The following is a 57402-nucleotide window of genomic DNA, read 5'->3' on the forward strand; positions in this document are numbered from 1 at the left end:
TGCGCCAGACGTGATAGGGCAGGGTGCGCGGTGAATCCTCCACGTGTGCGCTAAGGAACACCGCGGCGCCAGGCACACGTGCGATGTCTTCCTTGTCCACCTGCTGGATCAGTTCCTCCAGGGGCTGCGTGCTGTGCGGGCGTTCCTCGGTCAGGCATTGGCCACCGCGACGCCAGGTGGACATCATCAGGAAGAACACCAAGCCGATGACAATGGGGAACCAGCCGCCGTCAGGGATTTTCATCGCATTGGTGGCGAAGAACAGCAGGTCCACGCTCAGGAAGAAGACCAGGAACAGCAGGGCCGTCGGGCGCTTCCAGCGACCAATCTCGCGCGCCACCACGAAGGCCAGCACCGTCGTCACGATCATGGTGCCGTTGACCGCGGCACCATAGGCGGCCGCCAGCGCACTGGAGCTCTGAAACATCAGCACCACGGCGATGGTGGCGGCCATCAATGCCCAGTTGACCGCCGCGATGTAGATCTGTCCACGCACCTCGTGCGAGGTTTGAGTGACGCGAAGGCGCGGCATCATGCCCAGCTGGATGGCCTGACGGGTCAGCGAAAACGCGCCGGTGATGGCCGCCTGCGAGGCAATGATGGTGGCAAGGGTGGCCAGCCCGACCAGCGGGTAAAGCAGCCACTGCGGCGCCAGATGATAGAACGGTTGCTTGATGCCCGGCTCACGCAGCAACAGCGCGCCCTGGCCGAAGTAGTTGAGTAGCAGCGCCGGCAGCACGAAGCCGAACCAGACCCATCGAATCGGCTTGCGCCCAAAGTGTCCAAGGTCGGCGTACAGTGCTTCGCCGCCGGTGCTGACAAGAAACACCGCATACATCACAAGAAACGCGATCCAGGCGTTCCACTGGAAGAAATGGAACGCCCAGTACGGGTTCAGCGCGGCCAGCACGCGAGGGGTATCAACGATCGATTCGGCACCCAGCACCGCCATGGCCAGGAACCACAGCAGCATCACCGGGCCGAACACGATGCCGACACGGGCAGTGCCGCGCGACTGGAACGCGAACAACGCCACCAGGATGGCGATGGTGGTGGGCACCACATAGCGTTCCAGGCCCGGTGTGGCCACCTGCAAACCTTCCACCGCGCTCAGGATGGAGATGGCCGGGGTGATGATGACGCCGCCATACAGCAACGAGGCACCCAGCAACCCAAACAGGATCAACAGCAGGCGTCGGCGCCGCTCGAGATGTCGCCAGGGACGCAGCAGCGCAATCAGGGCAAATATGCCGCCTTCGCCCTGGTTGTCGGCCTGCAGCACAAAGGTCATGTACTTGAGCGAAATGATGATCACCAGCGTCCAGAACACCAGTGACAGCACGCCCAGCACCGTGCCGGCGGTCACCGCCACGCCAGTCGTGCCGATGAAGGCCTGGCGCAGCGCATAGATCGGGCTGGTACCAATATCACCGTAGACGATGCCCAGTACGGCGAGCCCCAGCGCGGCGCGTGCGCCCAGTCCTCTCGGTGACTCCTGTTCCGGCGGGCCGCCCTTGAACAACAGGTGTCGGCGCTTCTGGGCTTCTTCGCGGGGTCCGGCCACGGAAATATCCTTGCGGTTGCGGTCGGCAGCGGCGAGGCCACCTACAAGTGAATACTTCACCACGCTCTCATATCGCGGGTCGTCGCCTGGTGAACGCCCTGCTGACTGTTCAGGTTGGTGACCCCGGTGGCGATCCCCGATATACCGCTTGTCGGACCATCCGCGCCCTTCGTCGGAAAAACGTGGTACCTGCGCGTCGGACCGCTATGCTTGTACTGCACAGTAATATTCAGGGGATCATGGGGATATGAGCCGCGTTGCCTTGCCGCACGCCATGCGTGGCGTGTCGCTGATCGAGGTGCTGGTGGCCATCGTCGTATTCAGCGTCGGTATCATGGGGTTGGCGCTGATGCAGGCCAAGGGGTTGCAGTTCACCAAGGATGCCGGCTCGCGCACGCAGGCCATCGTGCAGGTGCGCAGCCTGGCCGATGCCATGCGCGCCAATCCGGCGGCCGCGCGCGAACCCATTTCCAACTCCGGTGCCAGTACCGGTGTGTGTGTCTACTGCACCGACAACTACACCCTGGCGGACCTCAACACGGCCAATGCCTGCGATGTGGCGTTGAACAATGCCGACGACGTGGCCAAGTGTGACCTGGCGCGCTGGCTTGATCGCCTGCGCGCAGCCACGCCAGGTCCCACCCAGGGCGCCGTGGGCGCGGTGACCTGGGATGCCTCTCTGGGGGCCTACCGCATCACCGCCAGCTGGTCGGGCAGCAAGCTCAAGACGTCCGATACGGGTGACGTCAGCTACGGCTTCATCTACTTGCCATGACCATGGGACGTCGCATGACAAAGCAACGCCAGCGCGGCTTTTCCATCATCGAGCTGATGATCGCCATGATTCTGGGGCTGATCGTGGTGGCCGGTCTGATCCAGGTGATGATTTCCAATCGCAAGGCCTACCACCTGCAGGAAGACACCAATTTCGTACAGCAGAACCTTCGCTTTGCCAGTGATCGCCTGGGCTGGTCCATCCGTATGGCCGGTTTCTGGGGCAGTGCCAAGGGTGTGAGCATTGCCAACACGTCGGCGGCGGCCTCGGCGGTGACCTCCAAGGGCGGCGACTGCTCGGCCGCCTGGTCGGTAGCGGTCAATCCGGGCACTAGCGGTGGTGGGGCTGTGTATGGATACGACGGTGGCAGCGAGTTCCCGCTGGGATCGGGTTGTGTCGACGATACCGATTATGTGAAAGGTTCCGACGTGATCGTGGTGCGCTATGCCGGCACTCAGGAGATGGCCCCAACAGCCGCGGCCAGCATTGCCGCCGATGGCAGTCCGGTATCGCTGATTGCTTCCTCCAACGGTGTAGGCGCGCTGTTCGCCAGCGCCAGTAGCGTGCCCGATCTGTCCGTGCTCAGCAGCAACGCGCTGGCTTCCTCGGCTTCGGTAGCGGCGCGTCCCATCCAGTTCGTGTATCCGTATCACGTCGAGGTGTATTACCTCTCTCCCTGTGACGATCCCGGCGCAACGGCGCACTGCACCGCCAGTTCCGACGACGGTGACCCGCAGCCCACCCTCAAGCGCATCCGCTTCAAGTCCGATGGCTCGCTGGTAACCGATCCCGTGGTGGAAGGCATCGAACAACTGCAGTTCAGTTACGGACTGGAGCAGCAAAGCGCGGACGGCTCCATCTACGCGGCCAAATATGTCAGTGCCACCAGTGTGGGCGACTGGAGCAAGGTGATTTCGGTGCGCCTTGCCATGGTCGCGCGCGGTGCGCAGCGCGATATTTCCGTACCCCACAGCGGCACCTTTGACCTTAGCCCCGGCTGCAGCTATGCGGTCGCCGCCGACGGTTCGGTCACCCTGTCCAATACCACCGATTGCACCGGCTTCAGCCTGAGTGCTCTGGCTCGCCCGCAGCAATACGCGCGCAACCAGCTTAGCCAGGTGGTCCAGGTGCGTAATCGTACGCGAGGGTGATATCCATGAAACGCATCCTGTCATCCCCCATGAACGCATCCATTCGCGCCTCCGAGCGTGGCATTGCGCTGTTTGTCGGTCTCATCTTCCTGGTGGTGCTGTCGCTGGTGGCCATCATTGCCATGCGAGGCACCTTGATGGAGATGAACATGGTCAACAATGTCGCCTCACATGAGCGCGCCTTCGAAGTGTCGGAAACCCTGCGCAGCGTGCCGGTGGCGTTATTCAACGAGAATGTGTTCAACCGTGGCTGGCCTGCCGATTCGGACTTCAATGGTTCCGAGCCGTCCAGTGACTTCTCGTTCCCGGTGGGCAGCTCGATGTTGGCGCAGGCCGGCGGTGGCTTGCGCAAGGTGGGAGGGGCGCCGGTCAATCTGTACGAGATTGTCTTTCAGACGGGGGAGGATCCCTACCATCCCGAGACCTGGATGAAGAGCGCTCCGGACATGACGCTGTCGTTGTGCAGTTCGGGCGATACCAGCTGCAGCAGCGGCGGATCTGCCGATATATGGATTCGCCCTGATGGGGCCGTGTTGGCCGAAGGCGCGGGGGGCGCGCAGTCCACCGGCTATCGGGGTGGCGGTGTGGGCGCGGCATCCAGCGGTGGCTCCATGTATTTCGAAATTCTGAGTGTGGGTCACGCTGGCAATGGTCGCGCTGTAACCATGGCGCAGTATCGCCAGGTGATCCACAACTGATTCATACGCAAGACGACCCGTTGGCGATGGTTGCGTCAATGGGATACGCCGCGAGCGGCGAGGACTATGACCATGCGCATTGCAGGATTTTCCCTGAAGATGGCCGGCCTGTGGCTATTGGCCACCACCGTCGCCGGCATGCCGGCGATGGCCCGGGCCGCCACCGAGGCCGCTCCGGCGGGTAACACCATCGCACTTAACAGTCAGGGGAAAATTGCCCAGGCATCCGATTACACGGCATTTCCTGTGCTCAACGTCGGTGCCGTGCCGCCGCTGGTGATGCTGGTGATGTCGCGTGACGAACAGCTTTTCATCAAGGCCTACAGCGACTTCACCGATCTGGACGGCGACGGCAAGATCGATACCACTTACAACGACAGCTTCAGCTACTCCGGATATTTCGACCCGCATCTTTGCTACAGCTACGCCGGCGGCCAGTTCAAGGCCGACAACAATGCGGGAGGCACCAACCAGCATGCGTGCAGCAATGAGTGGAGCGGAAACTTCCTGAACTGGGTAGCGATGAGTCGCATGGACATGGTGCGTTATGTCCTGTATGGCGGTTATCGTCATGATGCTGATGGTACGGGTGATACACCGAACAAAACGGTACTTGAGCGCGCCAATATCCCCAGTGATCTGCACGCCTGGGCCAAAGTCTACAGTGGCAGCGACGTAGCCGATTACACCCCGTTTTCCTACGACAAGGACAATCCGGTCTCATTCTGCAACGTGTCTGAAGGATCGGACCGAACCAACGATCCCCCCGAACTTCGCGTCGCTCGGGGCAACTGGTCGGAATGGGCATCGACGGCCGTTCGCCAATGCGACTGGAAGTCGGCAGCCAGCGGCGGCAATGATGGCAGCTACAACGATGTCCCGAGCGAGACCGATAATGGGCTGGGATCGAAGGAATACACCGTCCGTGTCCAGGTCTGCGATGCCAAGAGCGACTACCGCGAGAGCTTTTGCCAAAAGTATGGTAACGGCGACCATGTCGACTACAAGCCGGTGGGTCTGCTGCAGCGTTATGGCGAAAGTGGCCAGATGCGCTTCGGGTTGTTGACGGGCAGCTTCTCAGAACCGCGAAGCGGTGGTGTGCTGCGCCGTAATATCGGCAAGATCGCTGGTAATGGGCCGCCTGAGGATGGCTGCACCACCGGCGACGAGATCGACCTGACTGATGGTACGTTCTGCAACGAAGGCGCGGGCGATGAAGGCATCATCAATACGCTCAACCGTATCCAGCTGACGCAATGGGATTTCGTCAGTCGTTGGAAAGATTGCAATACCTACGGCATCCTCAATCGCCGCACCAGCAACAACTCCAGCAACAAGCATCTGGATGATCCGGGCAAGCAAGGGGCCAATTCCTACCAGTGCCGGGCCTGGGGCAATCCGCTGACGGAGATGTATGCCGAGGCGCTGCGTTACATCGCCAATGACCAGACCGGTCCTGACCCTGCGTTCAACCATTCCAATAATGGCAATAATGGCAATAATGGTGATGCGGAATTGGGTTTATCTACGCCGGCCTGGAAGGATCCGTATCGCAGCCCCGATAAGGGCGGCAATCCGTATTGCGCGGCATGCAGCATCATTGTGTTGTCGACGGGGCTCAATTCCTTCGACAGTGACGAAATTCCTTCATTTCACAACGACCTGAGCAGCATCGACGCTGCCGCCGCCACCAAGACCGTGGGGCAGGACGAAGGCATCAGCGGTAATTACCTTGTTGGCCGCGTGGTGTCTTCCCAGAGTGAGCTGGACGTCGGCAATCCGGTCAATACCTACGAAGATCTGTGTACCTCCAAGGAGGTGACGGACCTGAGTCTGGTCCGTGGCATCTGCCCGGATATTCCCTCCATGGAAGGCAGCTACCTGATGGCGGGGCTCGCCTATGACGCGCACACCATGGATATGCGTCCAGGCTTGCTGACCCAGGGAGGCAAGAACCGTCCCAAGGCATGCGACCAGAACGGCCAGAATTGTGAGACGTACAAGAACACGGTGACCACCTATACCGTGGCGCTGGCGGAAAACCTGCCCAAATTCCAGATTCCGGTAAGCGGCGGTGATGTGACCCTGGCGCCGCTGTGCCAGTCCAATAATGATGGCTCAGCCACCGCCGACAGTGGCGGCTGGCGCAGCTGCTATCTGGGCGCGGTCGGGGTGGGACCCAAGACGTCGCGACTGGACTCCAATTACGTGTACGGGCGAAATCTGCAGACCGATGCGTCCGGTAACTATGTAGCGGGCAGTTTCTCGCTGGTCTGGGAAGACTCGCTATGGGGCAACGATCATGACCAGGACGTGGTCAACATGATCACCTACTGCGTCGGCGACACCTGCAAGCGTTCGACCGCGCTGCCCATGCCTGTTTCGAGCGGCAACGTCTGTTTCTACTATGACAGCAATTATGGCGGTAGAAACTGGTGCCCAAGCACCGGTACGACACCGCACAACTTCCCCTCCAATGATGCTTTCCGTGACCAGATCTCGTCGCTGAAAATACCCTCGGGATACTCGGTGACCCTTTACAAGGGGGAGAACCAGACGGGTGAGAGCAAGACATTTACCGGCAATACTCCCTATGTAGGTAACGATTTCAACGATCAGGCACGCTCCTACACGATCACGCCCAACAACACGTATTCCGGCTATGACATCTGCTGGCGCTCCGACTCCAGTGTCTGCGGCAGTGATGGCAAGCCCGATGTGGGCAGTGACACCGTATTGATACGAATCGAGACGCTGTCGGCTTATGCCGGCAACGCCATGCTCACCGGTTACGCGGTCAGCGGTTCGGACAACGATGGCGTCAAGCGCATCGCGTTGCGTCCCGGCAACCAGAATGGCAGCGTGCTGAGCAGTTCCAACGAACCGCCCAGCAGCTGGGAGAAGCCGCAGGTGCTGGAGTTCCATCTGAATACCGGTACCCCGGCCGCGAAGCAGCTACAGAACCCACTGTATTACGCGGCCAAGTATGGTGGCTTCGATCATGAGCGCGATACGAGCGGTCAGCCGATCGATCAGCCGTGTGATTCAACCACCACGCCCAGCTGTACGACTTCCAACTGGGATTCGGTCAACAACAATACCGGTGCCGCCGGCAGCGATGGCGTCCCCGACAATTTCTTCCCGGTACGCAATCCGGCGCAGCTGGGTCAGCGGTTGTCGGCGGTGTTCAACGACATTCTCTCGCGTTCGGGCTCGGGTACATCGGCGGCGGTGGTGGCCAACAGTGCCGATGGCGCTGGCTTGACTTATCAGGCGCTGTACCAGTCCGAGCAGCAAAGCACCGATGGTGGCCAGACGGTGAAGTGGACGGGCGATCTCAACGCGCTGTGGACCGACTCGTACGGTTACCTGCGTGAGGATGCCAACCACAACAATCAGCTCGACGACTATCACACCGATCCGGTCATCGAGTTCTTCCATGACGACACCTCCGGCCGCACCAAGGTCAATGTGTACACCATGCCGGCCAACTCCGACGGCACACCGGTCAGGCTTTTCGACAAGACTCAGGCGACCAAGACCGAAATCGCGTTGAGCCAGCTACAACCGGTGTGGTCGGCTGCGTCCGGTCTGGATGAGAAGGGCATGGACACCACTGACCAGCGTAGCTACACCACAGGCTATGCCACGCTGGATGACGCCTCGCGCAAGCGTTACATCTTTACCTGGCTGGACAAGAACCTTGACGGCAAGGTGGACCCCGGCGAACAGGTGCCATTCACCTGGAACAGCTTCAACACCACGCTTAGCGTAAATGGCGCCGCTGATGCCTATGCCTACCATCTGCTCAATACCGACAGCACCGCGGGTGCCCAGAATCTGATCAACTGGGTGCGTGGTACGCAGATCACGCAGTCCGATGGCACGCCCTCGGCGCTCTGGCGTTCGCGCGCGCTGGACGGCAAGGTGATGCGCTTGGGAGATATCGTCGATTCCACACCGGTGGTGGTGGGAACCCCGGCCGAGGCTTATGACCTGCTTTACAACGACGCCAGCTACGGCGTGTTTCGCAAGCAGTATCGCAGCCGGCGCCAAGTAATCTACGTCGGCGCCAACGACGGCATGCTGCATGCGTTCAATGGCGGTTTCTACAATGCCAGCCTGAGCAAGCTGCAATTGCAGCCCAACAAGGTGGACGGCAGCATCGACACCAGCTATACCAAGCGTGCGCTGGGGGCAGAACTCTGGGCCTATGTACCGGGCAACCTGTTGGCGCATCTGCGCTGGATGGCCAATCCAGATTACGAACACAACTTCTACGTCGATGGTTCGCCGATCGCACAGGACGTGAAGGTGTTCCAGGGTGACGCCGATCACCCCGGTGGCTGGGGCACGATACTGATCGCGCCGTTCCGTTTTGGCGGCGGCCCGATTGCCACGCCACTGCTCCCCAACAGCGAGTACGAGAAGTACAGCTTCTACAACACCTTCTCGGCCTATGCGGTGCTGGACATCACCAATCCCGAGAAGGCGCCGACACTCCTGGCGGAGCTGACCAATACCAAGCTGACCACTGACAGCGACGACCAATGCATCAGCAGCTCGACGGTAACCCGAACGTTGAGTGTGACCTGTGCGCAGTTGAAGAACGTGGTGGCCACCTATACCAGCTCCGTGCCGGCGCAGGCCACGTTCCTGGATACGCATGATGGCGATCCGACGGACTTCTACCTGTTCACAGGTTCTGGAACCACCGACAATGGCGGAACCGGCACCGAAGGTGGCCGCGCGGTATCCAGTCAGGATATGACGATCCGTGCCTACGACATCGCGGAGCTGGCCGACAACAAGACCGATCCCGTGCGGACCTTCAATTTTGCCGATGTCGGCTCCAACCACGCAGGCAGCGACAGCTTCGCCGGTGACCTGCTGGCGGTGGACTTCGACCTGGATGGACTGTCGGAGGGGGTGTATTTCGGCTCGGTGAAGGACAACGGGTCAGCCAACGCTTTCGGTGGCAACCTGTTCAAGGTCAGTTTCATCGGTGACAAGGTGCCCGTGGACGATCCCAGTCAGTGGACGGCGCAGGAAGTTACCAGTGACCTTGATCGCCCGGTGGTGGCGCATGTCACGGTGGGTCTCAACGATCGGGGCAAGCCGATGATTTTCGATGGCACGGGGCGCGCCTTTACCAAGGCGGATTTGTCCGACACCCACGACCAGTTCATCTTCGGCGTGATGGATACCTCGCTGTTGAAGAACACCGATGCCCAGTACGCCGCGCTGCCACTGTCGATGAGCGACCTTGCCGATGTCACCGACGTCAGCGTCTACGACGATGGCTCGGTATCCGGAGCCGGCAGTGACAACACCTACCAGGCCCTGACAGACAGTTACAACACGGCGGACAAGCTGGGCTGGTATCTTGACTTGCAGAACTATCCCCTGAAGGCGGATGGCAGCGAGGATACATCGCAGGGCAAAATTCCCTCCGAGCGTGTGGTATCCAGCCAGACCCTGCTGGGTGGCATTCTCTTGACCACCACGTTCATGCCCGGTACCGATGCATGCACCGATGTGGGCAGCGCCCGCTTGTATGGTCAGAACTACAAGACCGGTACCGCCGATCCATCGCTGGCCTATTTCGGCACCACCAGCAAAAACGGCAAGAACGAGGTTAATCGTTCCACCAGCCTGGGCGCGGGCTTGCCTTCGTCTCCCAGCCTGGTGGTGACATCGGGAGCAGGCAAGGACAAGTCGTTGCGTGCCTGCGTGCAGACTTCGACCGGTGCCATCATCTGCAAGGACATCACCACACTCAAGAGCGTGACCAGTGGTGAGGTGTCATGGCGTCAGCCTCTGGATCAGTGACATGAGGAACGTTGCGAACATGCGAAAACAGGCCGGTTTTTCCCTGATCGAATTGATGATCGTGGTGGCTATCGTGGCTATCCTGGCGTCGATTGCCTGGCCCTCCTACCGGCGTTACGTCGTGCGTTCGCATCGCACCGACGCCAAGAAGGCCCTGTTGGAAGTGGCCGGGCGCGAGGAGCGCTACTTCTACTCCAACAACGACTATACCGACCAGTTGAGTGAGCTGGGGTCGTCCTCGTCGGCCGCTGGCCAGTACTACAGCCTGTCAATCCCGGTCGCCAATGCCACGACCTACACGGTGAAGGCGACGGCCGTTGGCAGTCAGCAGCGCGATGATGAGCTTTGCCAGAGTATCAGCCTGGACAAGACCGGCAAGTTCACATCGGAAGGCTCAACCACGGATGCACCCAACTGCTGGGGAGGCGGATGAGCATGCGCGGACCCAGACAGTGGCGAGCGTCGGCCATGGTGGCGCTGGTGCTGGCCGCGGTATGCGGTTCGGCGTCAGGGCAGCAGACTGTCTATCAGTGGAAGGATGCAGCGGGCACCACGCATTTCAGCGCGGCGCCTCCCCCGCATGGCTCGTCACGCAAAATCACCCTGCAGGACGGGCAGGTCGAGCACGAGAACGCCGCCAAACCAATGCCTGCAACCAAGCCCCCGCCCAGGCCGACCTCGGAACTGTACAAGGTGGAAGCCGAGTATCGGCAGCAGTCATGCAAGGCCGCGCGTGACAACCTGGCACTGTTGGAAAGTGGCAATACCGTGTTGCAGCGAGCCCCTGGTAATCGCCAGCGCCGCCTGGATGCGGCGTCGCGCGAGCAGGCCAAGGCGCAGGCCAAGGCTAATATCGACAAATTCTGCCTTGATGCACGTCCCGGCAAATGAGCATGAGCATGCGTAACGAGCAGCGTGGCTTTACCCTGATCGAACTGATGGTCACCGTGGTGGTGGTCGCCATTCTTGCCAGTATCGCGTTACCGAATTTCCGCAGCTTCATGCGCCGCAACGCGGTCAGCGGAACCGCGAACAGCGTGATGGCGGACCTGCAGTACGCGCGAAGCCAGGCCATTGCCCAGGGTGGCAATCAGCTCACCTATGTGTCGATCTGCCCGAGCACCGATGGCAGTACCTGCGTGGCCGGGGCGGTGTCTTACGACGCCGGTTGGTTGGTGTATACCGATCCCAAGCCCAAGGACGGCTATGCCGCTGACGCTCAGCATCAGTTGTTGCGGGTGGCCCAACCCGATAGCGGCGTATCCATCCGCGCCATCAATGGCCCGGGCGGCGTCCTGACCTTCAATCCACGTGGGGAGTTGCTGATTACCAGTAACGATTTTTACCTTGCCGTGTGTTCTCGCGAAGGTTCGGGTAGTGGTGTCGGAGCCAGTACCAGCCAGGTGCCGGGATTGAAGGTGGAGGTTTCCATGTCCGGTCGCATCGTGGTGCGCAAGTTGCAGTCTGACGACAGTTGCGGCAGCTGAGCCCAGGCGGTCCCGAACATTTACCCCGCGGCCGTTTGGCCTTTGGCCTGATTCGCTCAGCAGGGTGGGTGGCGATGACGGCGTGACGTGTCGCAAGACGTTGTCAGCGCGTGTGCATGCGCAGAATCAGTTCGGCTTCGGTCATGCCGATACCGCAGGCATCCACAATCTGTGCTGCCGTAGCGCCTTGTCGTGCCAGCCGCTGTGCCAGTTCATAGGATTTGTCCTGGCTGCTGACGCTGCCTTGCACGGGTGCTTGCTGTTGCGACTCTTCGATACGCGCCAGACGCTGCTCCACGCGCGATAGCGTGGTCACCAGCATCGCGGTGGGAATATCTCCGGTAGATTCAGGCGGCCGATTTCGCAGTTCGCGCACCTGGCGAGAAACACGTGCGATACGCCACCACAGCCCAATCGTCATGACCAGCTGCATCAGCACGACGATAGCCAGCAAGAGGCCTTGCGTCGGGGTGACGGCGATGACGCCCTGGTTCACGCCGAGCCCTTCATGCGGCACAGATTGGTCACGTCGAGCAAGGCGATGAAACCGCCATGCAATGGCACCACACCATCGACCGGGTCATCGCCACGGCTGGCGCGTCCGGGCGGTGGCGGCGCCACCTCGGCATCGCGCAGGTCGATCACGTCGCCCATGGCGTCGATATGCACGCCCACGGCCTCTTCGCCGAAGTCGAAGATGATGCAGCGCTCGCCTTCCGTGCTGCCCGGCGGTTGCTTGCGGCTCAGTCCGAGGCGTCGGGCGCCATCGAGAATGGTGGTGATGCTGCCGCGCAAATTGACGATGCCCAACACGTCACCCGGCGCGCCGGGCACCGGTGTGGGAGGTTCGTAACGAATGACTTCGCGCACGCGTGCCAGCGGAATGGCGTACACCTGGCCTGATAGCGTGAAGCTCAGCCAGGCGCCCGGGGTATCGGTGGTTGGCGAAGCGACGGCGATGGGGGAGGGCGCACTCATATGGGTGACTCGCAGATGCGCCGGCTCAGGCCAGGCGCGGATCGGTGGTGAGCTGTTCGATCAACTTGTCCAGATCGATGATGGCGCATTTGTGCTCATAGGTCATGCCGACCAGCCAGGGGCGCAGTCCGGTTCCATCGCGCCAGCGGATCTGATCGTCACGCAGCCGCATGGGGGTGTCTTCCAGCGTGCAGGCCAGTGCCCACTTGGTGCCGGCGATGGTGAGAAGGTGTTCGGGGCCTGCACGCGGCACACCCGGAGCCACCACGCGCGCCAGATCAATGACCGTCCATTCGTGATCGCCTTCGCGATGGCGGCCCAGTTCCCAGGCGATACCGGAAAAATGCACAGCCGGGGACGTCTGTTCGATGCTGTGCAGACGATCCAGTGGAATGGCCACACGCACCGTGGATATACGGCAGATGCGGTACTCGGTTACGCCGTCGGGCAGCGGCACGGCCGATTCCATGATGCGATTGATGTCGACCGAATCTGCCCGGGACGAGTCAGGCTCGATACGCTCACGCATTACCGGCGCGAAATCTTCGGCGGTCCAGGCCTCGGGGGGCGCCGGTTCATCCTCTGACAGGCTATCGGTTCCAGCCGCGTGACTGCCGGTGCCGGCAATGCCATCGATCTGGGTAATGTCCATGTCCGCGCTTTCGTACTCCATGCCTACGCGCGCACTCTCAGGTGGCGGCGCTTGGGAGTGCGATTCGACAAGCTCGGGACTGGGACCGAAGGTGCCCAATACCGGCTCGCCGGGTTCGGGCATCTGTTCGGGCATCTGCCAGGCAGGGATAAGATTCAGCGGCTGGGTCTGCGCCGGGTCGAAGGCCGTCAGCGCCGATGCGTCGCCGGACACGCTGCAAGCGCTTTCTCCTTCAGGTGCCTGCAGCAGCGAGCTTTGTGATTCGGGGCAGTCGAGTACCGGCGATGCCGCGGGTTGCGGCTCTTCCCACAGCAGTGCATCGACATAGGCTTTCACGGCCGCTTCCACGGAAGGCGGTGGTGTGTCGTCGTAAGGGTGCATCATGCAGTCTCCTCCGTCGGCTCGGTCGCGAGGATTTCGTCCAGCAGCAGGTGATAGGCCGGGCAAGCACGGCGCGCGGCCGACCAAAGGCTGGCCGGAACGCCGTTGACACTGGCCTCGCGAACCTGGGTGTCGGTGGGAACGAAATTGTCCGCCACATCCTCGCCATAACGCTCGCGCAAAGTCTGCAGCGACTCGCGCGAGGCATGTGTGCGCATGTCGTACAGCGTGGGTATGATCAGGCGGGGCAGGCGCGAGCGACGGGACTGCTCGATCATGGCCAGACTCTGCAGCATGCGCTCCAGGCCTCGCAGGGCCAGAAATTCGGTCTGGGTGGGAATCAGCAGACGATCGCAGGCGGCCAGTGCGTTGATCATCAGCACGCCAAGCATGGGCGGGCAGTCGATCAGCACGTGATCGAAATCCAGGTTCGTCAGTGCGCGGCGAAGCACCAGGCCCATGCCGCTGCGCGAACTCATCTGTCGATCCAGCGTGGCCAGCGCCGGGGCGGCCGGCAATACCCACAGGCGCGGGTAGGGCGTCGCGCGCAGCATGCTCTTGATCGATTCGGGATGACGCGGGTCGCCGGTGAACAGCTCATAGACGCTGCCCAGACCATCCTCGCCACTGACACTGAAATAGCCGGACAGCGAGGCATGCGGGTCGGTATCCACCAGCAGCGTCCGCTTGCCCTGCGACGCCAGCAGTCCGCCCAGGGCCACTGTCGTGGTGGTTTTGCCCACGCCGCCTTTCTGATTGGCAATCGCCCACGTGCGCATCATGGTTCCTCGGTCACTTTGCTGTCGCCGGCGCCTTTGCCACTCGCGGCCCTGCCTTGGTTATCGGCCGCAGAGGGGATGCGCTTTGCATCGGAATAAAAGCGCGCCGGAGCCCCCTTGTCACTCAATACTACGATGGTAACGCGACGATTGCGGTCACGCCCTTCGGCCGTGTCGTTGCTGGCAATGGGGCGGTATTGGCCCCAGCCCAGAATGCCCAGCCGCGACGGATCCACACCGTTTTCCGAAAACAGCCGCGCCACGCTGGCGGCACGTGCGGCGGAAAGCTCCCAGTTGGAAGGATAGGCGTAGGTATTAATCGGCTTGTTGTCGGTGTAGCCCTCCACGCGCAGCGGATTGGTGAAGGGCGAAAGCACGTGCGCCACCTGGCTCAGGATGCGGATGGCCGAGGGCTGCAGGTGTGCCTGACCGCTGTGGAACAACAGGTCGGTACGGATTTCGATTTCCAGCCAAAAGCGCGTCTGGTGCAGGCCCACCAGCTTGCGATTGATCAGTGGCTGCATGGCCTGGCGCACCTGCGCGGCAATGTCCTTGAGCGCTGCCGTTTGCTTGTCGCCGCCTTCGGCGTGCTTTTCGGTGTGGGGCACCGGTGTTTCTACTGGTGTTTGCGGAGCGCCAATCACTGTTTGGGTGGGCGCAGGAACGGGACCGGGGCTGGCGCTGGCCTGGGTCAGTGGCGGTCGGATGGATTTGCCGCCGCCGTTGAAGGCCTCGTGGATGGAAGAGGCCATCTGCCGGTATTTGCTGACGTTGACGGCCGACACGGCGTACATCACCACGAAGAAGGCCAGTAGCAGCGTAAGCAGGTCGGCATAGGGAATGGCCCAGCGCTCGTGATTGGCATGCTCTTCCTGGTAGCGCCGTTTCATAACAGGAAGCCCTGCAGCTTGCTGTCGATATGCTTGGGGTTCTCGCCGTGGGCGATGGACATCAGTCCCTCGACCAGAATCTCGCGCTGCTGCACGCGCAGGCGGGTGATGGCCTTCAGCTTGGCTGACATGGGCAGCATCAGCAGGTTGGCCAGGCCGATGCCATAGATGGTGGCCACGAACGCCGCGGCAATGCCGTGGCCGAGCTTGCCGGGGTCGGTCAGGTTCTGCATCACCGCCATCAGGCCCATCACCGCGCCGATGATGCCCATGGTCGGCGAATAGATGCCGGCGTTCTCGAACAGCTTGGCCGCGTCCATATCAGCGTGTTCGCGCGTGGCGATTTCCACTTCCAGTACCGAACGCAGTGTTTCCGGCTCGGTGCCGTCGACCAGCAACTGCAGACCCTTGCGGACGAAGGCGTCGGTTTCATCGTCGATTTCCGCTTCCAGGCCAAGTAGCCCCTGGCGTCGGGAGATCTCGCTCCAGCGTACGATGCGGTCGATCAGCACCAGCGGCGTCTGCCGTGGCGGCTGGAAGACCCAGGGCAGCATCGACAGGGCTCGTTTGAGCGTCACCGCCGGCGTCTGCACCATAACTGCGGCCGTGGTGCCCACGAAGACAATGACGAAAGCAGCGGGATTCCACAGCGCCGCGAGTGTGCCGCCTTTCAGGAGGGTCCCGGCGATGATGACCACGAACGCCAGGATCGTGCCGATAATGCTGAGCAGATCCATGTCAGGCGCTGGCGCGTAATGGAGATGGCAGCGGTGTGTCCGAAGTCAGGGCAACGAGATCCAGCACCAGCGCGATGCGGCCATCGCCGGTGATGGTGGCACCGGCGATGCCGGGCAGGTGGTGCAGTAGGCGGCCCAGCGGCTTGATCATGACTTCCTCGCGGCCCAGCACTTCGTGCACCACGCAGCCCAGATGCTGGTGGCCAATGTGCAGCAGCACCACGTGACGGTTGCCTGGTCCGCCGTCGACACCCGCCCACTGGCCGAGGTCGGATAGTGGCAGCGGCTTGCCACGGTGTGCGGCGACGACACCACCGTCCAGTTCGCGCACCTGGCCTGGCGTCAGTTCGAACACTTCCTTGACATTGCTCATCGGCAGCGCCATCAGGCGCGAACCCACGCGCACCATCAGCACGCGCAGAATGGCCAGCGTCAATGGAATGGAAATACGCACCGTGGTGCCATGGCCGATTTTCGATTCGATGCCGATGGTGCCACCCAGTTCAGCGACGCTGGTCTTGACCACGTCCATGCCGACGCCACGACCGGAAATGTTGGAGATTTCCTCGCGCGTACTGAAGCCGGGCGCAAAGATCAGCTCGTAGCATTCACTGTCTTCCAGCTGTGCGGCGCGCTCCTCGTCGAGCAGGCCCTTTTCCACGGCCTTGCGTCGCAGCACATCCGGATTCATGCCACGTCCGTCATCACTGATGCGGATGATGATGCGCTCGCCTTCCTGACCGGCCGACAGGCGCACGGTGCCCTTGCGCGGCTTGCCATCGCTTTCGCGATCGGTCGGGTCTTCCAGACCATGATCAACGGCATTGCGAAGCAAGTGGATCAGCGGGTCGGCCAGCGACTCGACCAGGGTGCGGTCCAGGTTGGTTTCCTCGCCCTCCTGCACCAGCTCCACATCCTTGCCCAGTTGCCGGGCCAGATCGCGAATGATCCGCGGGAAGCGCTGGAAGAGACGCCCGATCGGCTGCATGCGCATGCGCAGGGCCGCGTTCTGCAGGTTGTCGGCAACGCGGTCCAGCTCGTTGATGGCCCGCTCCATGGCCGGGTCCACGCCGCGCGAGGACAGGTTGGCCAGGCGATTGCGCACCAGGATCAGTTCGCCGGCGGCGTTGACCAGCGAGTCCAGGCGGGTGGTATCCACGCGCACGGTGGTTTCGGCGTGATGAGCCGAGCCTCCCGCCGCCGCTTTCGGTGCCGCGGCCATGTCCGAGGCGGGCTTGGGTACCGGTGTGACGCGGGTTGGGGCGGGCTCGGGCGACGACGTCACGGTGGCCGGCATGGTGCCAGCTGCAGCCGGAGTGGATGCCGGCGCAGCCGGTTCCGGAGCTGAGGGTGCCTTGTCAGCGGCGTTCTCCGCGCCTGCCTCGTTTTCGCCCTTCTGGCCCGGTGCTTTTCCAGTGCCGTAAAGCTGGTCGAGCAGGGCTTCGAACTCGCTGTCGTCAATGGCGTCCGACTCAGGTGCCGACGGTGTTCCCGGCGCCTTGCCGGAACCGTGCAGTTCGTCCAGCAGCGACTCGAACTCGTCATCGCCGATGCTGTCATCAACCGGTGCTGGCGGGGCTGGGGGCGTGCGGGTGCCTGGCGCACTGGAGCCATGCAACTCATCCAGCAGTGACTCGAACTCGCTGTCGGTAATCGGCTCGGCCTCGCCGCCGGTACCTGAGCCGTCCATCTGCTCGTAGGCACCATCGAGCATGGCGTCAAAGGCATCATTGACCGGGTCGGTCAGCGCCACCGTGTGCGTGTCCGACGCAGCCGACGCCGCCGGCGGGGGCGGCGATTTGTCGGTGGCCATTGACGGTGGTGCGGGCGTCGCCGAGCTGGCACTATTTTGCAGTCGCTGCATGAGCTCGGCTGGCGGCTCTTGCAGCGGCTCGCCACGTGCCATCGCCGCCATCATCGCTTGCAGTAGATCCAGCGCCTGCAACAGGGCATCGACATCATCCGGGGTGAGCACGACGCGGCCATTGCGCGCGTCGTTGAGCAGGTCCTCGGCGTGGTGGCACATACCCACCATCTGCGTGGCGCCAAGGAAGCCGGCACCACCCTTCACGGTATGGAAGGCGCGGAACACGGCGTTGAGCAACTCCGACTCGGTCGGGTTGCTTTCCAGCTCGATCAGCTGTTCGCTCAGGCCGTCGAGCAACTCCCCGGCTTCAACCAGGAAGGCGTCCAGCAGATCGTTGTCCTGCTCGCTCATGATGCGGCTCTTGGCTTTTAGAAACCGAACTCGGCCAGCAGCCGGTCGACTTCATCCTGGGTGGTGGCGCGTTCGACGCTGGTCGGCGCTGTGGCGGCCTTGGCGCTGCCTCCGGCAAGGCTTCCGGTCAGGTGCACCAGTTCCAGCAGTGAAGCCTCGACCTTGTCGATGAAGCTCACCACCTTCTTCACGCGCTGGCCGGACAGATCCTGCCAGGACTGGGTTTCGATCACCTCGGAGAACCGCGCCCCCGAACGGGCGGCGAAATCTTCCGCCTGGGTGGCCAGTGCCAGCGCCTGGGTACGAAATTCCGCTTCCGGTACGTGAGCCAGGGCGCGAGCACGCTCGGAAAGCTGCGAGGCCTGCGGGCGCAATTCCTCGACCATTTCCAGATTGCGATGAGCGGCCTTGGCACTCATGTCCAGCACTTCGGCCAGGCGTTCACGAACATCGGTGACGTTGCCATCTTCCTGTTCGCCGGAGACTTCCGTGGCCAGGCGTTTGACCGACTCGTTGAGGTCGCGGGCCAGGTGGCCCAGTGCCTTGAACAAGGCCTGTTCACGCTTGACCAGCAGTGAGTCAAGCGCACTCTCGAAGGCGGCCTTGTCGTCGCTTGCCAACAGCTGGCGCAGCTCATCCGGGAGAACCGTGTCGTTGGCGGGGGCGGTGTTGTTGTCCATAAGCTCCTCAGCCGGCGGCAGCCAGGCGTTCAAAGATGCGGTCGATCTTTTCCTTCAGGGTGACGGCGGTGAACGGCTTGACGATGTAGCCATTCACGCCGGCCTGGGCAGCGGCGACGATCTGCTCGCGGCTGTTCTCGGCCGTGACCATCAGCACCGGCAGCGCCTTCAGCGCCGGATCGGCGCGGATCGCGCGCAGCAGGTCGATGCCGGTCATGCCCGGCATGTTCCAGTCGGTGACGACAAACTCGAACGTCTGCGCCTTGAGCGCCTGCAGTCCGGTCTGGCCGTCATCGGCCTCCTGGATGTTGGCATTGTTGAAACCCAGCTCCACCAGCAGGTTTCGCACAATGCGTCGCATGGTGGAGAAGTCATCCACCACCAGGATTTTCATGTTCTTATTCAATGGGGTCTCCCTTCAAACCTCTTAGCTGGCCTGACGCCAGCCTGTCATGCGGGCGCGCAGCCGGGTCAGCGCCTGACCATGGATCTGGCAGATGCGCGACTCGCTGACCCCAAGCACCTCGCCAATTTCCTTGAGGTTGAGCTCTTCGTCGTAGTACAGCGACATCACCAGTTTTTCGCGCTCGGGCAGACCATCGATGGCCTCCACCAGTGCCGAGCGCATGCCATGATCTTCCAGCTCCTGCGAGGGCCCACGCAGGCTGGAATCGGCAATTTCCATGGCCCCACTGTCCTCGCCCTCCGGTCCGGAGAGGCTCAGCAGCCGCGAGCTGGCCGAGTCGGCCAGGATCGCGTGGTATTCCTCGGCGTCGATGCCCATGCGCTTCATCACTTGCGCACTGTCGGCATCGGCACCGGTTTCGTTCTCGATCTGCCGCATCACCTCGGTCAGTTCGCGGACCTTTCGGTGTACCGATCGCGGAGTCCAGTCGGTTTTGCGCAGCTCGTCCAGCATCGCACCGCGTATACGGATGCCGGCGAAGGTCTCGAAGCTGGCCGCCTTGCCGGGCGAATAGTTTCTCGACGCTTCCAGCAGACCGATCATGCCGGCCTGCATCAGGTCGCCGATATCCACACTGGCCGGCAACCTTGCCATCAGATGGTAGGCAATGCGTCTGACCAGCGGCGCGTGCGAACGCACCAGGTCGTCGGCGGACATGCCCTGAACCTGCAGATACTCGGCACCAGCCTTCATGCGGGTGTCTCCATGTCGGAGAGTGTGTTCTGCGCAAAGAATCCAATGCGGCCCTGTCTGCTTACCGAGGTCTCCCACTTATCGGCAGCCTTGGCCAGATTCTTGAACGCGAGGGAGGCGCGGGCGCCCGGCGAGGCATCCACCACCGCCTTCTGGCGGCGGATGGCCTGCCTCAAATGTTCGTCATGCGGCACCATGCCCATGTACACAAGGGTGGCATCCAGGAAGCGCTGCGTCACGCGCGAGAGCTTTTCGAACAGGCCACGGCCTTCCTCGGCGCTGCGCACCATGTTGGCCACCACCTGGAATCGCTGCACATCGCACTCGCGGCTCAGAACCTTGATCAGCGCGTAGGCGTCGGTCAGCGAGGCCGGCTCGTCGCAGACCACTACAATCACCTCGTCAGCCGCCGCGGCGAACTGGGTGACGCTGTCGGAGATACCCGCCGCGGTGTCGATGATCATGAAGTCCGGCGGCTGCGGGTATTCATCGAAGGCGCGGATCAGCGAGGCATGTTCGACGCTGGAAAGCTGCGCCATGCGTCGCGTGCCGGAGGTGGCCGGTACGATTTTCAGGCCGTGCGGTGCCTTGAGGATCAAATCCTCAAGCTGGCATTTGCCCTCCAGCAGATGACTGACGTTGTAGACCGGCTGCAAGCCCAGCAGCACGTCGATGTTGGCCAGGCCCAGATCCGCATCCAGCAGCATGACGTCATGGCCGGCCATGGACAGCGTCATGCCCAGGTTGACCGAGACGCAGGTCTTGCCGACACCACCCTTGCCGCCGGCAACGGCGATCACGCGGGTCCTGCTGCGGGAATTGAATACGCCTGTGGATGTCACGCCCTGATTCTCCGTTCCTGCCATGTTTGCCGACATTGCCTGGCGCATCATTATTTTCAGGCCTGCCGCCTGGTCCATGGACTGCATTGTTACATCTCCCGCGTTCAGGCCAGGGCAGCGCTGCGTCGTCCGAAACGCTCGGCCATCAACAGGTCGTCGGCATGCTCTCCCGGCTGTCCGAGCACCTTGGCCGCGCGGCAGGCCAGACGACGTGCGTCGGCCGTGGCAATGTCCTCAGGCACCCGTTGCCCGTCGGTCACATAGTCCAACACCAGCTGGTGTCGGATCAGCACCGAGAGCACACCCCCGAGGGAAGGTGCCTCGTCCAGTTTGGTTAGGATACAACTACGCGGCTTCAAAGGCAGGAACGCGCGCGCAGCTTCGTCGATGGCCAGAGGATGCGCGTTGGCGGCCATCACCAGGCAGGTACGCAGCGTGCTGGTGCTGGCCGAGCCAAGAATGTCCAGTTGCAGGCGCAGGCGCTCATCGTGCGCGCCCATGCCGGCGGTGTCGATCAGCACGGTGCGGCGTCGCGATACCTTGCCCAGGACCTGGTGCAGGCTGACCGCGTCATGGGCACTGTAGACGGGGACCCCGAGCAGGCGGCTGTAGTGATCGAGCTGCGCGCCTGCGCCGATGCGGTAGTTGTCGGTGCTGATCAGCGCCACTTCGTCGGCGCCATGGCGCAGCACCGCGCGTGCGGCCAGCTTGGCGATGGTGGTGGTCTTGCCCACGCCCGTGGGTCCGACCAGAGCCAGGGTTCCGCCGACATCGGTCAGGTCGCGGCGACTGGTCAGCAGACGGCGCGAGATCAGCCCCAGCGGCAGGTAGCGGGCCTGATCGGTACTCATGTCCGCGGGTAGTTCCGCTACCAGTTGCTGCGCGATGTCGGCGTCCAGGCCGAGGCGGGTCAGCTCGCGCAGGGCGCGGGCACGCTGCGGCTGGCGCCGGCCCAGATCATTCCAGGCCAGGCTGGCCAGTTGCGACTCGAGCATTTCGCGCATTTCGCCCAGTTCGCGAAACACACTGCCCAGCACCGGACCATCCAGCGACGGCGCGGCGCGCTCGCGCGGCCGAGCGGAGGGCGCCGCGTCAGGTGCGCTGGCAGGCGACGTTTGCGCCGAAATTTGGGCGTTCGGCTCAGGGGCCGGCGTCTGGGTAGTGGCTGAAGGCTCATCGGCCGGCTCGGCCACGGCGCTGTAGCGCTCGGCGGCCTGTGCCGGCGGGCGCGGCGCGGAAGCTTCGCGCACCAGCGCTTCGTCGTAGTCGATGGCGGCGATGATCTCGATGCCGTCGTCCAGCCTGCGCGTGGACAGGATCACGGCATCCGGGCCCTGATCCTCGCGCACCTGGCGCATGGCCTGACGCATGTCCGGGGCGACGAAACGTTTGATCTTCATGCCGGGTCTCGTAGGTTTCGATGGCGCCTTGGCGCCGTGCTGTCATCGTGTCCGGTGCACGCTCAGCGTCCGAGGGCGCTGACCACGCGAACGCGGCGGTTGTCCGGTACTTCGTTGTAGGCCAGTACATGCAATCCTGGTGCCACATGCCGGGTGAAGCGCGCCAGCCACGGTCGCAGCGGCGGTGCCACCAGCAGCACGGCCGGTTCGCCGGACATTTCCTGACGCTGCGCACTTTCGGCCACCTTCTGCTGCAGGCGCTCGGCCAGGCCCGGCTCGATGGCGGCACCGGCCGGGCTGGCGCCCTGCAGCGACTGCAGCAGGATCTGTTCAAGGTCAGGGGCAAGCGTGATGACGGGGATTTCAGTGCCCAGTCCGCTGATTTCCTGCACGATCTGGCGCCCCAGCGCGGCGCGCACGGCAGCGGTCAACGTGCCGGGATCCTGACTCTGTGAGGCATGCTCCGCCAAAGATTCGACGATGCCGCGCATGTTGCGGATCGGCACGCGCTCGGCCAGCAGGTTCTGCAGTACCTTTACCACTACGCCCAGCGGCAGGCGCTTGGGTACCAGGTCTTCCACTAGTTTCGGCGCCGATTCGGCCAGACGGTCCAGCAGCTGCTGGACCTCCTGATGGCCGAGCAGCTCATGGGCGTGGGTCTGCAGAATATGCGACAGGTGCGTGGCGACCACGGTGGCCGGGTCGACCACGGTGTAACCCAGCGATTGGGCCTGGTCGCGCTGGCTCTGTGTGATCCACACCGCTTCCAGACCGAAGGCCGGATCCTGCGTGGCAATGCCTTGCAACTGGCCGTGTACGCGGCCGGGATTGATCGCCAGCATGCGGTCGTTGTGCACTTCCGACTCGCCCACGGGGACGCCGAGCAGGGTGATGCGATAGTTTGTGGGCGAAAGGTCCAGGTTGTCTCGGATGTGCACCGAAGGCACCAGGAAGCCCAGATCCTGCGACAGCTTGCGCCGTACCGACTTGATGCGCCCCAGCAGTTCGCCGCCCTGGTTGCGGTCGACGAGCGGAATCAGCCGGTAGCCGACCTCCAGGCCGATGGTGTCGACCGTAGTGACATCATCCCAGCTCAGTTCGACGCGCTCGGCCGCAGGGGTTTCTTCGCCGGCCTGCGCCTTGGCGACCTGCTCTCGGGCCTGGTCGATGGCTTCGCGGCGGCGCTTGTCGAGCAGGTAGGCCGCGCCACCACAGATGCCGCCCAGCAGCAGGAAGGCCAGGTTCGGCATGCCCGGAATCAGGCCCATGACGATCAACACCACGCCAGCCACGGCCAGTGCCTTGGGTTGACCGAACAGCTGGGAGACCACCTGCTTGCCCATGTCCTGCGAGCGCGAAACACGGGTCACGATCACCGCCGCGGCGATGGACAGCATCAGGCCGGGAATCTGCGCCACCAGGCCGTCACCGATGGTCAGCAGTGTATAGGTTCGTGCCGCTTCGCTGGCCGACAGCCCGTGCTGCAGCATGCCGACGAAGAAGCCGCCGACGATATTGATGACCAGAATCAGGATGCCTGCGGTGGCATCGCCGCGCACAAACTTGGAAGCACCGTCCATGGAGCCGTAGAAATCCGCTTCCTCGCGCACTTCCTGGCGCCGGTCACGGGCCTGCTCTTGCGTCAGAAGACCGGCGTTGAGGTCGGCATCAATGGCCATCTGCTTGCCGGGCATGGCATCCAGGGTAAAGCGCGCGGTCACTTCCGATACGCGCGTGGCGCCCTTGGTCACCACCACGAAGTTGATGATGGTCAGAATCGCGAACACCACCAGGCCCACGGCGTAGTTGCCGCCGATGACAAATTCACCGAAGGCCTCGATCACCTTGCCGGCCGCGCCCGGGCCGTTGTGACCGTGCAGCAGCACCACGCGGGTGGAGGCGATATTCAGCGCCAGGCGCAGCAAGGTGGCGCCCAGCACCACGGTGGGGAAGGCGGCAAAGTCCAGCGGCCGCATCACATAGACCACCGCCAGCAGGATCACCAGCGACAGCGCGATATTGAAGCTGAACAGCACATCCAGCATGAACGGCGGCAAGGGCAGCATGACCATGCCCAGCACCACCAGCATGGCCAGTGGTGCGCCAAAGCCGCGTCGGCTGGCGTGTTTGAAGGTATCGAAGAACGTGCTGCTGGCCATAAGGCGCGCTTACTCCGGTTGCGTGCGGTACGGACCCATCAGTGTCGGGTCGATATCCGGTGACGGCGGCTCGGGCACTTCGTAGCCGTACGCGCCCTGCTTGATGCGGTACACGTAGGCCAGCACCTGAGCCACGGCCATATACAGGGCGGCCGGGATTTCCTTGCCGATCGGCGTGGTGTGATACAAGGCGCGTGCCAACGGCGGCACGCGCACGATCGGCACTTCGGACGAGCCGGCGATCATGCGGATCTGGTGCGCCATCACATCCAGACCCTTGGCCACCACGCGCGGGGCGCGCGAACGGGTGTCGTCATAGCGCAGCGCAATGGCGAAGTGGCTTGGGTTGGTGATGACCACGTCGGCCTTGGGCACGTCCTGCATCATGCGTTGGCGCGCCACCTGCTGCTGCATCGAGCGGATACGGCCCTTGAGTTCCGGGTTGCCCTCGGTTTCCTTGTGCTCGTCGCGCACTTCCTGCTTGGTCATGCGCATTTTCTTGTTGAATTCGAACTTCTGGTACACCGCATCGAGCAGGCCCACCGCCATCAGCACCACCGCAAACAGCAGCGCGGCGTGCGTGACCATGCCCAGCGCGTGACGGATGCCGTCGGCCACGTCGATGCGGCCCACCGCCAGCAGTTCGGTACGCACCTTCCACAGCGACCAGGCCAGCACACCGCCGATCAGCAGCACCTTCAGCAGCGACTTGCCCAGCTCCACCAGACCGCGCAGCGAGACCATCTTCTTGATGCCCTCGATGGGATTGAGCCGCTCGGGCTTGGGCTGCAACGCCTCGAACGAAAACGTGAAGCCGCCAATCAGTGCCGGCGCGGCGAAGGTGGCCAGGATCGCGGTCAGGAAAATGGGCGCCAACGCCATCAGTGCATCGCTGCTGACACGTACCAGCAGGTGCGGGATGGCGTCGTTGCCGACCAGGTCGGCACGGCTGTAATCCAGGCCGGCGCGCATGATGTCGTGGAACTTGGCGTTCATCCAGCCGCTGGTGGCCATCATGGTGGCCGCCCCCACCAGCGTCACCATCGCCGCCGACAAGTCGCGCGAGCGCGGAACGTCACCTTTCTCGCGGGCTTCGCGAAGACGTTTTTCTGACGCTTTTTCTGATTTTTCCTGGCCGTCTTCGTTCTCTGCCATGTCGCGTCTGCCTGATGAAATATCTTGTGGATCAGATATTTCATGCGCTGCGCCGGGGCGCGTTCCGTGGGTGACAAATCTCCGCCGCAGGGCGGTTCATCACACAGGTTGCACGGATCGTGCCGAGTTAAGAGGCCCAAGCGTGGTCTCGGGCTACAGACCGGCCAGGTGGCGCATCAGCCCGGAGGCGGTATCGAGCAGGGCTTCGAAGGCGCCGGGCAGTACGCGCAGCGACATCCAGACCACCACCAGCCCCAGGCTCAGGGTGATCGGAAAACCGACGGCGAACAGATTCATCGAGGGCGCCGCGCGTGAAATGGCGCCAAAACCGATATTGACGATCAGCAGCGCGATCAGCGCCGGCAGCGCCACGCGCACGGCGCCATTGAAAAGGTGCAGCGCCCAGGTCAGCAGTTGCCAGATATCGTCCTGGCCAATGTGCAGCTGCGCCAGGTTATGGCCGCTCATGCCTTGGGCCAGCAGCTGGATCAGCGCCAAGTGGCCGTTCAGCGCCAGAAACAGCATGGTCGCCATCACCATATAGAGCTGGCTCATGGCGCTGGTCTGAGTGCCTTGCTGCGGATCGACCACCATCGCAAAGCTCAGGCCCATGGTGTTGGCGATCAGCGTGCCGCCCAGTGCCACCGCCTCGAAGGCCAGGCGCAGCACAAAGCCAATAGCCGCGCCGGTAATGACTTGCTGGCAGACCACCAGCATGCTGGACAGGCTCAACGGATCCACATGCGCCGGCAAGCGTGTCAGCGGCGCCAGCACCATGGTCAGCACCAGCACCAGGCCAACGCGCACACGCACCGGCACGGCGGTGGCGCCGAACACGGGGGCGACCAGCACCAGTCCGGTCACACGCGCCATCGGCCACAACCAGGCGGCGATCAGCTGCTGCAGCTGGCTGATATCCAGGTTCACAGGTGTGCGGCGGCCGTCAGCGCAGGGCCGAAGGCAGGTTGAGAATAAGGTCGTGGGTGAACTGCACCAGCGTGCGCAGCATCCATGGGCCGGCAATCACCGCCACCAGCGCCATGGCGATCAGCTTGGGGATGAAGCTCAGCGTCATCTCGTTGATCTGCGTGGCGGCCTGGAACATGCCCACCAGCAAGCCGACCACCAGCGCCACCAGCAACAGCGGCGCACCCACCATCATGCCCACGTAAAGCGCGTGTTGGCCAAATTCGATGACAGATTCCGGCGTCATGGCGCGAAGGCTCCCATGCTCATGTGTAGAAGCTGTTGGCCAGGGTGCCCAGCAACAGCGTCCAGCCGTCCACCAGCACAAACAGCATGATCTTGAACGGCAGCGAGATCAGCATCGGCGAGACCATCATCATGCCCATCGACATCAGCACGCTGGCGGTGACCAGGTCGATGATCAAAAACGGCACGAACAGCATGAAGCCCATCTGGAACGCGGTTTTCAGCTCGCTGGTGACAAACGCCGGCACCGCCACGCGGAACGGCACCGCGGCCTTGTTGGCGTAGGGCTTGTCGCCGGCCAGCTTGGCGAACATCTGCAGATCCGTGTCGCGGGTCTGGTCGAGCATGAATTTCTTGAATGGCGCGGTGGCCTTGGGCAGGGCCTGTTCGGCGCTCATCTGTCCGGCCATGTACGGCTTGATGGCCTGGTTGTAGGCGTTGTTGAGCACCGGCGACATCACAAACAGCGTCAGAAACAGCGAAAGGCCGACAATCACCTGATTGGGCGGTGATTGCGCCGTGCCCAGCGCCTGGCGCAGAAAGCTCAGCACAATGACGATGCGCGTGAACGAGGTCATCATCAGCAGGATGGCCGGCAACAGCGTCAGCGCCGTCATCACCGCCACGATCTGCAGCGACAGGCTCCAGGTTTGCCCGCCGTTGGCGTTGGATTTGACCGTCAGCGCCGGAATGCCGCCGCCGATATTTTGCGGCACGCTCTGGGCCAGCGCCGGTACCAGTGGCGCCAATGCCAGCAGCACCAGCAGCGTGACCAGCGCCATGCGCCGCAGCGGGGCGCGACTCATGGCTTTTTCCTCCACTGCGCCAGCACATCGGCAAAACTGCGGCCCAGCGTGGGCGGCGTGCTGCCGTCGGTGGCCGGCTCCGGTACCGGTTCATCCAGCACCATCAGTGTGCGCATGCCGCCGGGTGTGACGCCGACCAGCAGCTGCTGGCCGCCCACTTCCAGCAGCATGATGCGTTCCTTGGTGCCGACCATCATCGACTCGATGCAGCGGATGCGCTTGCCGCTGGGGCCAGCGCGCGACTGCAGGCGCCGGCCGATCCAGCCGGCGGCCAGAATCAGCGCGATGATCAGCACCAGGCTCAAGACCACGCGCAGCGCTTCACCTGCGGTGTCCATCATGGCGTGCTGCGCGGCTGGTGGTGGTGCGGCCGGGGTCGCCCAAAGCGGCAGCGCGACCAGCGCCAGCAGCATGAACGCCAGCCAGGGCAGGGCGGAGCGCAGGTTCATCGCAGCTTGCGCACGCGTTCGGCCGGGCTGATGACGTCAGTCAGGCGGATGCCGAATTTCTCGTTGATCACCACCACTTCGCCGTGTGCCACCAGGGTGCCGTTGACGAACACATCCAGCGGCTCGCCCGCGGCGCGGTCCAGTTCCACCACCGAGCCCTGGTTGAGCTGCATCAGGTTGCGGATGGAAATACGCGTGCGGCCCACTTCCATGGCCAGCGTCACTGGCACATCCAGAATGACGTCCAGATTGACTTCGGACTGGCCATTGCCGGTGTCGGCCAGGGTGTCGAACTCCACCTTCTCGGCGCCACCGTCGGCGGCGGCCTCGGCCAGCTCGGGGTTTTCGTTCTCGGAGGCACTCATGACGGATCAGTCTCTTTGGCTGTGTCGGGGGGCGGCAGCGGCTCGATGGCCGGCCGGTATTCGGTGCGCCGCATCAGCGATTCAAAGCGCACGGCGTTCTTGCCGGTGGCAGTGCCGAAGCGGCCCCGGAATACCGGCACGTCCTCGGCGAATACCACCACATGATCGGGCAGGTCGATGGGGATCACGTCACCGCGACGCAGGTGCAGGAAATCACCGATGCTGATGCGCGTTTCGGCCAGCAACGAAGTGAGCTCCACCTCTGCTTCCAGCACTTCGTCCTGCAGGCTCTGGATCCAGCGATCATCCCGCTCGGCGCGATCGCTCTGCACGCCGGCATCGAGCAGCTCGCGGATCGGCTCGACCATGGAATAGGGCATGGTCAGATGCACTTCGCCACCCCCGCCATCCAGTTCGCAATGAAAGCGCGAGACCACCACTGTTTCGGTGGGGCTGACGATATTGGCGAACTGCGGATTGATCTCGGAGTTGAGGAACTCGAACTGCAGGCGCAGCACCGGTGCCCAGGCTTCCACGGCAGACTGGAAGGCCTCATGCAGCATGATCTGGATGACGCGGTTTTCGGTTGGTGTGAAGTCGCGTCCCTCGATGCGTGCCGGAAAACGCCCGTCACCGCCGAAGAAGTTGTCGATCACCGTGAATACCAGGCGTGGCTCGAACACCATCAGGGCGGTGCCGCGCAGCGGCTTGACGCGCATCAGGTTGAGGTTGCTCGGCACCGCCAGGCCCTGCACGTACTCGGAGAACTTGACCATCTTCACGCCCAGCACCGAGACCTCGCAGGTCTTGCGCAGCACACCGAACATGTTGCTGCGCAGGTAGCGCGCGAAACGGTCGTTGACCATTTCCAGCGTCGGCAGGCGGCCGCGCACGATGCGGTCCTGCTGGGTGAAGTCGTACTCCTGCGCGGTGCCGGGTGGCGGCGCCTCGCTGTCGGTATCGACCTGACCGCTGTCCACGCCATCGAGCAGGGCGTCGATTTCTTCCTGGGAAAGTATGTCGCTCATGGGCAGCGCATCACGTAGGGGCGGCGGATGGGCGTCACCAGCTTATTGCATCACGAAGCTGGTGAAATACAGGGCCTCAATGCCGGGGCGGCCAATCTGGTCCTTGAGCACGCCCTGCACGGCCTTCAGGGCCTCGCCCTGCAGTTTGCGTTTGCCGTCGGGGCTGGCCAGATCCTGCGACTTCTGTCCGGAGAACAGCAGCAGCAGGGCATTGCGGATGACCGGCATGGCGCTTTTGGCCGCTTCGATGGCGGCGGTGTCGTGTGACATCAGCGTCACACCGACCTGCAGATAGCGTTGCGAGGAGTTCGGGTCCTGGAAATTGACCACGAACACCGGGTCCAGCGGCAGGTATTCGGCGTGCTCGGCCAGCTTCACGTCGACCTTTGGCTTGGCGTGCTCGGCCGCGGCGGCTTGGCCGTTGGCGCCGGTCGGGGCCTTCTTCGACATCATGAAGAACGCTGCGCCGCCGCCGGCCAGTAGCAGCACCAGCAACACTATGATGATGATCAGCAGCTTTTTGCTCTTGGGCTTGGCTGCCGGAGCTTCCTGTTCGGCCATGTCCGTCTCTCGTCTAAAGCGTTAAGTTTGGCGCTCGCCTGTGTAGGTAGCAAGCGTTGTGCCACGTCGCTGAGAGAGCGGAAATTTTCCCCTTATCAAGGCTTTGCCGACACTTGCTTGAAATGAAGGCAAAATTTTGACGCGCGATGTGGCACGCACGTCAGTATCACGCCATCAGGCGAAATCGTCGACCACGCCTTGCGCCAGGCTTCCGGCGCGGACCTGCGAGGTGGCTTCCACCTCGCCCACGCCATCGCCGCCCTGGCCCGAGTTGCCGCCGGCAGACTGGCCTTGTGAGCCATCCTGCTGCCCGGCGTGCTGCTGGCCGACCTGGGCCTGACCCAGGCTGAGGCCGTGCTGGGCCAGCAGGCTGTCCAGCTGCGGCAGGGTTTGCTGCAGGGCATGCACGGTTCCCGGATGCTGCACGGCAAAGCTGACATCGACGTGGTTCTGGTTGACCTGCACGTTGACGTTGATCGGCCCCAGGTCACGCGGATTGAGCTGGATGCTGGCCTGTTTGACGTCCTGGGCCGATAGCCAGGCGACATGGTCGCCCATTTCCTGAGTGAAGGCCGGGGTACCCGGCGTTTGTGCCGCCTGCAGGTTGTGCATCGGTGCGGTGGGTGTGACCGCATTGGCGGCCGAGGCTGCATTGGCATTGTGCATGGCCTGCAGGGCGGCCAGGTTGGTGTTCTGCGTGGAGCTGGCACCGGTGTTGTGGGCATCGCCCAGCTTGCTGTCGAGCAGCTTGTCCAGCGCGGCGTCCAGCTGGCTGTCCAGCGAGCCAGTCGTGGTGTCGCTGCCGCCGTTCGTGGCTGCCATCGACAAAGCCTGCAGGGCCGATGTGTTGGCGTTGCCATCATTGGCGGCCGAGGCTTTGCCGAGGGCCTGGCTGTTCAGTGCGGACAGGCTGGCGCTCTTGCCAAGGCTGGCTTGGACGGCACTGGCCAGGCGGCTGCCGGCCACGAGGCTCAGGGCGCCGGAGGCCGAGGTCTTGCCATCGCCCGGCAAGGTCTTGCCGGTGCTGGCGGACTTGGCCTGGCCCAGCATGCCCAGTAGCTGGGCGGCGAGACTTCCGGCATCGGCGCTCTTGTCGTCATCGTCCGAGCCATCATCGTGGTCGGACTTGGCCTTGCTCTTGTCGGCCAGCTTGGCCTTGGCAGCGGCCTGATCCCCGGGCGCACTGGCGCTGGTTTGCGCGCGGTCCTTGTCGGCCTTGGCTGAGCTGTCGGCATGGTCACCGGCCTTGTCCGACGTCTGTTTGGCGCGGGTTTCGGGCGTTTTTGATGGCGTGGTGTCGGCCGTCGTGCCGGCGTCGTCCGTGCTCTGGCGCGCCTGCTGGTAGGCCGCGGTGAAGGCGGCACTGCTGGAGGCATCCGTGCTGTCGGCACTGCGGGTGCCGGAGACGGCGCTTAAGATCGGGTTGGCAGGATTCAGACTGGGCATGACGGGTGTTCCGGTCGGTTGCTCAGGGGCAAGGCTGGCGTTTCGTTAGATAAGGAAGCACGGAGTGTGCCAGCGGATCAGTCGTGCCCGGGGCCGCCCCGGCGATGCTGCGAGCGCTCGTCGACCGCTTCCTGGTCACGGCGTTCTTCGGCGCGCTCTTCCTGGTTGCGGTAGCGGCGTGTGACCGAGTCCAGCGCGGCGTGACGATTACGCACTTCCAGCCAGCGTGCGCGGGCGCCCTCCACGGATTGGCGGCGTCGCTGGATCTCGCTGCGTTGCTGCGTCATGGCCTGGTCGATGCGATGCACGAAGCGCTGGCGATTGAGCATTTCGGCGACGGTGACGCCCTGGCCGGGCGCCATGGTTTCGTATTCCTTGCGAAAGCGACCCAGTTCCTCCAGCTGCGACTCGGCCTCGCGCAGCGCGCGCTGATGTTCACCCAGTATGCGGGCGGCCTCGTCGCTGCGGCTTTCGGCCAGGTCGGCAACCCGCTGCATGCGCTCGGAGCGGCGTTTCACGTGCCAAGACCCGGTTCAGCCGGTGGCACGGCAAAGCCGGCGGTGGGCGGGGCCGCGGCCGGCGCTGGCGCGTCCAGGCCCAGCGTGCGTTTGAGCGCGGCCAGGGCGTCGTCGATAGGCACCGGCTGATCGGTTTCCTGCTGCAGAAAGCCTGATAGCGCCGGCCACATGGCGATGGCCTCGTCCACGCGCGGATCGCTGCCTTTCTGATAGGCGCCGATGTTGATCAGGTCGCGCTGCTGCTGGTAGGCCGAATAAATCTGCCGGAAGCGTTGCGCAGCACGCTGGTGCTCGCGGTCGGTGACCGAGGGCATGACGCGGCTGATCGAGGCTTCGATATCGATGGCCGGGTAGTGGCCGGCCTCGGCCAGATCGCGCGAAAGCACGATGTGGCCATCGAGAATGGCGCGCGCGGCGTCGGCGATCGGGTCGTGACGGTAGTCATCGCCCTCGGTCAGCACGGTGTAGAAGGCGGTGATGGAGCCGGCGCCGCGCTGGCCGTTGCCAGCGCGCTCGACCAGTGCCGGCAACATGGCGAACACCGACGGCGGATAGCCCTTGGTCGCCGGCGGCTCGCCGATGGCCAGGGCGATCTCGCGTTGGGCCTGGGCGTAGCGGGTCAGCGAATCCATCAGCAGCAGCACCCGCTTGCCCTGATCGCGAAAGTATTCGGCCACGGCGGTGGCCAGCTGTGCGCCGCGCAGGCGCGACAGCGGCGGGGCATCGGCCGGTGCGGCGATTACCGCGGCACGGCGGCGGCCTTCCTCGCCCAGGATGTGGTCGACAAATTCCTTCACCTCGCGGCCGCGTTCGCCGATCAGGCCGACCACCACCACGTCGGCGTCGGTAAAACGCGTCATCATGCCCAGCAGCGTCGATTTACCGACACCGGAGCCGGCAAACAGGCCCATGCGCTGGCCGCGACCGACAGTCAGCAGTGAGTTGATGGCGCGCACGCCGACATTCAGCGGCTGCTCGATGGGCTGGCGCGCCATGGGATTGATCGGCTCGCGCTTTAGCGAGGCCGGTTGCGTGGCCGTGAGCGGACCCTTGCCGTCCAGCGGCTGGCCGGCCGCGTCGATCACCCGCCCCAGCAGGCCGTCGCCGACAGGGATGCCGGCGCTGGACGGCGCCGGGCGCACGCGGGCGTTGGGCAGAATGCCATGCAGCTGACCGGTGGGCATCAGGAACAGGCGGCCTTCGGCAAAGCCCACCACTTCGGTTTCCAGCGGCGCGCCGTCGGCGCTGTCGACCAGGCAGCGCGAGCCCAGCGGCGCTTCCACACCCACCGCTTCCAGGGTCAGTCCGACCACCCGGCGCAGCATGCCCTCGACCGGCATGGCGGTGACCTGGTCCAGACGCTGGCGCCGTTCGGCCAGCTGCTCGCGCCAGCGCGTGCTGCGCGCCGTGCTCATGCACCTGACTCCGCGCCGGCCTCGTACTGGCGCTCGTCGTCACCGGCTTGCGTGTCGTTGTCGGAGCCGAGCAGGGCGTCGATCATCGCCGCCAGGCGGGTCTCGGTGCGCAGGTCGATGCGCGAGGCATCGGAGACGATGCGACAGTCACCGGGCAGCAGGGATTTGTCTTCGTCGATGCGCCAGCCGCGCTCGTCGGCCTCGCCCAGCGCGTCACGCAGCATCGCCGCATCATCCGGATGCACGATGACACGCACGCTGGCGGTCGCGGCGGGCAGGTGGCTGATGGCCTCGCGCACGATATCGATCAGAAAATCCGGATGCTCACTGATCTGCCGGCGCACCACGCGCTCGGCGATCAGGGCCGACAGACCGGCCAGATCACGCTCGGTGGCTTCATCGACGTCGGACAAAGGGCGGGCAACGGCGTTGAACAGCTGCGCCAGGCGCGCGGCCTGCGCATCGCGCTCGCGGCGTGCGGCCTCGCGGCCTTCCTCCAGCCCGCGCTGATAGCCCTCCTCGCGGGCGGCATCCTCCAGTGCCTGCAGTTCGGCCACGGTGGGCGGGCGCGGTGCGTCGGGATCTTCCTTTGGCTCGGCCGGCTCGGCCGAGCCGACCTGCGGCAGTTCCCAGCGGCGCACCTGGGCCAGCTCCTCGCGGGCCAGGATGCCCATGCGCTCGCTCATACGAAGTCCTCACCTCCGCCGCCCAGGTTCATCTGGCCGTTGGCCGACAGACGCTTGGCCGTGGCCAGAATTTCCTTCTGCGCCGAGTCGACCTCGGACAGGCGCACCGGACCCTTGGCTTCCAGGTCGTCACGCAGCATGTCGGCCGCGCGCTTGGACATGTTGGCGAAAATCTTGTCGCGCACCTTGGGCTCGGCACCCTTCATGGCGATGATCAGCTTGTCCGAGGCCACCTCGCGCAGCAGGGTCTGCATCGAGCGATCATCGACTTCGGAAAGGTCGTCGAATACGAACATCAGCTCCTCGATGCGCTCGGAAAGCTGTGCATCGGTGCCGCGGATCGACTCCATCAGCTCGGCTTCCTTCGAGCTGTCCATGGTGTTGAGGATGTCGGCGGCCGATTTCAGGCCACCCACGGTCGACGATTTGAGCTTGTTGGAGCTGCCGGAGAATTGGCGCTCGAGCACTTCGTCCAGTTCGTGCAGGGCGTGTGGCTGCACGCCGTCCAGCGTGGCGATGCGCATGATCACGTCCGAGCGCGTGCGTGCCGGTAGATAACCGAGCACTTCGCCGGCCTGGTCCGGTTCCAGATGCGCCATCACCAAGGCGATGATCTGCGGGTGCTCCTGTCCGACCATTTCGGCGATGGCGCGGCTCTCCATCCACTTCAGTGACTCCAGACCCTTGCTGGAACGGCCCAGCAGGATACGGTCGATCAGGCTGCCGGCCTTGCCTTCGCCCAAGGCGCTGGTCAGCACTTTGCGGATGTATTCGTCGGTGCCGACACCCAGCGAGGTGTTGTCGCCCAGATCCTCGGCGAAGCGGTCCAGCACGTGGGTCACCTGGTCGCGGGTGACGTTCTTGAGGCTGGCCATGGCCGAGCCGACCGTTTGCACATCACGCGCATCCAGGTGCTTGAGCACCTGGGCGGCATCGGCCTCACCCAGCGACAGCAGCAGGATCGCCGCGCGCTGTGCGCCGTTGATGTCAGCGTGATTGTCAGACTTCATCGCTCGCTACCCAGTTCTTGACGACCTGCGCGACCTGCTTGGGGTTTTCCGTGGCCAGGCGCTTGGCCAGGCCGACTCTCTGTTCGTACGCAGCAGTCGGGCTGAGGGCCGGTATATCTTCGTCATTATCGGCCTTTTCCCGGATCTGGGCACGCACCGTTTCCGGAGTATTGCTACCGGGCAGGGCGGTTGCCTCGTTTTCATCGGGCACCTCCTGCGCCGGCTTGAGCAGTCCCTTCATCATCGGCCGCAGCAGGCCAAACACGAGGGCCAAAAGCAGCAGCACACCGACACCCTGCTTGATCAGATCCATCATGCCGGGACGCTGCCAGAACGGAAGTGAGGGTTCCTTGTCGCTCTCTGTGCTCTGGTGGAAGGCCTCGTTGATCACCGACACGCTGTCGCCGCGCTTGGCGTCGAAGCCGACCGCGTTCTTGGCCAGCTCGGTCATGCGCGTGATCTCACTCTGGGTGAATGGCACCGAGGTGATCTTGCCGTTCTTTCCCACCACCTGCTTGTTGTCGACGACCACGGCCACGGTCAGACGCGCAATGCGGCCGGCCGGATTGGTCGTATGGGCGATGGTGCGATCCAGTTCGAAATTGCGCGTGGCCGAGTTGGAGCTCTGTGTCGGCTGAGCGTTGCCACCGGTGCCCTGGGAGTTGGCTGCGTTTGCGGTAGCACCTGCCGGGGTATTGCCGGGCCCACCCTGAGGGTTGGCGGCAGTGGGCTGCGAGGCCGTGTTCGGCGGCTGGTTCTGCAGCGCTCCGGGCACGTTGGCCTTGGCCTTGGGGTCGGTGGTCTGCGAGCTGGAGACCTTCTCACTGCGCAGCAAGCCCTGCTGCGGACCATAGGTTTCCGAAGCCTTCTCGGTGCTGGAAAAGTCGACATCGGCGTAGACCTGGGCGCGCACGCGGCCCGGTCCCACCAGTGGTGTCAGCAGTTGCTGGATGCGCTGGGCATAGTCATCCTCGATGCGCGAGGTGATCTGCATGTGGCTGTCGTTGACGGCCGTGGCGCTGTTGGGGTCGGTCACTGTCAGCAACTGGCCCTGCTGATCGATGACCGAGACCTGACGTGGGTCCAGACCCGGCACGCTGGCGGCAATCAGGTGCGTGATGGCGGCCACCTGCGAGCTGCCCAGGTTGCGGCCGGGAAACAGCGTCACCACTACCGATGCGCTGGCCGGTGCATTGTCGCGAATGAAGGCCGAAGGCTTGGGCAGCGCCAGATGCACGCGGGCGTCGCGGATCGACTGCAGACTGGAAATGGTGCGGCCAAGGTCGGCTTCCAGCGCCTGCCGATAGCGGGTGCGCTCGGCCAGATCGCTCATCCCGAACGGCGAGTCATTCTTGCTGTCCACCGCGCTGCTCTGGGCGCTGCCCTGGGGCAGGCCCTGCGCGGCCAGTTTCAGGCGCAGGTTGGGGATCTTGTCGCTGGGCACCATGATGGCGTTGCCATCGGCGCTCAGCTTGTAGGGGACGTCACTGGTTTGCAGCGCCTGGGTGATGGCAGCGGCGTCTTTCTGGTCCAGGTTGGAATACAGCAGGCCGTAGTTGGGCGTGCGCGACCATAGCGCCACGGCCACGCCAATGGCCACAGTGGCAGCCATGCCGACCAGCAGCAGCAGCTGACGCGCCAGCGGTGTCTGCGCCACGCTCTTGAGCGAGTCCAGGCGCATGCCGGATGCTGTCGGGGTGCCGCCGCCGGCGGTCTGGGCTACGGGATTATCGGCCATGATTTTCTAGGGCAACCTGGAAGCGGGGCGGCCGGCGTGGCCGCAATGGCAGGAAGGCGTGGCGCCTTACACCTGCATGTTCATGATGTCCTTGTAGGCATCGACCAGCTTGTTGCGCACCTGCACCATGGTGCGGAAGGACAGGTCCGCTTTCTGCGCCGACACCATGACCTGGGCCAGGTTGGTGTTGTCGCCACGCTCGAACGCGTTTTGCATCTGCTTGGCCTCACCCTGGGCTTCGTTGATGCTCTCGATCGATTGCTTGAGCAGGCTGCCGAAGCTGTCGGTGGTCTGCCCTGTCTGGCCGGTCACGCCCGCGCCGCCGATGGCATCGGTACGGGTCGGGGCATCACCGCGCACGGCGTCCATTTGCGAGCTCAGGCTGCGCATCTGGTTAAGCAGGCTGTTGACGTCGATCTGGCTCATGGCGCGCATCTCTTGACTGGCAAGGCTTGTGTCTGTGAATGCACAAGCCGTGCCACACTCAGTATCCGGCGGAGGCCAAGGCGCCGTTTTCGCGCAGTCGCGCCAGCTTGTAGCGCAGCGTGCGCTCGCTGACACCCAGTTTGGCGGCGGTGGCGCGACGGTTGCCGCGGTTTTCGCGCAGGGCATCGAGGATCACCGCACTCTCGCTGCGACGCACGATGTCATTGAGTTCGCTGCCGCCGGCTGACGACGTAGTGGCGGCAGGTGACGGAATTTTGTCATCGCGCTCGAAATGCAGGCTGGCCGCGTCCACTTCGGTCTTGGCGCCCAGGATCAGCGCGCGCTGCATCAGGTTGTCCAATTCGCGGACGTTGCCGGGCCAACGGTGTTCAAGGAGGGTGCGCCGTGCGCCGGCACTCAGGGATGGGGTGTCGCGGCGCATGCGAAAGGCGTGGCGGGCCAGCAGTCGCTCGGCCAGCGGCACGATATCGGCCGGACGCTCGCGCAGCGCGGGCACGTTCAGTGGCACCACGTTCAAGCGGTAATACAGGTCCTCGCGGAAGCGGCCAGCGGCGATTTCCTCGCGCAGGTTGCGATTGGTGGTGGCGATCACGCGCACATCCAGCTCAATGGCGCCGCGACCGCCGATACGCTCGACTTCGTGCTCCTGCAGCACGCGCAGCAGCTTGGCCTGTAGCGGCAAAGCCATTTCCGAAATCTCGTCCAGCAGCAGGGTGCCGCCCTGGGCCTGCTCGAATTTGCCGGCATAGGCCTGGGTGGCGCCGGTGAAGGCGCCTTTTTCGTGGCCAAACAGGGTGGCCTCGAGCATGCTCTCGGGAATGGCCGCGCAATTGATGGCGACGAAGGGGCCGCTGCGGCGCGTGGAATGGTGGTGCACGTGGCGGGCCACCACTTCCTTGCCGACGCCGCTTTCGCCGGTGATCAGCACCGTGGCATCGGTGGCGGCCACGCGCCCGGCGATGTCCAGCAGTTGCACACTGGCCTCATCCTCAGCGATCGGGGTGACCTGGCGATCATCGGTACGCAGGAATCGTTGCGCCAGTCCAACCAACTGCGAGGCATCGAAAGGCTTGACCAGATAGTCGTCGGCACCGTCGCGCATGGCCTGCACGGCGCGCTCGATGGTGCCGTGGGCGGTCATCATCACTACGGGAAGGGTGGGGTGTTGCTGGCGAATGCGCTGCAGCAAGACATGGCCGTTCATCGGCTGCATCTGCACATCGCTGACGACCAGGCCGACATTGCCTTCGGCGATGCGCCGCAGTGCCTGCTCGCCGTCACCCGCCTCGCAGACCGGCACATCAGCCAGTTCCAGCGTTTCGCACAGCGCTTCGCTCAGATCGTGGTCGTCTTCCACGATGAGCACGGACGGGGCGTGGGTATCGGTCATGGTTCAGGTTCTCGCTGGATGAGCGGGATCGCCGTTGAACAGCTCGCCGCTGGGGAGGAGGTGGGTCATGCCGGCACGTGGCAGACGCATCACGAATCGCGCGCCCTGCATGGCCGGTACCAGGTTCAGCTGACCGCCGTGGGCCTGTATCACCGAGCGGGCCATCGCCAGGCCCAGGCCGGTGCCGTCGCGGCGGGTGGTGAAGAACGGATCAAAAATGCGTGTGGCCAGCGCCTCGGGAATGCCGGGGCCGTTGTCAGTGACGCTGATGACGATATCGGTCTGGTCGGTGTGCGCTTCGATCTGCACTCGGTCACCGGCATGCAGGGCGTTCTCGACCAGATTGAGCAATGCGCTGTGCAGCAGGTGACGCTGCCCGCGCACGCATACACCGGGCTCGCGATGCGGCAGGCGCAGCCGGCGGCCATCACCCAGCGAGGCCTCGGCGCTGGCGCGGACCTGCTCGAGCAGCATCGCCACATCGATGTCTTCGGCCTCGCCGCGTTCGCCACGGGCCAGGGCCAGCATGCCGTCGATAAGGTGTTGCAGGTCGCGCAGGCGCGCCAGAGCCTTGGCGCCCAGGCGTTGACAGGTGTCGGCGGGAAGACCACCGTCGGCAATGCGCGAAAGATAGAGCACCGCGGTGGCAAGTGGCGTGCGCAACTGGTGCGCCAGGCGGGCATTCATGTCGTCGATGGCCGATTGCCGGCGCTGGCGCTCGACGCCGCTGCGGTGGGCGTGGGCTTCGCTGTCATCGGTCAGCAGCAGCACACAACCGCCGTCGGCAATGCTGCGACGGGAAACATTCAGGCGTCGGCCGTCGCTCAGTCGCGGCGTGCCATCGGTGTCGCTTTCGGCGCTCAGAGCCCGTTGCACCACATCCTGCCACTTGGCGCCGACCAGTGGGGCACCCAACAGTTCATGGGCGCCGGCGTTGCCTTCAACGATACGGCCTTCGGCGTTGAGCATCAGGGTCGCGGCGGGCAGCGCCTCAAGCAGTGATTGCAGACGTTCGGCGACACGTTCCTTGGCCGCGAGCTCGGCCATACGCGCCTTCTGCGCGGCATCGCGTTGACGGGTCAGCTCGGCCACGCGCGCTTCCAGCGCCGCCCAGGCGGCCTGCAGGTCGCGAGAGGTGGCGTTGAAAACGTTGAAGGCCTGCGCCAGCTCCTTCAGTCGCGTCGTGGCATCGTCGTGCTTCATCGCGGATTCCGAGTGTCCTGGAACCGTTTAAGCAAGATGAATGCCATCCCGTATGGTCTAATTTAACCCATAAAATACATTGGCTTATAAATTAAAAAAGCCGAAGTGTCGGTTTCCCGACGCTTCGGCTTCTGGGTTTTCATGATCGCTGTCGAGGCGGGGTTCTAGCCCTGCATGCTGGGCTGCAGACCGTATTTGCGCAGCTTTTCGACCAAGGTGGTGCGCTGCACGCGCAGCAGCTTGGCGGCGCGGGCGACCACGCCGCCCGAGGCATCCAGCGCCTGGCGGATAAGACCCACCTCGATATCGGCCAGGTGGTCCTTCAGGTCGATGCCGTCCTCTGGCAGCAGGTTGGCTTCGGAGGCTGAGCTGGGCATGGTGGCCGGCGCTGGCGCATGCATCATCTGAAGCAGCGTGGTGGCGCTGGGCTCGGGCTCGGGCGGCACCGTCTCGCCTCGGTACTGCATGGGCAGGTCGGCGGCGCGAACTGGCGTGCTCGGGAACAGGATGGCAAGGCGTTCCACCAGGTTGCACAGTTCACGCACGTTGCCGGGCCATCGATAGGCCTGCAGTGCCTTCATTGCGCTTTCGGTGATATTGACTGGCCCCAGACCGCGACGCGACAGACGCTGGTTGAACTCAGCAACCAGCGAGGGCAAGTCGTCGGTGCGCTGGCGCAGCGGCGGCATTTCCAGCGGGAAAACATTGAGGCGATAAAACAGGTCTTCGCGGAAGTGCCCTTGCTCGATAGCACGTTCCAGATTGCGGTGCGTGGCCGCAATGATGCGTACGTTACATGCCTGCGACTTGTTCGAACCCACTCGCTCGAAGGTGCGTTCCTGCAGTACGCGCAGCAGCTTGACCTGCATGGGCAGGCTCATGTCGCCAATCTCGTCCAGAAACAGTGTTCCGCCCTCGGCCAGCTCGAAGCGGCCCTTGCGGGTGGCGATGGCGCCGGTAAAGGCGCCTTTTTCGTGACCAAACAGCTCGCTTTCCAGCAGTTCGGCCGGAATGGCGCCGCAGTTGATGGCCACGAACGGCTTGTCGCGGCGCGGCGAGCTCTCATGAATGGTGCGTGCGATCAGCTCCTTGCCGGATCCCGATTCACCCAGTACCAGCACGCTGGAATCGAATGGAGCCACCTGCCCGATCAGCGCCTTGACCTGGTTCATTGGGCCGGAGGCACCGACAAAACGGTCATCCGGTGCCATTTCATGCTCAGTGAGCAGAGCCTGCTGCTGCCGGATGATCTGAGTCAGGCGATCATGACGCAGTGGGTAGTTCACATGGTCGATACGAGCAAACCCGAGTCCGGCCGCATGCACCGCCAGCGGTGCGTCGGCCGCCACCAGCGCACCCAGTTGCGCGCGCTGCTTGCCCAGTGGTGCAAGCGCCTTATCGAGCAGCGCCTCGTCCGTAACCTGGCCGATATAAACGCAGCGCCAGTTGAAGTCGCGCTCTGGAGCAGGCGGCGTGCTGGCATCGGTCCATACCGGGGTGAAGCCAAGAAACTCCAGTACCGAGCGCACCGTCTGGGCGCGCTGGGCATCGGGTTCAATCACCAGGGCGTGCGAGGTATGCATGGCTTTGCTCTCCCTTACAAATGACACGCGACCGCTCGCGTCGTACATGCAAGAGGCAACCAAGAACCATGCCAGGCGTCGACAATTTATCGACATCCGTCGGGGAGTCGACGCCCCGTGTGGGCGCAACTGCCCGCAGACAAAGGAAAATTAATTTCGACAATTTCTCGTCGGGTGTCAGAAAAGCGTATTGGGTCACATGACCTTGCTGAGTCAAGCAGATGTTTCAGGTGACGTTCAGGGGTTTCGGACTGACCAAATGCGCGTAGGGACATCACCTGTCACGACAGGCGTCACTGTGCGTCACGTGCCCCGCGGCGATCGGCGATCAGGCGGCGGTGGTGCCGAAACACCATGCGTTCAATCGCCTCGCGCAGCGTTTCGCCGACACCATGGAAGGCAATGAACGGCGCTGGCGTACCGGAAGCGACCTGGCCGAACAACTCCAGAGGCATGGCGCGGCAACCATCGAAGTGCAGGCGAACGCGCACCGTACTGCCCTGGTCGGGCAGCGAGACCGCGCCGCTGAGCCCGAAGGCGTTGAAGCGCAGATGCTGGCGTTCCGGCAGTTTGGATTCAGGCATCAGCGCACGATTGAGCAGCTCCATGAGCACGTTGAGCTTGGCATCCATGCGTGCCAGCTCGTGCGCAATGGCGCTGTCATCATCCAGGCCGCGACGCTCTTCCATGGCCTCCAGCGTGGCCAGGATCTGCGCACCCATGTCGCTTAGCTGTGCCAGGCGAGGGGCATCCGGCAGGGGCCGAACGCTTAGGTTGAGCCGCACCGAACCTTCATAGGCGACGCGATCGGAAAATTCGTGCCAGGCATGCGAGGTGGAGATGGTCATGGGCGCCGCTCCTTCGGACATCGGCACACATTGTGCGCCGAATGCGCCGCTACCGCATGGTTCGGCATTTACGGAGAGAGATAGGCATGCACGGCGCGCTGCTTGTATTTGTGCTTGCCCAACTCATCGCCGATCGCGTCCTGGGCTTCGCGTGCACGCGCCTGCAATTGCTGCTGCTGGCTGGCCAGCACCGCGAAGGCCTCCCGCATCCGGGCAGTAGGCGTGCCAACGTCCCGCAGGGCCCGGTCAAACTCGCTCTTGAGGGACGCCACCTGATCCCATTGGTGGGTATGGCTAGCCTCAAGCATGCGGATGCTCAATGTAAGCGCTTGCTCCAGTGGTTCGGGAAGATTCGGGTTCATGCGTCGGCGGGCGGGTTGGCCAGGTACTGCTCACGGATCTCGTGCCAGGCGTCGCGCACCGGCGTGATCAGGCTGATGCATTCATTGAGCGCGACCAGATCATCATTGAGCTGGGCCGTGAGCAGGCGACGGCTGACATAGTCGTACAGGCTGTCCAGGCGAGCGCTGAACTGGCTGTCAACCGAATGGTCAAGGCTGGCGCGAAGCTCGGTCACCATGGCAAGGGCGCGGGCGAAGCTCTCTCCCTTGCCGGTAACGTTGCCATGCATGATCTGCCCGCGGGCGGCATTCATGCGTTCGAGCAGAGCATCAAACAGCATGCTTATCAGCTGGTGGCGATCGGCCCCCTCAATGCTGCCGTGCGCGCTGGTCTCACGATACAGCGAGCTGGCCGCGTTCATCATTGCATACGTCATGGTGTGCTCCCGAAACGTCAGTTCTTGCTATTGCTGTTGGTCAGCGCGTTCAGCTGCTGGGTCAGGTAAGTGCTGGTGTTATTGAGCGACGAGACCAGCGAATCGAGCGCGGTGTATTGCTGTTGCAACTGCTTCTCGTAGGCCTGCATGCGCTTGTCCAGAGCCGTTTTCTGGTCGGCCAGGTCGCTGACATGACTGTTGAGGCTGTTGATGCGGCTCTGCAGGATGCCGTCGCTGGCGGTGTAATCGTCGATGGTGCTGGACAGCTTGGTGGCAAATCCGCTGTCGCCGGAGAAGAAATTCTTCACGGCCGACGGGTTGTCGCTGATGGCACTGGAGAGCTTGTTGCTATCCAGGCTCAGCGTGCCGTCCGCACTGCGGGTGATACCCAGGTTCGCCAGACTGGCGATGCTGCTGCCACTGACTGGGGCACCCAATACCGAGGAAATCTGGCGCTGCACGGAACTGAGCGTGCTGTCACCCAGCAGTATGCCCGCCTGCTGGGTGTCAGGGTTGTAGCTGGACAACGTCGCCGTCGTGCTGGCATAGCTGTTGTAGGCATCGACAAAAGCCTGTACCGCCGAGGTGATCTTGTCGGTGTTCTGTTTGACGGTCAGTGTGCTGGTACCGGTCGCTGCCAGGTCCAGTGTGACCCCGGTCAGGGCGCCGGTCACCGTATTGCTGGCGCTGCTCACCGAGACGCCGTCAATGCTCAGTTGCGCATCGGCCGCTTCGTTACTGCCCGCCGTGCCGAGCGCCGTGGCAAGGTCACTTACGCCGGTGCTGGAGCCGCCGCTGGCGCTCACGGTGAACGCATTGGCGACGCCGGTCTTGGTCGAGGTCAGCACCAGCTGTGAGCCATTCACGCCGTTGACCACGGCCGCCGTGACCCCGGGGTTGTCCGAGGAAGCATTGATCTTGTTGGCGATGTCGCCAATGGTGTCAGAGCTGCCTACGTTGATATCAACGCTGTTGCTGCCCACGCCAATGGTGAGTGTGCCCGTGCCTACCGGGCTGTCGGTGGCATAGCTGTTGGACAGCCGCTTTTGCGCCGTCGCCAGCGACTGCACGTCGACGTTGTAGGTGCCTGGCACCGCAAATGAAAGCGTACTGGCGGTGCCGAGACTGCTGTCGGCGAAACTGGCGTCGAATGCCGTATATGTGCTTGAGCTGGTCAGATCATCCAGGGAGCTTTTCAGGGAGCTCAATACCGAATCCAGACTGGTCAGACCGGTAATCAGGGTCTGATCCTTGGTGGTCTGGCTGGTGATCTGCTGTTCGGGACCGGCTTTCTTGGCGTTGACCAGCGCGGTAATGATCGATGTGACGTCGAGGCCAGAGCCGATACCCAGCGAGCTGAGCAGGCCGGTGCCGCTGATGCCGTTGCCGGAACTGCTGCCCGATGAGCCGGTGCTACCCGAACTGCTGCTCGTCGTACTACCCGAACTGCTGCTGGTGGAGCTGCCACTGGTATTGGTCGTGCTCGTCGTGTTGGTGCTCGAACCGATGCCGGTGATGCTCATTGGAGGGTCCCGTGGAATCTCAAGACAGAGGTGGCGGTGGAATTCGTCGGCCTACGCGTGGCGTCAAGCAAGAAGCCGGCCAAAACCCTCCATGGCTGGTGTTGGTAATGGCTTCTTCCATCCGTGGAGACGTTTTTCCGTCGCATGACCCTAAATCGGCACCTGGCCTGAATACTTGAGGCCCGAAGGGGGCGAAACGTCCAAAATATGGCGTGCCGGCAACGATTTGCCGGAGGTGAGCCGGTGTTGCCAGGCCACCTCGTTGATACGAAAAAGCCCCCACATGCGGACATGTGCGGGCCTGTTTCGTTGTCCGTTGTCAGCCATGTTGGCCTGGCATCCGGAGAAGCCCCCGCCGGGTTGGCGGGGGCTTTGTTTGCCTACTTCTGTTACTGCAGCAGCTTCAGAATCTGCTGCGGGCGCGAGTTGGCCTGGGAGAGCACCGAGATACCGGCCTGCTGCAGCACCTGGGCCTTGCTCAGGTTGGCTGTTTCCTTGGCGAAGTCGGCATCCTGGATGGTCGACTGCGACGATTGCAGGTTGGTGGTCTGCGCACTCAGCGTGGAGATGGTGGACTGGAAGCGGTTCTGCACCGCGCCCAGCTGGGCGGCAAAGTCGGACACCGAGCTCAGTGCCACGTCGATACGCGAAATCAGGTCGTTGGCACCATCTACGCTGCCCGCGCTGGCATTGGCCAGGTTGCCGCCAACCCCCGCCACATCGCCCGCAGCGTAAGTAGCGCCCCCATTGGCATTCGTGGCGTTGGCGCCGACGATATTGCCACCAGTGTCTGTGATGGTCAGCGCATTCTTGGAATAGAAATTGATACCGGTGCCGTCTGAGTTCACGGCCGTGCTGACGCCATCCACACCCGCGGCATTGATGGCATCGGAAATGTCCTGCATGCTTTTGGCGCCGCTTAGGTCGATAGAGGTGGTAGTGGTGCCGCCATCGACTGAAATGCTGAGATCCTCAGAGCCCAGGTCCACTCCGTTGCTGGCTGCAACAGCATCGGTACCAGCGGTTGCTGCACCGAATGTAATGTTCGTGGGGCTCGTGATGGTCATTGGATCGGCGCCAGCCGAGTTGGCGTCGATTTGAATGCCGGAGCCACTCACGGAGGCCGTGTAATTAGCACTGAACCCGCTATCCGCGTTGATCGCAGCCACGAGGCCTGCGAGGTTACGCGAGCCGCCACTATCAGCCGAGATACTCACCGTAGTGCCATTAATCGTGAACGACGTTGCAGCAGCAGCATTAGTGACACTGCCCGCTGCCACAGAGCCCTTGGTGGCCGGGCTGGCAGCCGTTGCCTTAAAGATATTACTGATATCGCCGCTCTTGACCTCGGCGACCTGACCCAGATCACTCGCCTTGACGCTGGTGCCTAGGCTCACCGAAATGGTCTGACCGACATTGGCGCCGACCTGGAAGCTTTGCGTGTTCAGCGAGCCGTCCAGCACGTTCTTGCCGTTGAAGGTGGTCTGGTTGGCAATGCGGGTGACTTCGGCCAGGCGCTGCTGCACTTCCTGGTCGATGGTGGCACGGTCCGAGCGGCTGTAGGTGCCGTTGGCCGACTGCGCAGCCAGATCACGGATGGCCTGCAGGTTGGCGGTGACCTGGTCCAGCGCCGAGCCGGCGGTCTGCGCCAGGTTGATGGCGTCGCTGGCGTTGGAGCTGGCCTGGCCCAGGGCGCCGATCTGCGTGGTGTAGCGCTGCGAGATGGCGAAGCCGGCGGCATTGTCGGCGGCGCTGTTGATCTTCAGGCCCGAAGACAGGCGCTCGGTGGCCTGCGACAGGGCATTGCCCGACTTGGTCAGGTTGTTCTGCGTGTTCAGCGAAGAGATGTTGGTGTTCAGAACCAGTGACATGATGATGTCTCCTCAAATTCTGCGATAGATGTGTTGCTGTTCCGGCGGCCTTCCCGAACATCGGAGCAGCAACCGCCTCGGTAACTTTTTCGGCACCCAGCCGGAAGTCTTAAGGCCATTTGAGGAATATTTTTTGCGTTATGTCGGTGCGCAGCCTTGTGCGGCAAAGGTTTGCCGCCATCGGCCAATAGTTGCCGCTTGGTAACGTTGCCATGGCCGGCAGCCCGGCAAAGCGGCGGGCAGGGGCGTGGCGATAGGCGTATGGACGTCTCCATGGCGTCCATGGTTCGGCTTGTGTGGAGACATGCATAGCCGATGGCGCCGTAAACCGCGCGCACAGGCCAGCGCGCAAGTGGTGCGCTGCTCTTGTTTCATTGGGTCTGGCATCTGGCGTCTGGCGCCCGAAAGGCAGTACGGGTGGACTGCTGATGATTCACCGCCAGAAGCTTGCGTACTCGCAGCTACGAGGCAAGGGCGATGTGGTCATCCGCCGCAGGCGCGTCAGGCGTATAGCGGGTGGCGCTTTCGGCGTTGACGCCATCAAAGTGTCCCCACCGATCCTGGCCCTTCCTTTAAAACGAAAAAAGGCGCAGCCACGCGCCTTTTTTCCTCACGGGATATGCGTACGGCTACTTGATGTAGTTGAACAAACTCAGCGACTGCACCTTGGCGAACACTTGCTGCGAGGCCTGTAGCGCGGTCGATTGCAGCGACAGGTTGCTGATGGCCTGGGCCATGTCCACGTCCTGCACACCGGAAAGGGCGGTTTTGTAGGTCACTTCCAGGTCTGTGTAGGCGGTCTGCTTCTGGTCGAGTGTGCTCATGCGCGTGCCGACGCCGACCTGGGCGTTGCTGACGCTGGCCATGGTTTGCTTGACGCTTTCCAGCTGGCGGTTGAGCTGGTTGGTCAGCTCGGTGCCGCTGGCGTTGCTGTTGAGCGTGTTGATCATGCCCTGCAGCGTGGTGAAGATGTCCTGTGTGCCGCCGGATTTGACTTGCACGGTGTCGCCATCAGCGGGTGAGCCCTGCAGGTTGACTGTCAGACCATTGAAACTGATGCTGCCGCCGTCGGTGTAGGTGCCGGTCACCGGGTTGCCGCTGCTGTCGTTGACGGGGGTGCCCATGTTGTTGTCGGTGACGGTGTAGCTACCGTCGGCCTGGAAGTTGATGGTGTAGTTGACAGGGCCCGATGCCGTGGCGTTCTGCCAGGCCGCGGCGTCGGTGACGTTGTTGTCACCCACCACCAGGCTGCCGCTGTTGGCGGCGCCAGCGCTGGCCACAAAGCTGCCGTTGCCTTGCGGGATGTTCATGAACACATTGGCGCCGGTATCGGTGTTGGCCACCTTCAGCTGCGGACCGATGGCGGTGAACGCCTGCACGTTGTTGCCGGTGTAGTTGCCGCTGCCATCGGCGTTGAGCTGGAACGGAGCGCTGGTATCGCTGGTGCCGGAAAACAGCGCATCGCCGTTGGCATCGGTGGTGTTGGCCAGCTGCAGCAGTTGATCGCGCAATTGGGTCAGTTCGGTGGCCAGATTGCCGCGGTTTTCAGCCGTGAGCGAACCATTGATGCCCTGCAAGGCGGCATCGTTCACGCTGTTGAGCACGTTCTGCACCGAATTGAGCGTGTCCGACTCGGTGGAAAGGCGCGTGTTGGCGGCGGTGATGTTGGCGCTGTACTGGGTGTTGCCGGCCAGTACATGATTCAGGCTGACAATTTGCGCCGAGCCGGTGGGGTCGTCCGAGGCGACATTGATGCGTTTTCCGGAGCTGACCTGGTCCTGCGTATTGCTGAGCGTGCTTTGCTGCTCGAGCATGGTGTTGACCGAGCGCTGGTACATCCAGCTGGTGGAGATACGCATGATGATTAGCCTCCCACCGCGTTGAGCAAGCTGTTGAACAGGGTCTGTGCGGCGTTGATCACCTGCGCCGATGCCTGATAGGACTGTTGATACTTGACCAGGCTGGCCGCTTCCTCATCCAGGTTGACGCCGGAGGCGCTTTGCTGGGCGCTGACCGCTTGCGTGTTGAGGCTGGTCTGCGTGGAAAGGTTGGCCTGCGCCTGGCTGCCGATGGTACCGATACGGGCCGTGAGGTTGGCAAAGCTGTCGATGACCGACGTTTTGCCGCCGTCCAGCACGCCGCCGCTGGACAGCGAGGCCATGCTCAGCGCATTGCTGTTGTCGTTCAGGCCATTGGCGTTGGAGCCGACATTGAACGTGTCGCCGTTGGCCGGGGTGCCGGAAAGCGACAGGCTCCAGCCGTTGGCCTGGATCGGCTGGCCCGGAGTATAGGTGCCCGTGCTGATGGTGGCGCCACCTGCGTCGGTGATGGTGTAGTTGCTGCCGGCGCCAAAGGTGACCGTGGCCGCGTTGAGCAGGTTCGGGTTGCTGGCGTCGGTGACCGTGGTCGAGGTCACCTGTGCGCCGCCGGTGTTGCTGGTGCCGGCATTGGTGGCCACGGCCGAGGCCGCAGCGATGCCGCGTGGGTTGCTCAGCACCACGGACAGTGAGGTGGCCGCATCGCGCGTCGGGCGCACTTCGAAACTGTCGCCGGTCTGCGCCGTGCCCTGGCTGACATCGAACGTCAGGCCGTCGGCCGACAGGGTGCCATCACCGTTGTCGGTCAGACTGACGGCGGTGCCGCCGGTCGTGGCCAGCTGCCAGCCATTGGTGCCGTTGCCGGCGCCGACATAGGTAAGTTTGTAGTCCGAGGCGGTCAGCTGATTGACATCACTGACGCTGGCGACCGGTTGCGCATTGCCCGCATTGTCGGTGTTGCCCTGCACCTGAGGCTGGGCAAGCCCAAAAATCGGCTGGCCCTGGTTGCCATTCAGATCCAGACCACGGGCTTGTTGCTGGTTGATGCTGGCGGCCAGTGCCGTGGCCGACTGGCCAAGCTGGTTCTGGGTATCGTCCAGCACATGGCGGTAATTGATCAGTGCGCCCAGCGTGCCATCACCAATGGACGAGGTGATGTTGTTGCCGCTGGCATCGAACACGTCGGTGCGCGACGAGTCGTAGCTGTTGCCGCCCGTGGACAGCTTGAACGCGCTGACACCGGCCACCAGGGTCTGTCCCGAAGTGGTGTAGACACCAATGGCACCAGAGTTTTCCTGCACCGTGGAGATGCCAGTAAGACCGGACAACTGCTGTATCAGCTGGTCACGCTGATCCAGCAGTGCGTTGGGAGCGTTCTTGGCATTCAGTGACTGCTCGATCTGCTTGTTGAGATCGGCGACCTGCTGCGACAGCGTATTGATGCTGGTAACGGTGTTCTTGATCTGTGTGTTGACCTGACTCTGCTGCAGGTCCAGCTGCTGGCCCAGCGTGTTGAACGTGGTGGCCAGCTGTTGGGCATTGCCCAGCAGCGACTGGCGCGTGGCGTTGTCGCTGGGGTTGTTGGCGACATCGGACAGCGAGCCGTAGAAACTGTCCAGGGAGCCTTGCAAGTCACCGCTGCCACTGAGCACGCTGTTGAGCGTGGTGGCCAGGTCATTGGTGGTGGTGGCGCCCTGCAGCCCGGTATTGGTACTCCATACCGCCTGGGTCAGAAACTGGCTGTAAGCGCGCTGCACGCCCACCACGTCGACGCCGGAGCCAATGGTGAAGCGGGCGCTGGCATTCTGGCTGACGTTTTCGGTCTGCTGCACGGTCTGGCGGCTGTAGCCGGGCGTGCTGGCGTTGGAAATGTTGTTGCCGACGGTGGCCAGCTGAATCTGTGAGGCCAGCAGGCCGGAAACGCCGGTGGAGAGCAGGTCAGCCATGGCTCACCTCCACGCGGCGCGCGTGGGCGTGCAACGGCCACACCGCTTGGCATGACGCGTGAATCGGGCGTTCGGCTGGACGCAATGTTGTGCTCATGGCACATCCTTTGACGGCACATTGGCCGCATTCTTGAGCGAAGCCAGGGCCTCGCGCATGGTGTCGCTATTGGCGATGGCGGTCAGTTTGGAGGCGTAATGCGGGTCGGTGGCGTAGCCGCCGGCGACCAGTGCGTGGGCAAAACCGGCCACATCGCCGCCACGGTTGAGCGCCTGTGCGTAGCGCGGGTTGTTGGCCACCAGATTGGCGTAATCGTTGAACGAATCGGTCGGCGAGTCGTAGGCGCGAAAGCTCTCGCGCTTGCGCACCGCCACCCCGTTTTCGTACTCCAGCGTGGGCACGTTGGCGCGCTGGCCGTCCCAGCTGCTGCCGGCCTTGATGCCAAACAGGTTGTAGGAATTCTCGCCGTTGGACTGGGTCGGCATGTGCTTGCCCCAGCCGGTTTCCAGCGCCGCCTGGGCCAGCACCGCGCGCACCGACACGCCCAGTTTTCGTGCTGCGGCCTCGGCGTGGGGAGCGACCGCTTTGACAAACTCGATCGGATTGCCGGGCGTCCAGCTGGCTGCGGCCTTTACGGCCGAACTGGCGGCGGGAGCCACGGCATTGAGTACGGTACCCAAGGCACGCACGGTGGCGCTCAGCGCATCGCCGTCATCGTCGCTGCTGGCGGCCTTGCTGGCCGACTCACTACCGGCCGCGGCCAATTGCGCGGCGCCATCCAGCGCCAGCGTCTGCGGGGTCGCATCCTTGCCACTGCCTGGCGTGTGTTTGCCGCCCAGCTGCTTGATGAGCATGTCGGCAATGCCGATACCCTTGCCCTGGCCGGACAGGCTCAGCGACAGCTGCTGGTCGAACAGATCCTGATAGGCCTTGCCGGCCTGGCTGTCGAACATCGGATTGCCGAAGCTGGCCGCACGCATGGACTTGAGCATCATCTGCGTGAAGATGGCCTCGAACTGCTTGGCCACCTCGGGCAGCGCGGACTTGCCGTCGCGCTCGGCGCTGGCGCGCAACTGCTTGAACCCGGACAGGTCGGTCCAGGTATCGAGCGATTGCGGCAGATTGGCGTTCAAGGCATCCATGGGCTTGTCGGTTTTCCGTCAGATCACCACCAGCTGCGCGTGCAAGGCGCCGGCTTGCTTGAGTGCTTGCAAGATTGCGACCAGGTCGTTGGGCGAGGCGCCCACCTGGTTCACCGCCTGAACGATCTGGTCCAGACTGGTGCCGGGGCCAAACTTGAACATGTGTCCACCGTTCTCCTTCACCGAGACGCTGCTCTGCGGCACCACGGCGGTCTGCCCACCACTGAAGGCGCCGGGCTGGCTGACAGCGGGATTTTCACTGATGCTGACCTGAATCGAGCCGTGCGAAACGGCGGCCGCACTCACGCGCACGTCCGAACCGATAACCACGGTGCCGGTGCGCGAGTTGATGATCACGCGGGCTGGCGCATCGCCGGGGTTGACGTCCAGCTGCTGGATTTCCGACACGTAGGCCACGCGTGCATTGGAGTCCAGCGGCGCACGCACGGTGATTGAGGTGGCATCGTCGGCGGCGGCGGTGCCGGCGCCGAACTTCTTGTTGATGACCTGGGCCACGCGTGTGGCGGTGGTGAAGTCTGGCGTGTTGAGATTCAACGTCAATGTGTTGCCGGCCCCAAACGAACCGGGCACCTTGCGTTCGACGGTGGCACCGTTGGGAATGCGGCCGGCTGCCGAGGAGTTGACCTGCACGCTGGAGCCGCTCTTGCCCTGGGCGCTGATACCACCCACCACCACCGCGCCCTGAGCGATGGCATAGACATTGCCATCGGCGCCGCGCAACGGGCTCATCAAAAGCTCGCCGCCGCGCAGGCTCTTGGCATTGCCGATCGAAGCCACGGTGACGTCAATATTCTGACCCGGTTTGGAGAAGGGCGGCAGCGAGGCGGTAATGGTGACCGCGGCGGCGTTTTTCAGCTGCGGACGCACATTGGCCGGCACCGTTACCCCGAACTGCTGCAACATATTCTCCAGGCTTTGCGTAGTGAACGGCGCCTGGCTGGTCTGGTCACCCGAACCATCCAGGCCCACCACCAGGCCATAGCCAATCAGCTGGTTGGAGCGCACGCCGGAAATCTGCGTGATGTCCTGGATGCGTTCGGCTTGCACCGGCTGGCTGGTGGCCAGGCCCGAAACCAGTACGATCAGGCCTATTGTGACGGTGCGGAAGAAGGTCGCGGTGCGCATCAGAACGGCATCCACTTGGAGTTGAAGAAGCGTGCCAGCCAGCCCTGCGAGTTGGCGTCGGCCAGGGTGCCGCGACCAGAGTAGGTAATACGTGCGTCGGCGACGCGGGTCGACTGGATGGTGTTGTCGGGACTGATGTCCTGTGGGCGGACGATGCCGGCGATGCGCACCAGCTCCTGGCCCTGGTTGATGGTCAGCCACTTCTCGCCACGCACCACCAGATTGCCGTTGGACAGCCGCTGCGCCACGGTGACGGTGAGCTGGCCGGTCAGGCTGTTGCTCTGGCTGCTCTCACCCTGGCCGTTGAAACTGTTTTTCGAACCGAGGTTGGCCAGTGAGGTGCCCGTCTTGGGCCAGGTATGGCCGTAAATGCTCGGGGCGTCGATGCCGACGCTGTCGGACTTGGAGGTTTTGGTGCTGGCCTTCTTGCTGGCCGCAGTGCTTTCCACCAGGTTGATGGTCAGGATATCGCCCACACGGTGCGCGCGCGGGTCGTTGAACAATTCCATCGAGGTGGCGGCGTGATAAATGGCGCCGTCGGCAGGCGGCGGCGCGGTCTGCGCCACCGGCAGCGTGGGGGCGTACATGGCGTCGTTCGAGCGCGGCATGGTCACGCAGCCGGTGCCGATAACGGCGAAGGCCAGTGCGGGCAGGACGCGAGTCAGAACCTTGGCGGTGCTCATGACGGTGCTCAGGTGTGGTTGTTGATGAACTGCAGCATGTTGTCGACGGCGGCGACCGCCTTCGAATTCATTTCGTAGGTGCGCTGGGTCTCGATCATGTTCACCATCTCGGCCACCACGTTGACGTTGGAGGACTCCAGCGAACCCTGCTCGAGCGTCCCCAGGCCATTCAGGCCCGGCTGTCCCAGTTGGGGCGCGCCGGAAGAGGCGGTTTCCTGATACAGGTTGTCGCCGATCGGCTGCAGGCCTTCGGGGTTGACGAAGTCGGCCAGCTGGATCGTGCCGATCTGCTGCGTGGCCGTCTGCCCGGGCAGGGTGACCGAGACCGTGCCGTCGTTGCCGATGGTGATGGTCTGCGCGTTCTGGGGAATGGTGATGGCCGGATCCACCGGGTAGCCGTTGGCAGTGACGATCTGTCCGTTCTGGTCACGGTGCAGTGAGCCATCGCGGGTGTAGGAGATGGTGCCGTCGGGCATCTGCACCTGGATGAAACCACGTCCCTGGATCGCCACGTCCAGCGAATTGCCGGTCTGCTCCAGGTTGCCCTGGGTGAACAGCTTTTCAGTGCCCACCACACGCACACCGGTGCCGAGCATCAGGCCCGATGGCGACTGCGTCTGCTCGGTGGTCTGGCCGCCCGGCTGGCGAATGTTCTGGTAGATCAGGTCCTGGAACGAGGCACGGCCGGATTTGTAGGCGGTGGTATTGGCATTGGCCAGGTTGTTGGAGATGACGTCCATGCGCGTCTGCTGCGCATCCAGACCGGTCTTGGCAACCCAAAGCGAGGAAAACATGGTTGGACTCCTTGCGAGGTCACCCCCTCAGGGTGCCGCGCATGTTTCTGGTATTCGTTGCGGCGTCGCCGTCAGCCCATCTGCAGCAGCTTGGAGGAAGCCTGGTCGTTGTCATCAGCCGTGTGGATGGCGCGCACTTCCATTTCGAACTGGCGTGACAGCTCGATCATGTGCACCAGTGCATCGGTGGTATCGACGTTGCTGCCCTCGAGCATTCCCGACGCGAGCTTTACCTGGGCATCGGCGGGTGCCTGTCCGCCACCCTTGAGGTGAAACAGGCCGTCCCCGCCCAGTTCCAGCTGATCGTTGCCTGGGTTGACCAGCTTGATGCGACCGACGCTGGCCACGGTGGCCGGCGTCTCGCCCAGCGGCACGGTGGAGATGGTGCCGTCGGCGCCGACCGTGATGCTGGAGCCCGGGGGTACCGTGATCGGCCCCCCGTCACCCAGTACCGGGTCACCGCGGTTATCGGTCAGCAGGCCGGTCTGGTCCACTTTCAGCTGTCCGGCACGGGTATAGGCCTCTTGCCCTTGTGGATCCTGCACGGCGATCCAGCCGTCCCCCTTTACCGCCACATCCAGGTCGCGGCCGGTCGTCATCATGTTGCCGGAACTCATATCCCAGCCGGTGGAGCCGTAGACCGCGTTGATGCGGGTGGGCAGGCCGCCGCCCTGTACCGGGACCGAGGTGAAGGCCGACATCTGTGCCTTGAAGCCGACCGTATCGGCATTGGCAAGGTTCTGTGCCACCTCCGACTGCACGCGCATCATCTGCGCGGCACCGGTCATGGCGATATAAGCGGAACGATCCATGATGTCGGCCTCCTGTCAGCTGGCTCAGGTGGTCATGTTGATGATGGTCTTGGTCAACTGGTCATCGGTGGAGATGACCTTGGCGTTGGCCTGGTAGTTGCGCTGGGCGCGGATCATGTTGACCAGTTGGCCGGTAAGATCGGAGGTGTTGGACGACTCCAGCGCACCGGACTGCACCGTGCCCATTTTGCCGCTGCCGGCTGAGCCCAGCACCGCATCACCGGAGGTCAGTGTCGCGGCCCAACTGGTGTTGTCGATCTGGTTCAGACCCTGCGGATTGGCAAAGCTGGCCAGCGCCACCTGGCCCAGGGCGCGCGATTGCCCATTGGAATAGGTGGCCGAGACGATGCCATCGGCGCTGACGTTCAGACCCGAGTACGAGCCTGGCGCATAGCCGTCCTGATTGACCGAGGTCAGCGCATAGGTGCCGCCGGTCTGGGTCGTATTGGACATGTCCAGGCTCAGCGTCAGTGGATTGGACCCATTGCCCAGTGCAAGCGAGCCGAAGTTCAGCTGCCCGTTCGCTGGTGTGGTGATCTTGCCGCTGGTATCGAAGGCCACCTGCTGCTGGGTTCCGGCCTGCTGACCGTCCACATAGAGGTTGACGTCCCAGGTATTGGTCGCCGCGTTCTTGACGAAGTAGGCGGTGGCCGAGTGCGTGTTGCCCAGCGAATCGTAGACGGTGAACGGTGCCGACTGGTTGTAGCTGGATGAGTCGGTGGGGCTGAACGGCGTGGTGGTCGGCGCAGTGGCGGTCGAGGGCAGATTGAGGTTCAGCGTGATGCCGTTGGTGGCCTGCGCTGACAGCTGCGTGGTGCTGACCTGGAGATCGTTCAGCGTGCTGGTGTCGAAACCGCCCGTGCCGTTGGGCGGGAACACCTGCAGGTTCTGTCCGGCGGAATTGACGACGTAACCATTGCGGTCCTGCTGGAAGGCCCCCGCGCGGGTGTACGAATATCCCTTGCCGTCATGCATGACGAAGAAGCCTGAGCCGCTGATGGCAAAGTCCAGGCTGTTGTTGGTGGTCTCGATGTTGCCGGCATTGAATTGCTGGGCAATGTTGGTGACCTCCACGCCGCTGCCGATCTGCGATTTGCTCAGGTCCTGGCCTGCGGCCGAATACAGCTCGGCAAACTCGGCACGCGAGCCCTTGAAACCGGTGGTGGCGGTGTTGGCGATGTTGTTGGCCGTCACTTCCAGGTCGGATGACGCTGCGCTCAGGCCGCTGAGGGCGATATTGAAAGGCATGTGCGTGAACTCCGTAACGCGTTAGTTGACCTGGGCGACCTGGCTCAGCAGCACGCCGCCGACGCCGTCCACCTGAAGATAGGTTCCGTTGTCCGACCCGGCCGAGCCGACGCCACTGACGGTGCCGGTGACGTAGGTCTGGGCCGCGGTCTGACCGGCAGTGGCACTGATCTGGTAAGTGCCATCTGCAAGTTGCGAGCCATCGTCGGACTTGCCGTCCCATGTGAACGCGGTCAGGCCGCTGGCAGGGGTGCCCAGATCAATCGTGCGTACCACCTTGCCGGTGCCCGGATCGGTGATCTGCACCGCCACCGGCGCGTTGCTCGTGGTGACATTGACCGCGCCCGTCAGTGAACCGTCGCTCAGCGTCGCGGCCGATGACGGAACCGTGGCGGTCTTGCCGATAAGGCCCGAGGAATCGGCCACCTGGCTGGACTGGATCTGCGAGACCAGGCTGGACAGCGAGGTCTGCAGATTCTGCGTGGCCTGCACCTGGCTGATCTGCGCCAGCTGCGAAACCATCTGCGAGGAGTCCATCGGGCTGGTCGGGTCCTGGTTCTGCATCTGCGTGACCAGCAGTGACAGGAAATCGGCCTGGTTGATGCTCTGGCCGTCGCTGCTGCTACCCGATGACGTGCTGTTGGTGGACGCCGTGCTGGCGGTGCCGTTTACCGAATCAATGCTCATCGCTCATGCACTCCGTTACTTGCCCAGGTCCAGGGTCTTGAGCATCAGCTGCTTGGCTGTGTTCATGACCTCGGCGTTGTTCTGATAGGTGCGCGAAGCCGAGATCATGTTGACCAGCTCGTCGACCGTGTTGACGTTGCTGCCGTAGACATAGCCATCGGCATCGGCCAGCGGATTGTTGGGATCAAAGCGCGGATCGATCGGCTGCTGGCTTTCGGTGACACCGGCCACGCGCACGCCCACGGCCGAGCCTGTGGTGTCGCCGTTGGCGTCGGTGGCCTGGCCCATGGCGTTCTGCTGCACCGCTTCAAACAGCGGTTCGCGCGCGCGGTAGGCGGTGGCTGCGCTGCCGGTGACGGTGTTGGCGTTGGCCAGGTTGCTGGCGGTGGTATTGAGGCGCACCGACTGCGCGGACATGCCCGAGCCGGCCACCTGGAAAATATTGAACAAGGACATCAGTTGCCTCCGTTGATCGCCAGGCGCAGCGTCTGGATGTAGCCGTTGATGAAGTTCAGGCTGGCCTGGTAGTGCACGGTGTTCTGTGCGTAGGCGGCCTGCTCGATCTGGGTGTCGACGGTGTTGCCGTCCATCGTCGGCTGCGTGGGCACGCGGTATGCCAGTGGTGCGTCGGCACCGGCGCCGGTGACCGAGTTGTCGGCGATCATTCCCGGCTGATCGGCGGCCAGGCGCACGCCGTCGCTGTCATCGGCCTGGG

55 protein-coding genes (2 of these 55 cut by a window edge) are annotated in these 57402 nt (G+C 63.4%); 7 read left to right on the forward strand and 48 right to left on the reverse strand.

Annotated elements, in window-relative coordinates:
• On the reverse strand, positions 1–1624 hold the 5' portion of the coding sequence (locus HBF24_RS00510) for a KUP/HAK/KT family potassium transporter (protein WP_206064107.1). 380 nt of this gene lie to the left of the window's left edge; 1624 of the gene's 2004 nt are visible here — the first part of the coding sequence; it begins with the start codon at positions 1622–1624; its stop codon lies off the left edge, out of view.
• A 187-nt stretch (positions 1625–1811) separates the two neighbouring features.
• Here HBF24_RS00510 and pilV point away from each other — a divergent pair, with 187 nt between their 5' ends.
• From pilV to HBF24_RS00545, 7 genes are all read left to right on the forward strand, one after another.
• Positions 1812–2339, forward strand: a complete 528-nt coding sequence (pilV, locus tag HBF24_RS00515) for a type IV pilus modification protein PilV (protein WP_167167342.1) — start codon at positions 1812–1814, stop codon at positions 2337–2339.
• A gap of 14 nt (positions 2340–2353) precedes the next feature.
• The gene (locus HBF24_RS00520; RefSeq protein WP_167167345.1) at positions 2354–3490 is read left to right on the forward strand and encodes a PilW family protein; all 1137 of its coding nucleotides are present in this window, start codon (positions 2354–2356) and stop codon (positions 3488–3490) included.
• A 5-nt stretch (positions 3491–3495) separates the two neighbouring features.
• Positions 3496–4188: a PilX N-terminal domain-containing pilus assembly protein gene (locus HBF24_RS00525; protein ID WP_167167348.1), complete on the forward strand. Its 693-nt coding sequence runs from the start codon at positions 3496–3498 to the stop codon at positions 4186–4188.
• A gap of 72 nt (positions 4189–4260) precedes the next feature.
• Positions 4261–10020, forward strand: a complete 5760-nt coding sequence (locus tag HBF24_RS00530; protein WP_167167351.1) for a PilC/PilY family type IV pilus protein — start codon at positions 4261–4263, stop codon at positions 10018–10020.
• 1 nt (position 10021) lies between these two features.
• Positions 10022–10453, forward strand: a complete 432-nt coding sequence (locus HBF24_RS17385; protein WP_277344480.1) for a type IV pilin protein — start codon at positions 10022–10024, stop codon at positions 10451–10453.
• Positions 10454–10455: 2 nt separating this feature from the next.
• The gene (locus HBF24_RS00540; RefSeq protein WP_167167354.1) at positions 10456–10911 is read left to right on the forward strand and encodes a DUF4124 domain-containing protein; all 456 of its coding nucleotides are present in this window, start codon (positions 10456–10458) and stop codon (positions 10909–10911) included.
• Between the two features lie 2 nt (positions 10912–10913).
• Positions 10914–11507, forward strand: coding sequence for a GspH/FimT family pseudopilin (locus tag HBF24_RS00545; protein WP_167167357.1), 594 nt, complete (start codon positions 10914–10916; stop codon positions 11505–11507).
• A gap of 103 nt (positions 11508–11610) precedes the next feature.
• On the opposite strand, the gene HBF24_RS17435 is transcribed toward HBF24_RS00545, so the two are convergent.
• The 47 genes from HBF24_RS17435 to flgB form a co-directional block, all read right to left on the reverse strand.
• Complete coding sequence (locus HBF24_RS17435; RefSeq protein WP_167167360.1) at positions 11611–12003, reverse strand: DUF2802 domain-containing protein; 393 nt, start codon at positions 12001–12003, stop codon at positions 11611–11613.
• Positions 12000–12485 carry a chemotaxis protein CheW gene (locus HBF24_RS00555; RefSeq protein ID WP_167167363.1) on the reverse strand — a complete coding sequence of 162 codons (486 nt, stop codon included), beginning with the start codon at positions 12483–12485 and terminating at the stop codon, positions 12000–12002. Before HBF24_RS00555 ends, HBF24_RS17435 begins: the two co-directional genes overlap by 4 nt.
• Positions 12486–12510: 25 nt before the next feature.
• Positions 12511–13521, reverse strand: coding sequence for a hypothetical protein (locus HBF24_RS00560; protein ID WP_167167365.1), 1011 nt, complete (start codon positions 13519–13521; stop codon positions 12511–12513).
• Positions 13518–14300 (reverse strand): ParA family protein, encoded by a 783-nt coding sequence (locus HBF24_RS00565; RefSeq protein WP_206064108.1) that lies wholly within the window; start codon positions 14298–14300, stop codon positions 13518–13520. Before HBF24_RS00565 ends, HBF24_RS00560 begins: the two co-directional genes overlap by 4 nt.
• Positions 14297–15187 carry a flagellar motor protein MotD gene (gene motD, locus HBF24_RS00570; protein WP_167167368.1) on the reverse strand — a complete coding sequence of 297 codons (891 nt, stop codon included), beginning with the start codon at positions 15185–15187 and terminating at the stop codon, positions 14297–14299. The genes HBF24_RS00565 and motD overlap by 4 nt, the downstream gene beginning before the upstream one ends.
• Entirely contained in the window at positions 15184–15924 is a 741-nt protein-coding gene (locus tag HBF24_RS00575) for a flagellar motor protein (protein WP_167167372.1), read from the reverse strand. Before HBF24_RS00575 ends, motD begins: the two co-directional genes overlap by 4 nt.
• 1 nt (position 15925) lies before the next feature.
• On the reverse strand, positions 15926–18142 hold the full coding sequence (locus HBF24_RS00580) for a chemotaxis protein CheA (protein ID WP_167167375.1): 2217 nt from the start codon (positions 18140–18142) through the stop codon (positions 15926–15928).
• Between the two features lie 17 nt (positions 18143–18159).
• Positions 18160–18822 (reverse strand): protein phosphatase CheZ, encoded by a 663-nt coding sequence (locus tag HBF24_RS00585; protein ID WP_167167378.1) that lies wholly within the window; start codon positions 18820–18822, stop codon positions 18160–18162.
• A gap of 7 nt (positions 18823–18829) precedes the next feature.
• The gene (gene cheY / locus HBF24_RS00590) at positions 18830–19228 is read right to left on the reverse strand and encodes a chemotaxis response regulator CheY (protein ID WP_167167381.1); all 399 of its coding nucleotides are present in this window, start codon (positions 19226–19228) and stop codon (positions 18830–18832) included.
• Between the two features lie 21 nt (positions 19229–19249).
• Complete coding sequence (locus tag HBF24_RS00595) at positions 19250–19981, reverse strand: RNA polymerase sigma factor FliA (RefSeq protein ID WP_167167384.1); 732 nt, start codon at positions 19979–19981, stop codon at positions 19250–19252.
• Positions 19978–20781 carry a MinD/ParA family protein gene (locus HBF24_RS00600; RefSeq protein ID WP_343162676.1) on the reverse strand — a complete coding sequence of 268 codons (804 nt, stop codon included), beginning with the start codon at positions 20779–20781 and terminating at the stop codon, positions 19978–19980. Before HBF24_RS00600 ends, HBF24_RS00595 begins: the two co-directional genes overlap by 4 nt.
• Positions 20782–20927: 146 nt before the next feature.
• Positions 20928–22223, reverse strand: a complete 1296-nt coding sequence (gene flhF, locus HBF24_RS00605) for a flagellar biosynthesis protein FlhF (protein WP_167167387.1) — start codon at positions 22221–22223, stop codon at positions 20928–20930.
• Positions 22224–22285: 62 nt separating this feature from the next.
• Entirely contained in the window at positions 22286–24382 is a 2097-nt protein-coding gene (gene flhA, locus HBF24_RS00610) for a flagellar biosynthesis protein FlhA (RefSeq protein ID WP_167167390.1), read from the reverse strand.
• 9 nt (positions 24383–24391) lie between these two features.
• Positions 24392–25537, reverse strand: a complete 1146-nt coding sequence (flhB, locus tag HBF24_RS00615) for a flagellar biosynthesis protein FlhB (protein WP_167167393.1) — start codon at positions 25535–25537, stop codon at positions 24392–24394.
• 153 nt (positions 25538–25690) lie between these two features.
• Positions 25691–26464 carry a flagellar biosynthetic protein FliR gene (gene fliR / locus HBF24_RS00620; protein WP_343162677.1) on the reverse strand — a complete coding sequence of 258 codons (774 nt, stop codon included), beginning with the start codon at positions 26462–26464 and terminating at the stop codon, positions 25691–25693.
• A 16-nt stretch (positions 26465–26480) separates the two neighbouring features.
• Positions 26481–26750, reverse strand: a complete 270-nt coding sequence (gene fliQ / locus HBF24_RS00625; protein ID WP_167167396.1) for a flagellar biosynthesis protein FliQ — start codon at positions 26748–26750, stop codon at positions 26481–26483.
• 19 nt (positions 26751–26769) lie between these two features.
• Positions 26770–27555, reverse strand: coding sequence for a flagellar type III secretion system pore protein FliP (gene fliP / locus HBF24_RS00630; RefSeq protein ID WP_240922028.1), 786 nt, complete (start codon positions 27553–27555; stop codon positions 26770–26772).
• Positions 27552–28004 carry a flagellar biosynthetic protein FliO gene (fliO, locus tag HBF24_RS00635; protein WP_240922029.1) on the reverse strand — a complete coding sequence of 151 codons (453 nt, stop codon included), beginning with the start codon at positions 28002–28004 and terminating at the stop codon, positions 27552–27554. The genes fliP and fliO overlap by 4 nt, the downstream gene beginning before the upstream one ends.
• Positions 28001–28369 carry a flagellar motor switch protein FliN gene (gene fliN, locus HBF24_RS00640; RefSeq protein ID WP_167167399.1) on the reverse strand — a complete coding sequence of 123 codons (369 nt, stop codon included), beginning with the start codon at positions 28367–28369 and terminating at the stop codon, positions 28001–28003. Before fliN ends, fliO begins: the two co-directional genes overlap by 4 nt.
• Positions 28366–29403 carry a flagellar motor switch protein FliM gene (gene fliM, locus HBF24_RS00645; RefSeq protein WP_206064138.1) on the reverse strand — a complete coding sequence of 346 codons (1038 nt, stop codon included), beginning with the start codon at positions 29401–29403 and terminating at the stop codon, positions 28366–28368. The genes fliN and fliM overlap by 4 nt, the downstream gene beginning before the upstream one ends.
• A gap of 36 nt (positions 29404–29439) precedes the next feature.
• Positions 29440–29958, reverse strand: coding sequence for a flagellar basal body-associated FliL family protein (locus HBF24_RS00650; RefSeq protein WP_167167405.1), 519 nt, complete (start codon positions 29956–29958; stop codon positions 29440–29442).
• A 174-nt stretch (positions 29959–30132) separates the two neighbouring features.
• Positions 30133–31404 carry a flagellar hook-length control protein FliK gene (locus HBF24_RS00655; protein ID WP_167167407.1) on the reverse strand — a complete coding sequence of 424 codons (1272 nt, stop codon included), beginning with the start codon at positions 31402–31404 and terminating at the stop codon, positions 30133–30135.
• Positions 31405–31481: 77 nt separating this feature from the next.
• On the reverse strand, positions 31482–31922 hold the full coding sequence (gene fliJ, locus HBF24_RS00660) for a flagellar export protein FliJ (RefSeq protein ID WP_167167410.1): 441 nt from the start codon (positions 31920–31922) through the stop codon (positions 31482–31484).
• Positions 31919–33337: a flagellar protein export ATPase FliI gene (gene fliI / locus HBF24_RS00665; protein WP_167167413.1), complete on the reverse strand. Its 1419-nt coding sequence runs from the start codon at positions 33335–33337 to the stop codon at positions 31919–31921. The genes fliJ and fliI overlap by 4 nt, the downstream gene beginning before the upstream one ends.
• Complete coding sequence (locus HBF24_RS00670) at positions 33334–34023, reverse strand: flagellar assembly protein FliH (RefSeq protein ID WP_167167416.1); 690 nt, start codon at positions 34021–34023, stop codon at positions 33334–33336. The genes fliI and HBF24_RS00670 overlap by 4 nt, the downstream gene beginning before the upstream one ends.
• Positions 34020–35033 carry a flagellar motor switch protein FliG gene (fliG, locus tag HBF24_RS00675; RefSeq protein ID WP_167167419.1) on the reverse strand — a complete coding sequence of 338 codons (1014 nt, stop codon included), beginning with the start codon at positions 35031–35033 and terminating at the stop codon, positions 34020–34022. The genes HBF24_RS00670 and fliG overlap by 4 nt, the downstream gene beginning before the upstream one ends.
• Positions 35023–36771, reverse strand: a complete 1749-nt coding sequence (gene fliF / locus HBF24_RS00680) for a flagellar basal-body MS-ring/collar protein FliF (protein ID WP_167167422.1) — start codon at positions 36769–36771, stop codon at positions 35023–35025. Before fliF ends, fliG begins: the two co-directional genes overlap by 11 nt.
• A gap of 66 nt (positions 36772–36837) precedes the next feature.
• On the reverse strand, positions 36838–37197 hold the full coding sequence (gene fliE, locus HBF24_RS00685) for a flagellar hook-basal body complex protein FliE (RefSeq protein WP_167167425.1): 360 nt from the start codon (positions 37195–37197) through the stop codon (positions 36838–36840).
• A gap of 58 nt (positions 37198–37255) precedes the next feature.
• Complete coding sequence (locus HBF24_RS00690; protein ID WP_167167428.1) at positions 37256–38608, reverse strand: sigma-54 dependent transcriptional regulator; 1353 nt, start codon at positions 38606–38608, stop codon at positions 37256–37258.
• 3 nt (positions 38609–38611) lie between these two features.
• Positions 38612–39811, reverse strand: coding sequence for a PAS domain-containing sensor histidine kinase (locus tag HBF24_RS00695; protein ID WP_167167431.1), 1200 nt, complete (start codon positions 39809–39811; stop codon positions 38612–38614).
• 164 nt (positions 39812–39975) lie between these two features.
• Complete coding sequence (locus HBF24_RS00700; protein ID WP_167167434.1) at positions 39976–41394, reverse strand: sigma 54-interacting transcriptional regulator; 1419 nt, start codon at positions 41392–41394, stop codon at positions 39976–39978.
• Positions 41395–41687: 293 nt separating this feature from the next.
• The gene (locus HBF24_RS00705; protein ID WP_167167437.1) at positions 41688–42242 is read right to left on the reverse strand and encodes a PilZ domain-containing protein; all 555 of its coding nucleotides are present in this window, start codon (positions 42240–42242) and stop codon (positions 41688–41690) included.
• Positions 42243–42310: 68 nt separating this feature from the next.
• Positions 42311–42604: a hypothetical protein gene (locus HBF24_RS00710; protein ID WP_167167440.1), complete on the reverse strand. Its 294-nt coding sequence runs from the start codon at positions 42602–42604 to the stop codon at positions 42311–42313.
• Positions 42601–43020 (reverse strand): flagellar export chaperone FliS, encoded by a 420-nt coding sequence (gene fliS, locus HBF24_RS00715; protein WP_167167443.1) that lies wholly within the window; start codon positions 43018–43020, stop codon positions 42601–42603. Before fliS ends, HBF24_RS00710 begins: the two co-directional genes overlap by 4 nt.
• A gap of 17 nt (positions 43021–43037) precedes the next feature.
• Positions 43038–44543, reverse strand: coding sequence for a flagellar filament capping protein FliD (gene fliD, locus HBF24_RS00720; protein WP_167167445.1), 1506 nt, complete (start codon positions 44541–44543; stop codon positions 43038–43040).
• A 389-nt stretch (positions 44544–44932) separates the two neighbouring features.
• The gene (locus HBF24_RS00725) at positions 44933–46414 is read right to left on the reverse strand and encodes a flagellin (RefSeq protein WP_167167448.1); all 1482 of its coding nucleotides are present in this window, start codon (positions 46412–46414) and stop codon (positions 44933–44935) included.
• A gap of 629 nt (positions 46415–47043) precedes the next feature.
• A complete protein-coding gene (gene flgL / locus HBF24_RS00730) occupies positions 47044–48273 on the reverse strand; it encodes a flagellar hook-associated protein FlgL (RefSeq protein WP_167167451.1) in 1230 nt (409 codons plus the stop codon).
• Positions 48274–48278: 5 nt separating this feature from the next.
• Positions 48279–50177, reverse strand: a complete 1899-nt coding sequence (gene flgK / locus HBF24_RS00735; protein WP_167167454.1) for a flagellar hook-associated protein FlgK — start codon at positions 50175–50177, stop codon at positions 48279–48281.
• 93 nt (positions 50178–50270) lie between these two features.
• On the reverse strand, positions 50271–51317 hold the full coding sequence (gene flgJ, locus HBF24_RS00740; RefSeq protein WP_167167457.1) for a flagellar assembly peptidoglycan hydrolase FlgJ: 1047 nt from the start codon (positions 51315–51317) through the stop codon (positions 50271–50273).
• An 18-nt stretch (positions 51318–51335) separates the two neighbouring features.
• The gene (locus HBF24_RS00745; RefSeq protein WP_167167460.1) at positions 51336–52463 is read right to left on the reverse strand and encodes a flagellar basal body P-ring protein FlgI; all 1128 of its coding nucleotides are present in this window, start codon (positions 52461–52463) and stop codon (positions 51336–51338) included.
• Positions 52463–53146: a flagellar basal body L-ring protein FlgH gene (gene flgH / locus HBF24_RS00750; protein ID WP_167167463.1), complete on the reverse strand. Its 684-nt coding sequence runs from the start codon at positions 53144–53146 to the stop codon at positions 52463–52465. Before flgH ends, HBF24_RS00745 begins: the two co-directional genes overlap by 1 nt.
• 8 nt (positions 53147–53154) lie before the next feature.
• Positions 53155–53940: a flagellar basal-body rod protein FlgG gene (flgG, locus tag HBF24_RS00755; RefSeq protein ID WP_167167466.1), complete on the reverse strand. Its 786-nt coding sequence runs from the start codon at positions 53938–53940 to the stop codon at positions 53155–53157.
• Positions 53941–54011: 71 nt separating this feature from the next.
• Positions 54012–54752 carry a flagellar basal-body rod protein FlgF gene (gene flgF, locus HBF24_RS00760; protein WP_167167469.1) on the reverse strand — a complete coding sequence of 247 codons (741 nt, stop codon included), beginning with the start codon at positions 54750–54752 and terminating at the stop codon, positions 54012–54014.
• 24 nt (positions 54753–54776) lie between these two features.
• Positions 54777–56000, reverse strand: coding sequence for a flagellar hook protein FlgE (gene flgE, locus HBF24_RS00765; protein ID WP_167167472.1), 1224 nt, complete (start codon positions 55998–56000; stop codon positions 54777–54779).
• Between the two features lie 21 nt (positions 56001–56021).
• Entirely contained in the window at positions 56022–56687 is a 666-nt protein-coding gene (locus tag HBF24_RS00770) for a flagellar hook capping FlgD N-terminal domain-containing protein (protein WP_167167475.1), read from the reverse strand.
• A gap of 15 nt (positions 56688–56702) precedes the next feature.
• Complete coding sequence (flgC, locus tag HBF24_RS00775; protein ID WP_167167477.1) at positions 56703–57143, reverse strand: flagellar basal body rod protein FlgC; 441 nt, start codon at positions 57141–57143, stop codon at positions 56703–56705.
• Positions 57143–57402: the 3' portion of a flagellar basal body rod protein FlgB gene (gene flgB, locus HBF24_RS00780; RefSeq protein ID WP_167167480.1), read on the reverse strand. 154 nt of this gene lie beyond the right edge of the window; the window shows 260 of its 414 coding nt (coding positions 155–414); the start codon falls outside the window, past its right edge; the stop codon is at positions 57143–57145. Before flgB ends, flgC begins: the two co-directional genes overlap by 1 nt.

The sequence above is a fragment of the Oleiagrimonas sp. C23AA genome, assembly GCF_011759385.1.
Taxonomy (GTDB): Bacteria; Pseudomonadota; Gammaproteobacteria; order Xanthomonadales; family Rhodanobacteraceae; genus Oleiagrimonas.

What these genes read in the sequence shown, in the direction of transcription:
- pilV (WP_167167342.1), top strand. Translation starts at nt 1,812, where the DNA reads ATGAGCCGCGTTGCCTTGCCGCACGCCATGCGTGGCGTGTCGCTGATC.
- HBF24_RS00520 (WP_167167345.1), top strand. Translation starts at nt 2,354, where the DNA reads ATGACAAAGCAACGCCAGCGCGGCTTTTCCATCATCGAGCTGATGATC.
- HBF24_RS00525 (WP_167167348.1), top strand. Translation starts at nt 3,496, where the DNA reads ATGAAACGCATCCTGTCATCCCCCATGAACGCATCCATTCGCGCCTCC.
- HBF24_RS00530 (WP_167167351.1), top strand. Translation starts at nt 4,261, where the DNA reads ATGCGCATTGCAGGATTTTCCCTGAAGATGGCCGGCCTGTGGCTATTG.
- HBF24_RS17385 (WP_277344480.1), top strand. Translation starts at nt 10,022, where the DNA reads ATGAGGAACGTTGCGAACATGCGAAAACAGGCCGGTTTTTCCCTGATC.
- HBF24_RS00540 (WP_167167354.1), top strand. Translation starts at nt 10,456, where the DNA reads ATGCGCGGACCCAGACAGTGGCGAGCGTCGGCCATGGTGGCGCTGGTG.
- HBF24_RS00545 (WP_167167357.1), top strand. Translation starts at nt 10,914, where the DNA reads ATGAGCATGCGTAACGAGCAGCGTGGCTTTACCCTGATCGAACTGATG.
- HBF24_RS00555 (WP_167167363.1), bottom strand. Translation starts at nt 12,485, where the DNA reads ATGAGTGCGCCCTCCCCCATCGCCGTCGCTTCGCCAACCACCGATACC.
- HBF24_RS00560 (WP_167167365.1), bottom strand. Translation starts at nt 13,521, where the DNA reads ATGATGCACCCTTACGACGACACACCACCGCCTTCCGTGGAAGCGGCC.
- HBF24_RS00565 (WP_206064108.1), bottom strand. Translation starts at nt 14,300, where the DNA reads ATGATGCGCACGTGGGCGATTGCCAATCAGAAAGGCGGCGTGGGCAAA.
- motD (WP_167167368.1), bottom strand. Translation starts at nt 15,187, where the DNA reads ATGAAACGGCGCTACCAGGAAGAGCATGCCAATCACGAGCGCTGGGCC.
- HBF24_RS00575 (WP_167167372.1), bottom strand. Translation starts at nt 15,924, where the DNA reads ATGGATCTGCTCAGCATTATCGGCACGATCCTGGCGTTCGTGGTCATC.
- HBF24_RS00580 (WP_167167375.1), bottom strand. Translation starts at nt 18,142, where the DNA reads ATGAGCGAGCAGGACAACGATCTGCTGGACGCCTTCCTGGTTGAAGCC.
- HBF24_RS00585 (WP_167167378.1), bottom strand. Translation starts at nt 18,822, where the DNA reads ATGGACAACAACACCGCCCCCGCCAACGACACGGTTCTCCCGGATGAG.
- HBF24_RS00595 (WP_167167384.1), bottom strand. Translation starts at nt 19,981, where the DNA reads ATGAAGGCTGGTGCCGAGTATCTGCAGGTTCAGGGCATGTCCGCCGAC.
- flhF (WP_167167387.1), bottom strand. Translation starts at nt 22,223, where the DNA reads ATGAAGATCAAACGTTTCGTCGCCCCGGACATGCGTCAGGCCATGCGC.
- flhA (WP_167167390.1), bottom strand. Translation starts at nt 24,382, where the DNA reads ATGGCCAGCAGCACGTTCTTCGATACCTTCAAACACGCCAGCCGACGC.
- flhB (WP_167167393.1), bottom strand. Translation starts at nt 25,537, where the DNA reads ATGGCAGAGAACGAAGACGGCCAGGAAAAATCAGAAAAAGCGTCAGAA.
- fliQ (WP_167167396.1), bottom strand. Translation starts at nt 26,750, where the DNA reads ATGACGCCGGAATCTGTCATCGAATTTGGCCAACACGCGCTTTACGTG.
- fliP (WP_240922028.1), bottom strand. Translation starts at nt 27,555, where the DNA reads ATGAGTCGCGCCCCGCTGCGGCGCATGGCGCTGGTCACGCTGCTGGTG.
- fliO (WP_240922029.1), bottom strand. Translation starts at nt 28,004, where the DNA reads ATGAACCTGCGCTCCGCCCTGCCCTGGCTGGCGTTCATGCTGCTGGCG.
- fliN (WP_167167399.1), bottom strand. Translation starts at nt 28,369, where the DNA reads ATGAGTGCCTCCGAGAACGAAAACCCCGAGCTGGCCGAGGCCGCCGCC.
- HBF24_RS00650 (WP_167167405.1), bottom strand. Translation starts at nt 29,958, where the DNA reads ATGGCCGAACAGGAAGCTCCGGCAGCCAAGCCCAAGAGCAAAAAGCTG.
- HBF24_RS00655 (WP_167167407.1), bottom strand. Translation starts at nt 31,404, where the DNA reads ATGCCCAGTCTGAATCCTGCCAACCCGATCTTAAGCGCCGTCTCCGGC.
- fliI (WP_167167413.1), bottom strand. Translation starts at nt 33,337, where the DNA reads ATGAGCACGGCGCGCAGCACGCGCTGGCGCGAGCAGCTGGCCGAACGG.
- HBF24_RS00670 (WP_167167416.1), bottom strand. Translation starts at nt 34,023, where the DNA reads ATGAGCGAGCGCATGGGCATCCTGGCCCGCGAGGAGCTGGCCCAGGTG.
- fliG (WP_167167419.1), bottom strand. Translation starts at nt 35,033, where the DNA reads ATGAAGTCTGACAATCACGCTGACATCAACGGCGCACAGCGCGCGGCG.
- fliF (WP_167167422.1), bottom strand. Translation starts at nt 36,771, where the DNA reads ATGGCCGATAATCCCGTAGCCCAGACCGCCGGCGGCGGCACCCCGACA.
- fliE (WP_167167425.1), bottom strand. Translation starts at nt 37,197, where the DNA reads ATGAGCCAGATCGACGTCAACAGCCTGCTTAACCAGATGCGCAGCCTG.
- HBF24_RS00690 (WP_167167428.1), bottom strand. Translation starts at nt 38,608, where the DNA reads ATGACCGATACCCACGCCCCGTCCGTGCTCATCGTGGAAGACGACCAC.
- HBF24_RS00695 (WP_167167431.1), bottom strand. Translation starts at nt 39,811, where the DNA reads ATGAAGCACGACGATGCCACGACGCGACTGAAGGAGCTGGCGCAGGCC.
- HBF24_RS00700 (WP_167167434.1), bottom strand. Translation starts at nt 41,394, where the DNA reads ATGCATACCTCGCACGCCCTGGTGATTGAACCCGATGCCCAGCGCGCC.
- HBF24_RS00705 (WP_167167437.1), bottom strand. Translation starts at nt 42,242, where the DNA reads ATGACCATCTCCACCTCGCATGCCTGGCACGAATTTTCCGATCGCGTC.
- HBF24_RS00710 (WP_167167440.1), bottom strand. Translation starts at nt 42,604, where the DNA reads ATGAACCCGAATCTTCCCGAACCACTGGAGCAAGCGCTTACATTGAGC.
- fliS (WP_167167443.1), bottom strand. Translation starts at nt 43,020, where the DNA reads ATGACGTATGCAATGATGAACGCGGCCAGCTCGCTGTATCGTGAGACC.
- fliD (WP_167167445.1), bottom strand. Translation starts at nt 44,543, where the DNA reads ATGAGCATCACCGGCATCGGTTCGAGCACCAACACGACGAGCACGACC.
- HBF24_RS00725 (WP_167167448.1), bottom strand. Translation starts at nt 46,414, where the DNA reads ATGTCACTGGTTCTGAACACCAACATCTCTTCGCTGAACACGCAGAAC.
- flgL (WP_167167451.1), bottom strand. Translation starts at nt 48,273, where the DNA reads ATGCGTATCTCCACCAGCTGGATGTACCAGCGCTCGGTCAACACCATG.
- flgK (WP_167167454.1), bottom strand. Translation starts at nt 50,177, where the DNA reads ATGGCTGACCTGCTCTCCACCGGCGTTTCCGGCCTGCTGGCCTCACAG.
- flgJ (WP_167167457.1), bottom strand. Translation starts at nt 51,317, where the DNA reads ATGGATGCCTTGAACGCCAATCTGCCGCAATCGCTCGATACCTGGACC.
- HBF24_RS00745 (WP_167167460.1), bottom strand. Translation starts at nt 52,463, where the DNA reads ATGCGCACCGCGACCTTCTTCCGCACCGTCACAATAGGCCTGATCGTA.
- flgH (WP_167167463.1), bottom strand. Translation starts at nt 53,146, where the DNA reads ATGAGCACCGCCAAGGTTCTGACTCGCGTCCTGCCCGCACTGGCCTTC.
- flgG (WP_167167466.1), bottom strand. Translation starts at nt 53,940, where the DNA reads ATGTTTTCCTCGCTTTGGGTTGCCAAGACCGGTCTGGATGCGCAGCAG.
- flgF (WP_167167469.1), bottom strand. Translation starts at nt 54,752, where the DNA reads ATGGATCGTTCCGCTTATATCGCCATGACCGGTGCCGCGCAGATGATG.
- flgE (WP_167167472.1), bottom strand. Translation starts at nt 56,000, where the DNA reads ATGCCTTTCAATATCGCCCTCAGCGGCCTGAGCGCAGCGTCATCCGAC.
- HBF24_RS00770 (WP_167167475.1), bottom strand. Translation starts at nt 56,687, where the DNA reads ATGAGCATTGATTCGGTAAACGGCACCGCCAGCACGGCGTCCACCAAC.
- flgC (WP_167167477.1), bottom strand. Translation starts at nt 57,143, where the DNA reads ATGTCCTTGTTCAATATTTTCCAGGTGGCCGGCTCGGGCATGTCCGCG.